This is a genomic window from Aeromonas sp. 160P (genome assembly GCF_055193095.1).
In genome coordinates this window covers 1,229,619-1,282,500 of record NZ_JBUXKV010000001.1, presented here as the reverse complement: position 1 = coordinate 1,282,500, position 52,882 = coordinate 1,229,619, and the positions used below count along the sequence as shown (strand labels likewise).

44 protein-coding genes and 5 tRNA genes (2 of these 49 only partly in view) are annotated in these 52,882 nt (G+C 58.6%); 19 read left to right on the top strand and 30 right to left on the bottom strand.

Features of this window, described 5'->3' with window-relative positions; genetic code table 11:
* Window positions 1-94, bottom strand: partial view of a helix-turn-helix domain-containing protein gene (locus tag ACY8FN_RS06070; protein WP_463099480.1) — the beginning only. Its footprint begins 476 nt before the window's first position; only the first 94 of its 570 coding nucleotides appear in the window; its start codon is at window positions 92-94; its stop codon lies off the left edge, out of view.
* Between the two features lie 119 nt (window positions 95-213).
* Between ACY8FN_RS06070 and ACY8FN_RS06065 the strand changes: the two genes are divergently transcribed.
* Window positions 214-1,374, top strand: a complete 1,161-nt coding sequence (locus ACY8FN_RS06065; protein WP_463099479.1) for a benzoate/H(+) symporter BenE family transporter — start codon at window positions 214-216, stop codon at window positions 1,372-1,374.
* Window positions 1,375-1,510: 136 nt separating this feature from the next.
* Window positions 1,511-2,575, top strand: a complete 1,065-nt coding sequence (locus tag ACY8FN_RS06060) for a DUF3103 family protein (RefSeq protein ID WP_463099478.1) — start codon at window positions 1,511-1,513, stop codon at window positions 2,573-2,575.
* Window positions 2,576-2,644: 69 nt separating this feature from the next.
* Here ACY8FN_RS06060 and metF read toward each other — a convergent pair whose 3' ends face one another.
* Window positions 2,645-3,535, bottom strand: a complete 891-nt coding sequence (gene metF / locus ACY8FN_RS06055; protein WP_033138589.1) for a methylenetetrahydrofolate reductase — start codon at window positions 3,533-3,535, stop codon at window positions 2,645-2,647.
* Between the two features lie 330 nt (window positions 3,536-3,865).
* Between metF and ACY8FN_RS06050 the strand changes: the two genes are divergently transcribed.
* On the top strand, window positions 3,866-4,666 hold the full coding sequence (locus ACY8FN_RS06050) for a GNAT family N-acetyltransferase (RefSeq protein WP_463099477.1): 801 nt from the start codon (window positions 3,866-3,868) through the stop codon (window positions 4,664-4,666).
* A 75-nt stretch (window positions 4,667-4,741) separates the two neighbouring features.
* Here ACY8FN_RS06050 and ACY8FN_RS06045 read toward each other — a convergent pair whose 3' ends face one another.
* The 5 genes from ACY8FN_RS06045 to uvrA form a co-directional block, all read right to left on the bottom strand.
* A complete protein-coding gene (locus ACY8FN_RS06045; RefSeq protein ID WP_463099476.1) occupies window positions 4,742-6,196 on the bottom strand; it encodes an ABC transporter substrate-binding protein in 1,455 nt (484 codons plus the stop codon).
* Between the two features lie 8 nt (window positions 6,197-6,204).
* The gene (locus ACY8FN_RS06040; RefSeq protein WP_463099475.1) at window positions 6,205-8,184 is read right to left on the bottom strand and encodes a HAMP domain-containing methyl-accepting chemotaxis protein; all 1,980 of its coding nucleotides are present in this window, start codon (window positions 8,182-8,184) and stop codon (window positions 6,205-6,207) included.
* Between the two features lie 226 nt (window positions 8,185-8,410).
* A complete protein-coding gene (locus ACY8FN_RS06035) occupies window positions 8,411-9,004 on the bottom strand; it encodes an OmpW family outer membrane protein (RefSeq protein WP_139717542.1) in 594 nt (197 codons plus the stop codon).
* Between the two features lie 458 nt (window positions 9,005-9,462).
* The gene (locus ACY8FN_RS06030) at window positions 9,463-11,139 is read right to left on the bottom strand and encodes a sensor domain-containing diguanylate cyclase (RefSeq protein ID WP_463099474.1); all 1,677 of its coding nucleotides are present in this window, start codon (window positions 11,137-11,139) and stop codon (window positions 9,463-9,465) included.
* 121 nt (window positions 11,140-11,260) lie between these two features.
* Window positions 11,261-14,089: an excinuclease ABC subunit UvrA gene (gene uvrA / locus ACY8FN_RS06025; protein ID WP_463099473.1), complete on the bottom strand. Its 2,829-nt coding sequence runs from the start codon at window positions 14,087-14,089 to the stop codon at window positions 11,261-11,263.
* A 381-nt stretch (window positions 14,090-14,470) separates the two neighbouring features.
* Here uvrA and ACY8FN_RS06020 point away from each other — a divergent pair, with 381 nt between their 5' ends.
* Entirely contained in the window at window positions 14,471-15,055 is a 585-nt protein-coding gene (locus ACY8FN_RS06020; protein WP_068979511.1) for a single-stranded DNA-binding protein, read from the top strand.
* Window positions 15,056-15,206: 151 nt separating this feature from the next.
* Window positions 15,207-15,950, top strand: a complete 744-nt coding sequence (locus ACY8FN_RS06015) for a substrate-binding periplasmic protein (RefSeq protein WP_463101134.1) — start codon at window positions 15,207-15,209, stop codon at window positions 15,948-15,950.
* A 72-nt stretch (window positions 15,951-16,022) separates the two neighbouring features.
* Here the strand turns inward: ACY8FN_RS06015 and ACY8FN_RS06010 are convergent, their stop codons facing one another.
* Entirely contained in the window at window positions 16,023-16,145 is a 123-nt protein-coding gene (locus ACY8FN_RS06010; protein ID WP_098970803.1) for a hypothetical protein, read from the bottom strand.
* A 463-nt stretch (window positions 16,146-16,608) separates the two neighbouring features.
* On the opposite strand from ACY8FN_RS06010, the gene ACY8FN_RS06005 reads away from it, so the two are divergent.
* The 4 genes from ACY8FN_RS06005 to ACY8FN_RS05990 all read left to right on the top strand — a co-directional run bounded on the left by ACY8FN_RS06005 (window position 16,609) and on the right by ACY8FN_RS05990 (window position 20,321).
* Window positions 16,609-17,511 carry a cation diffusion facilitator family transporter gene (locus tag ACY8FN_RS06005; RefSeq protein WP_101326026.1) on the top strand — a complete coding sequence of 301 codons (903 nt, stop codon included), beginning with the start codon at window positions 16,609-16,611 and terminating at the stop codon, window positions 17,509-17,511.
* 146 nt (window positions 17,512-17,657) lie between these two features.
* Window positions 17,658-17,942, top strand: a complete 285-nt coding sequence (yjbD, locus tag ACY8FN_RS06000; protein WP_005340165.1) for a DUF3811 domain-containing protein — start codon at window positions 17,658-17,660, stop codon at window positions 17,940-17,942.
* A gap of 513 nt (window positions 17,943-18,455) precedes the next feature.
* Window positions 18,456-18,668 (top strand): transcription antiterminator/RNA stability regulator CspE, encoded by a 213-nt coding sequence (gene cspE / locus ACY8FN_RS05995; protein ID WP_005316548.1) that lies wholly within the window; start codon window positions 18,456-18,458, stop codon window positions 18,666-18,668.
* Between the two features lie 294 nt (window positions 18,669-18,962).
* Complete coding sequence (locus ACY8FN_RS05990) at window positions 18,963-20,321, top strand: NCS2 family permease (protein WP_463099472.1); 1,359 nt, start codon at window positions 18,963-18,965, stop codon at window positions 20,319-20,321.
* A gap of 123 nt (window positions 20,322-20,444) precedes the next feature.
* Here ACY8FN_RS05990 and ACY8FN_RS05985 read toward each other — a convergent pair whose 3' ends face one another.
* The 4 genes from ACY8FN_RS05985 to treR all read right to left on the bottom strand — a co-directional run bounded on the left by ACY8FN_RS05985 (window position 20,445) and on the right by treR (window position 25,358).
* Complete coding sequence (locus ACY8FN_RS05985; protein ID WP_463099471.1) at window positions 20,445-21,056, bottom strand: sugar O-acetyltransferase; 612 nt, start codon at window positions 21,054-21,056, stop codon at window positions 20,445-20,447.
* A gap of 3 nt (window positions 21,057-21,059) precedes the next feature.
* Window positions 21,060-22,721, bottom strand: coding sequence for an alpha,alpha-phosphotrehalase (gene treC, locus ACY8FN_RS05980; RefSeq protein ID WP_463099470.1), 1,662 nt, complete (start codon window positions 22,719-22,721; stop codon window positions 21,060-21,062).
* Window positions 22,722-22,787: 66 nt separating this feature from the next.
* Window positions 22,788-24,218, bottom strand: coding sequence for a PTS trehalose transporter subunit IIBC (gene treB / locus ACY8FN_RS05975; RefSeq protein WP_463099469.1), 1,431 nt, complete (start codon window positions 24,216-24,218; stop codon window positions 22,788-22,790).
* Between the two features lie 192 nt (window positions 24,219-24,410).
* Window positions 24,411-25,358 (bottom strand): trehalose operon repressor TreR, encoded by a 948-nt coding sequence (gene treR, locus ACY8FN_RS05970; protein ID WP_463099468.1) that lies wholly within the window; start codon window positions 25,356-25,358, stop codon window positions 24,411-24,413.
* A 135-nt stretch (window positions 25,359-25,493) separates the two neighbouring features.
* Here treR and ACY8FN_RS05965 point away from each other — a divergent pair, with 135 nt between their 5' ends.
* The 6 genes from ACY8FN_RS05965 to pbpG all read left to right on the top strand — a co-directional run bounded on the left by ACY8FN_RS05965 (window position 25,494) and on the right by pbpG (window position 31,177).
* On the top strand, window positions 25,494-26,444 hold the full coding sequence (locus tag ACY8FN_RS05965) for an AEC family transporter (protein ID WP_463099467.1): 951 nt from the start codon (window positions 25,494-25,496) through the stop codon (window positions 26,442-26,444).
* Window positions 26,445-26,636: 192 nt separating this feature from the next.
* Window positions 26,637-26,831: a heavy-metal-associated domain-containing protein gene (locus tag ACY8FN_RS05960; RefSeq protein ID WP_463099466.1), complete on the top strand. Its 195-nt coding sequence runs from the start codon at window positions 26,637-26,639 to the stop codon at window positions 26,829-26,831.
* Window positions 26,832-26,961: 130 nt separating this feature from the next.
* Window positions 26,962-28,020: an L-asparaginase 2 gene (ansB, locus tag ACY8FN_RS05955; protein ID WP_463099465.1), complete on the top strand. Its 1,059-nt coding sequence runs from the start codon at window positions 26,962-26,964 to the stop codon at window positions 28,018-28,020.
* Between the two features lie 202 nt (window positions 28,021-28,222).
* Window positions 28,223-29,515, top strand: coding sequence for a hemolysin family protein (locus ACY8FN_RS05950; protein WP_042021520.1), 1,293 nt, complete (start codon window positions 28,223-28,225; stop codon window positions 29,513-29,515).
* 17 nt (window positions 29,516-29,532) lie between these two features.
* A complete protein-coding gene (locus tag ACY8FN_RS05945) occupies window positions 29,533-30,198 on the top strand; it encodes a DedA family protein (protein WP_101320463.1) in 666 nt (221 codons plus the stop codon).
* A 151-nt stretch (window positions 30,199-30,349) separates the two neighbouring features.
* Window positions 30,350-31,177 carry a D-alanyl-D-alanine endopeptidase gene (pbpG, locus tag ACY8FN_RS05940; RefSeq protein ID WP_101320461.1) on the top strand — a complete coding sequence of 276 codons (828 nt, stop codon included), beginning with the start codon at window positions 30,350-30,352 and terminating at the stop codon, window positions 31,175-31,177.
* A gap of 348 nt (window positions 31,178-31,525) precedes the next feature.
* Here pbpG and ACY8FN_RS05935 read toward each other — a convergent pair.
* The 11 genes from ACY8FN_RS05935 to pncC all read right to left on the bottom strand — a co-directional run bounded on the left by ACY8FN_RS05935 (window position 31,526) and on the right by pncC (window position 39,052).
* Window positions 31,526-31,602: transfer RNA gene (locus tag ACY8FN_RS05935), tRNA-Arg, on the bottom strand.
* 29 nt (window positions 31,603-31,631) lie between these two features.
* Window positions 31,632-31,708: transfer RNA gene (locus ACY8FN_RS05930), tRNA-Arg, on the bottom strand.
* Window positions 31,709-31,738: 30 nt separating this feature from the next.
* A tRNA-Arg gene (locus tag ACY8FN_RS05925) sits at window positions 31,739-31,815 on the bottom strand.
* 30 nt (window positions 31,816-31,845) lie between these two features.
* Window positions 31,846-31,922 (bottom strand) — tRNA-Arg (locus ACY8FN_RS05920).
* Window positions 31,923-31,925: 3 nt separating this feature from the next.
* Window positions 31,926-32,018 (bottom strand) — tRNA-Ser (locus tag ACY8FN_RS05915).
* 213 nt (window positions 32,019-32,231) lie between these two features.
* On the bottom strand, window positions 32,232-32,420 hold the full coding sequence (gene csrA / locus ACY8FN_RS05910) for a carbon storage regulator CsrA (RefSeq protein WP_042021513.1): 189 nt from the start codon (window positions 32,418-32,420) through the stop codon (window positions 32,232-32,234).
* Between the two features lie 103 nt (window positions 32,421-32,523).
* A complete protein-coding gene (locus ACY8FN_RS05905) occupies window positions 32,524-33,762 on the bottom strand; it encodes an aspartate kinase (protein ID WP_042021511.1) in 1,239 nt (412 codons plus the stop codon).
* Between the two features lie 16 nt (window positions 33,763-33,778).
* The gene (alaS, locus tag ACY8FN_RS05900) at window positions 33,779-36,403 is read right to left on the bottom strand and encodes an alanine--tRNA ligase (protein ID WP_463099464.1); all 2,625 of its coding nucleotides are present in this window, start codon (window positions 36,401-36,403) and stop codon (window positions 33,779-33,781) included.
* Between the two features lie 467 nt (window positions 36,404-36,870).
* The gene (locus ACY8FN_RS05895) at window positions 36,871-37,386 is read right to left on the bottom strand and encodes a regulatory protein RecX (protein WP_463099463.1); all 516 of its coding nucleotides are present in this window, start codon (window positions 37,384-37,386) and stop codon (window positions 36,871-36,873) included.
* 35 nt (window positions 37,387-37,421) lie between these two features.
* Window positions 37,422-38,480, bottom strand: a complete 1,059-nt coding sequence (recA, locus tag ACY8FN_RS05890) for a recombinase RecA (RefSeq protein ID WP_068978981.1) — start codon at window positions 38,478-38,480, stop codon at window positions 37,422-37,424.
* A gap of 80 nt (window positions 38,481-38,560) precedes the next feature.
* On the bottom strand, window positions 38,561-39,052 hold the full coding sequence (gene pncC, locus ACY8FN_RS05885; protein ID WP_463099462.1) for a nicotinamide-nucleotide amidase: 492 nt from the start codon (window positions 39,050-39,052) through the stop codon (window positions 38,561-38,563).
* Window positions 39,053-39,299: 247 nt separating this feature from the next.
* Between pncC and mutS the strand changes: the two genes are divergently transcribed.
* Window positions 39,300-41,891, top strand: coding sequence for a DNA mismatch repair protein MutS (gene mutS / locus ACY8FN_RS05880; protein ID WP_463099461.1), 2,592 nt, complete (start codon window positions 39,300-39,302; stop codon window positions 41,889-41,891).
* A gap of 66 nt (window positions 41,892-41,957) precedes the next feature.
* On the opposite strand, the gene ACY8FN_RS05875 is transcribed toward mutS, so the two are convergent.
* The 3 genes from ACY8FN_RS05875 to ACY8FN_RS05865 form a co-directional block, all read right to left on the bottom strand.
* A complete protein-coding gene (locus ACY8FN_RS05875) occupies window positions 41,958-42,800 on the bottom strand; it encodes a hypothetical protein (RefSeq protein WP_463101133.1) in 843 nt (280 codons plus the stop codon).
* Window positions 42,801-42,911: 111 nt separating this feature from the next.
* Window positions 42,912-43,601, bottom strand: coding sequence for an LrgB family protein (locus tag ACY8FN_RS05870; RefSeq protein WP_139694237.1), 690 nt, complete (start codon window positions 43,599-43,601; stop codon window positions 42,912-42,914).
* Window positions 43,594-43,995 (bottom strand): CidA/LrgA family protein, encoded by a 402-nt coding sequence (locus ACY8FN_RS05865; RefSeq protein WP_042021599.1) that lies wholly within the window; start codon window positions 43,993-43,995, stop codon window positions 43,594-43,596. The genes ACY8FN_RS05870 and ACY8FN_RS05865 overlap by 8 nt, the downstream gene beginning before the upstream one ends.
* 124 nt (window positions 43,996-44,119) lie before the next feature.
* Between ACY8FN_RS05865 and ACY8FN_RS05860 the strand changes: the two genes are divergently transcribed.
* Complete coding sequence (locus ACY8FN_RS05860; RefSeq protein ID WP_139717487.1) at window positions 44,120-45,004, top strand: LysR family transcriptional regulator; 885 nt, start codon at window positions 44,120-44,122, stop codon at window positions 45,002-45,004.
* Here the strand turns inward: ACY8FN_RS05860 and ACY8FN_RS05855 are convergent.
* From ACY8FN_RS05855 to argE, 4 genes are all read right to left on the bottom strand, one after another.
* The gene (locus ACY8FN_RS05855) at window positions 44,998-45,870 is read right to left on the bottom strand and encodes a hypothetical protein (protein WP_463101132.1); all 873 of its coding nucleotides are present in this window, start codon (window positions 45,868-45,870) and stop codon (window positions 44,998-45,000) included. The two genes, ACY8FN_RS05860 and ACY8FN_RS05855, sit on opposite strands and share 7 nt — an antisense overlap.
* A gap of 151 nt (window positions 45,871-46,021) precedes the next feature.
* Window positions 46,022-46,486, bottom strand: coding sequence for a Cys-tRNA(Pro) deacylase (gene ybaK, locus ACY8FN_RS05850; protein ID WP_005336092.1), 465 nt, complete (start codon window positions 46,484-46,486; stop codon window positions 46,022-46,024).
* A gap of 343 nt (window positions 46,487-46,829) precedes the next feature.
* Entirely contained in the window at window positions 46,830-49,463 is a 2,634-nt protein-coding gene (gene ppc, locus ACY8FN_RS05845) for a phosphoenolpyruvate carboxylase (protein ID WP_463099460.1), read from the bottom strand.
* 231 nt (window positions 49,464-49,694) lie between these two features.
* Window positions 49,695-50,840 carry an acetylornithine deacetylase gene (gene argE / locus ACY8FN_RS05840; RefSeq protein WP_463099459.1) on the bottom strand — a complete coding sequence of 382 codons (1,146 nt, stop codon included), beginning with the start codon at window positions 50,838-50,840 and terminating at the stop codon, window positions 49,695-49,697.
* 282 nt (window positions 50,841-51,122) lie between these two features.
* On the opposite strand from argE, the gene argC reads away from it, so the two are divergent.
* Window positions 51,123-52,130 (top strand): N-acetyl-gamma-glutamyl-phosphate reductase, encoded by a 1,008-nt coding sequence (gene argC, locus ACY8FN_RS05835; RefSeq protein ID WP_463099458.1) that lies wholly within the window; start codon window positions 51,123-51,125, stop codon window positions 52,128-52,130.
* Between the two features lie 23 nt (window positions 52,131-52,153).
* Window positions 52,154-52,882, top strand: the 5' portion of a protein-coding gene (argB, locus tag ACY8FN_RS05830) for an acetylglutamate kinase (RefSeq protein WP_101348150.1). The gene runs 51 nt beyond the window's last position; only the first 729 of its 780 coding nucleotides appear in the window; the start codon lies at window positions 52,154-52,156; the stop codon falls past the right edge of the window.

The following is a 52,882-nucleotide window of genomic DNA, read 5'->3' as shown; positions in this document are numbered from 1 at the left end:
CACCCGTTTCGCGCGCAGCGGCATCCAGGCTCCAGCCTCGCTCGCTGCGCAGCCCCTTCAGCCGGGCGGCCAGATGCTGACTCATCTCTTGCATAACGGCCTCTTTATTACTCTTGCATGATGCGCCTTGTGCGCTATAACGCACAAGGCTATAGTCAAAACCAGATTGTACGTAATAACGCACAATGCGTCACAACGCCAAGAGGAAGAGTCATGCCCTTCGCCCTCCCCCACCTGGTCGCAGGCTTTATCGCCGTGCTGGTCGGCTACACCAGCTCCGTTATCCTGATCATCCAGGCCGCCACGGCGGCTGGCGCAGATACAGCCCAAGTCGCCTCCTGGCTCTGGACGCTGGGGATCGGCATGGGGGTGAGCTGTATCGGCCTCTCTCTCTATTACCGCATGCCCGTACTGACCGCCTGGTCCACCCCGGGCGCAGCCCTGCTGATCACCACGCTGGGTAACTTCACCTTGGCAGAAGCCATTGGTGCCTTTGTGATCTCCTCCCTGCTGATCACCCTGTGTGGCATCAGCGGCTGGTTCGACCGTTTGATGAGGCATATCCCAGCTCCGCTGGCCGCCGCCATGCTGGCTGGCGTGCTGCTCAGATTCGGGCTGGATCTGTTCAAGATCGCCCCGCGAGATCCCTTGCTGCTTGGCACCCTGCTGCTGACCTTCCTGCTGGGGCGTCATCTCTGGCCCCGCTATACCATGGTGCTGGTACTGGGAGTGGGGATGCTGATCTGCAGCGTGCGGGGGGATGTGCAGCTGGCAGCTCTGCACTGGCAACTCGCCAGCCCGGTCTGGACATGGCCAGCCTTCTCCCTTGATGCCCTGTTTGGCATTGCGCTACCGCTGTTCATTGTCACCATGACATCGCAAAACATGCCGGGGATCGCCATCTTGCGAGCCCATGGCTATCAGCCTGCCACCTCCTCCCTGATCAGCTGGACCGGCCTGACCGGCCTGCTGCTCGCTCCTTTTGGCGGTTATGCCTTCAATCTGGCCGCCATCACCGCCGCCATCTGCATGGGCAAAGAGGTCGACCAGGATATCAAGTGCCGCTGGCCTGCTGCGGTCTGGGCGGGTTGCTTTTATCTTGTGACCGGCTGTTTTGGCGCGACCGTTGCCGCCCTGTTTAGCGCCTTCCCGGCCGAACTGATCACCTGCGTCGCCGGATTGGCTCTGCTAGGCACCATCGGCAGCAGCCTGCACTCTGCCTTGCAACAGGATGAAGCTCGAGAAGCGGCGCTGCTTACCTTCATCATTACCGCGTCCGGGATCAGCCTGCTCGGCATCGCGGCGGCCTGCTGGGGTCTGCTCGTCGGACTTGCCTTGCACTGGCTTCATTTATATCGACAAGGAAATCAATGAGACCTCAAACCGTGATGACCTGCGCAAGATCCAGATAAATTAATTCACAGATGAAACTAATTGCCCTTTAGTGGTGTCAGGACACCACTCTTCCCGGACATGGTGCCCTGTCAGGTTCATGCAGCGGAGAACAATAATGAAACATCAGGCTTTCATCATGTTGTTGGCGCTTTTGGGCGTCAGCACGGCACACGCGGCCGACACGGACAGGGAGCTGGCTCGCCAGCTCGCACTTCAGCAGAAAAACCTGCTGCCCCTGCTGAGCAATCAGCAATACCAAAGCCCGCTTCCCAACCTGCTGCAAAAGGCCAGCCCGCGCCTCAAACGGCAGGCGACCGATGCCAACCAGGCGGCCATCAGCAGGCAAGGACTGGATGGCGAGGTCAAGCAACTGATGCAGTTGCGGCTGGCCAACACCGATCAGGCCGCCGCACTGCAACAGGGCGTCGAACCGCTGGTCGCTTATGTGCCGAGTGGGGATGAGAAGAGCTGGAGCGCCATTGAAGCGTTCGACAGCGCTGGCAATCCCGTCTATCTGGATGTGGACAAGGCACCGGCCCGGCCGGTTCTGGTGGTCGAAGCCGATCCCGTCAAAGCCAAGAACGCAGGCTTGAAGGTGATGCGCAAAGCGCTGGCCGATGCAGATCTGCAAAGCGCCCCGCGAGTGGCGGCCAACACGGCGCCGCTCAAGACCAGCATCCTGAAAAAGATCAGATTGAAGGATGATAAGGAGCCCTGGCTGCTCGGCGCGGCCGAAGTGTATGCGGTAGTCGCAGGGATTAATCCCAGCCGGGATGAGCCAGTGGTCGATATTGTCGACATGCCCTACCTCGACTATGACAACACCGATTACACCCCCAACCAGATCCTTGTTTACTGGGATCGCTATCGCTGGGGTGCCGTCGACATGGTAATGATGGAGCAGGATGACAACGTCAACTACAAGGAGCTGAGCGCCCTGCTGATTGAAGCCCTCAAACTCGGCTTTACGGCAGGTGGGGTACCGGAAGCGCTACCCTTCCTCGATCTCGGTGGTCGCATCGTCAAGGCGCTGCCCGACTCTTGGATGACCAACAACGACGACTATCTGGATACCTTCTACACACTGGAACAGGATCAGGTCTATCACCAGTATCCGGGGGTTGCCGGTAATGCGGTTATCAGTCTCGAGCCAAAAGAGATCGCCCCGACCAAACCTTGATCATCGGCCATAACGAAAAAGCCAATGAGCAACTCATTGGCTTTTTGCGTTTGGAGCTGTGACCACTGGTCAGCCCTTGGGACGAACCCCCAGGGTATGGCAGATGGCATAAGTCAACTCGGAGCGGTTCAGGGTATAGAAGTGGAAATCCTTCACCCCCTCCTGACTCAGCACGCGCACCTGATCGATGGCGATGCTCGCCCCCACCAGATTGCGGGTCATCTGATCGTTATCCAGCCCCTCGAAGCGCTGATGCATCCAGCGCGGGATCTTCACGTTGGTGAAACCGGCAAACTTGGCCAGCGTCTGGTAGTTGGAGACCGGCAGGATCCCCGGCACGATTTCGGCATCGATACCGATGGCGGCGCAGCGATCCCGAAAGCGCAGATAAGTCTCCACATCGAAGAAGAACTGGGTGATGGCGCGGTTGGCACCGGCATCGATCTTGCGCTTGAGGTTGAGCAGATCGGATTGCGCACTCTTGGCCTCCGGGTGACCTTCCGGATAGGCGGCAACCGAGATATCGAAATCGGCCTCTGACTTGAGCAGGGCAACCAGATCGGTGGCATACATATCCGGCTTGTCCAGCCCCTGCGGCAAGTCACCGCGCAGAGCCACGATATGACGAATACCGCTGTTCCAGTAGTCGCGGGCTATGGTGCGCAGCTCGTCGCGGCTGGCATCGATACAGGTCAGGTGCGGCGCCGCAATCAGGCCGGTCCGCTCCTTGATGTCCTTGATCACCTTGTGGGTGCGATCCCGGGTGCCGGAGTTGGCGCCATAGGTGACGGAGACGAACTTGGGTTCCAGCACTTTCAGCCGTTCGATGGACTGCCAGAGAGTATTCTCCATCCCTTCACTGTTGGGCGGAAAAAACTCGAAACTGACCGATATATCGCCATTCAAATCAGCCAAGCTCTGGTTGAGCGCCTCAACCTGACGTGCACTGTGAAATCCCATCTGCTCTTCTCCCTGTCCTGCAATCCATTTACATACGTCAAAACGGATGTTTGGACGTCTAAACGTCTTTATATGTATGGTGAAACCGGGACAAAGTCAACAGAGATTTACCTGTCGCCCAATACTGGGAATATCATATTTACAAAATTAACGGTAAGTAACCGAAAAGTGCCCATCCCAAATTTGCGACAGTCGCGTTATGATGGGGCCAGATCGTCCTGGACGTTCTGAATCTGCGTGTGATTGTTTGGCCGGAGGTTTCTCCGGCCCCTTTTTCATCTATTCCTTACTCCTGCCGATAATAAAATGAGTCTTTGCAGGAGCACCATCATGGATACCCACCCCGGCTTTGCCACCGACTTGCTGTTCGATCGCTATCAGGGCGAAGTCGTTAGGCACGATCAGTTCTGGGCGGTTCGCACACCGGATGCTCCCGACTACTACTTCGGCAACTACCTGCTGCTCCCCACCCCGCCCAGCGACCGTGACAAAGGCTGGCTGGAAGCAACGTTTGATCAGCTGATCGGCCAGGATCCCAGAGTGCGTCACCGCACCTTTCAGTGGCCACTGGCGGCAGGGCAAAACAGCCGGATCGCCGGTTTTGTCGCAACGGGATACCAATACATGGAGTGCGTGGTGCTGGCACTGGATAAGCAGAGCTGCCCGCTCCCCAACGACGACATGGACAAGGCTCAGGCACGCCCCTTCACCATTGCTGACTGGTCTGAGTGGCTCGACTTCGAACTCCATGAGCGGGATGAGGGGCACTCGGAACAGAGCTATCTCCCCTATCTGCAATCCCGCCAGGCGCTCTATCAGGCCATGATTTCCGATGGGCTTGGGGAGTGGTGGGGGATCTGGCAAGAGGGGCAACTGGTCGCCAGCTGTGGCCTCTTCTTTTGCGGCACGCTGGGGCGTTTCCAGTTGGTACGCACTCACCAGGCGTGGCGCAACAAGGGGTTATGCCGCCAGCTGCTCAGTCAGGTGGCCCGCGCAGGATTGTCCCGCGCCACACAGCTGATCATCGTGGCCGACGAGCACTACCATGCCCAACGAATTTATCGCGCTCTGGGATTCACCCCGGTAGCCCGTATCGGCAGCCTCTGTCGCTGGCCGCGCGAAGCACAATAACGCCGCACACTGTGACAACCACTGATAAATAAAACGGGAGGCTGATGCCTCCCGCTGGTTATTGATGCTGATGACTTATTGCTGCGGCGCTTCCAGCTCATTGGAGAGCGCCTGCTCCACCTCAGCCGAAGGCACCGGTAATGGCGCCGTCGCCGCGGATGCGGGCTCAGTAGGAGTAACGACTGGAGCCACTGTGGCGGGAGCCTCACTGGTCGCAGGTGCTGCCGAGACAGCCGCCGGCGCTGCAGGGGCCGGGGGGGCCGCATCACACTGACAATCCGCGCTCTTGGCCTTGCTGCCCTGATGAGGGGCGTACCAGCCCTTCAAGCCACCTTCCAGTCGATCCGCGGCGGCCTTGGGCTCCATCTTGCCAAGCAGCACTGCCTGACTCACCTCGGCCAGTTCATCCCCCAGCTTGGGCGTACCACGGGAGAGGATCTGGGTCGCCACCCGAATGGTCGAATCACACTGATCGCGCCACTCCATCATCTCTTTGGCCGCCGGATTGGTGACATCGAAGAAGTGGTTGGAGAGGGAGAAGAATCCCGGCAGCGAGTTGGTATAGAGCTCGGCAAATTGCGGCGTGGCAAGCCACTGCAGGAAGGCCATCGCCCCCTCTTTGTTCTTGCTGGCCGGATTCAGCCCCATACCGATATCGGTGTGGTCGGTAAAGAAGCAGCCATCCCCCTGTTTGGCCACCGGCGGACGCATGACGCCAAAATCGACCTTGCCGGTGAAGGGTGCAATCTCCCAGGATCCAGCCACGTAGAAGGCAGCCTTACCCGAGGTGAACAGCTCGTTGCTGGTCGCATAATCACGGCTCTCGCCCCCTTCACCGAGGTAGGAGCGCCAGCGCGCCAGCTCGTCGAACACCTTCACATATTGCGGGTTGTCGAGCCGCTCCTGCCCGCCGATCAGCGCCAACCGGCCGTCCTCTCCCTTCCAGTAGTTGGGACCAATATTCTGGAAGCCCAGCTCGGAGGCGACCCAGCTCTCGGAGCCGCTCATCGCCAGCGGCACATAACGACCATCGGCTTTGACCTTATCCAGCACCGCAAAGAACTGGTCGCGGGTTTGCGGCAAGGTAAGCCCCAACTCACTGAAGATCTTCTTGTTATAGAAGAAGCCATGGATCACCGAGGCCATCGGCACGCAGAAGGTCTGGGCACCGGAATCCGTCTGCCAGGGTGACTGGGCAAAACTCGGGAAGTTCTCCATCCCCGCCATTTCGGTCAGCTCGGCCAGATGGCCCGCCTTGAACAGGGCGAGCGAGTCATCAAACGGACGACAGGTGATCAGATCCCCCGCCTTGCCCCCCTTGAGGCTCTCCCACAGGGTCGGCATGTAGTTGACGTTCTGCACCGGGTGAAAACTCACCTTGATGCCGGGATGCGCCGCTTCAAACGCCGGGATGATCTTCTGCTCCCATAGCGCCTTGTCATCGGTTCGCCAGCTTTCAATCACCAGCTCGCTGGCCATCAGCTGGCCACACAACAGGAGACTCAGGGCTCCAATCCACTTTTTAGACATAAGCCCTCCTAGACCTTGAAATGTGCGATCAATTGCTGCTGTTTGGCGACCAGCTCTGCCAGCACTTCACTGCTGCTGGCGGATTCGCGCGCCTCCCGCTCGGTCTCGTATGCCACATCGGCAATACCGGCGATATGACGAGCAACCCCCTGACTGACGGAGATCTGCTCCTGAGCGGCATGGGCCACCTGATCGGCCATCGCCTTGATGGCCCCCATCCTCTCGGCAATGGATTGCAGCGCCACATCCATTTCGCGGGTCTGCTCGACACAGCTTTGCGTCTGCTCCTGGCTGCGCCCCATCACCTCGACCACCAGCTTGCTGGAGCTTTGCAGGTTCTCAATCATCCTCTGGATCTCTTCGGTCGAGGTCTGGGTACGATTGGCCAGCGCCCGCACTTCATCTGCGACCACCGCAAAGCCGCGACCGGCATCGCCAGCACGAGCCGCTTCGATGGCGGCGTTCAATGCCAACAGGTTGGTCTGTTCGGCAATGCTGCGGATCACATCAAGGATGCTGCCGATGTTGTTGCTGAACTCACCCAGCTTGTAGGTAATGCCGACCGCCTCTTCCATTGCGCCAGCCAACTGCTCGGTGATCTTGCGAGTGGTGGCCACTTTCTGGCGGCCACTGCGTGCCTCGTCATCGGCCAGATCCACCTCGCGCTTGGTGCCATCGGTAGAACGAGCCACCTCGGTGGCGCTCACTTCCAGCTCGGTAATCGCGGCAGCCACCTGATCGGTCTGGCTCTTCTGCTCCTGTACCCTAGACATGGCCCGCTCGCTGATCTCGGCCGCTCGGCTCGCCTCATCCACCAGATGGCGGGAACCCGCATTGATTTGAGAGAGCAGCTCGCCGGTCTTGCCAGCCAGCGTGTCGATGGAACGGGAGAGGTTGCCAAACTCGCAACTGCTGCGGTAGTTGATGCGGCGAGTCATGTCACCGGCCGCCATGTAGTCCAGCTCCCTGTTGATCATCTGTAACGGACGCTGAATGCTGCGCGCCGTGGTATAGCCGATCACCAGCGCAGCAGCAGCTGACATCGCGGCAACCACCAGGATCCAGAAGCTGGCACTGCTGACCGCCGCATCGGCGTTGATCCGGCTATCGCTGGCGATGGCACCGGCGGATTTGCCCATCTCGTCCAGCAAATTCAGGCTGTTGGCCAAGCTGGCATCCAGCTGCTGATTTTGCGTGGCCAGCGACAACTCCAGTTGCTGGGCCTGACGCATGGTCGCCAGCAAGCCCTGAGCGCCGAGCGCCAGCTCCTGCATCCGATCCAGATTGGAGACGAAACGCGCCTTCACATCATCCGGCACCAGCACCCTTTCCAGACGCTTGCGGGCCATCTCGATGTCCTTGCTAAGCACCTTTTCCAACTCATTCAGGTCGGTTTTGGCATCGGCCCGGCGGATATTCTTCAGATCGCGGGCAATGCCGGAGGTAATCAGTTCCGCCTTGTTGCGCATGGAACGTTTGCTGGCAGTCTGTTGCAGCAGCAAATCTGCCGCCCACTGGTAGGTATCCTCAAGGCGGATAAATTCCATCTCCAGCTTGTGGCGCTGATCTAATGCACTAACCCACTGCCGATGCTGGGCCAGCACCTGATCCGCCAAGCCATAGAATTGCGTGGTGGCACTCTCGACCTGCTGGAAGCGGGCGCGGGCATCTGCCACGCCGGTGAATTTCCCCATCTCCTGACTTAGCTGGGCGAAGCGGTTCTGCTGCTCCTTAAACTGATTGGCCAGCTGCGGCAACTGGGCGGCATCTTCACTGGTGCGATAGACCAGCACCCAGCGGTTGCTATCCTGCAGAGCCCCCTTGAGACCTGCGACAGCCACCACCAGCGGGGTTGCCCGGTCAGATACGGCAGAGAGGCCGTCGTTTATACCCTTGATTTTAAAGGTACTGATCACGCCAAGCAGGATCAGCAACAGCAGCATCAGCACAAATCCGGCGATGATCCGCTGCACAATAGATAAACCCATGGAGACATCCTCGCTCATTGGGGGAAGGTAGAGTGAACATAGTCACTATCGGCAGGGGTGGCGAATAACTGAGAGAAAGCGATGGGTATTTAATTGATTTGTATCGGGTTGCTCACAAGCTGGAAAATATAAGCCAAGCGAAAAAAGCCCGGCACAAGCCGGGCTGAAAGAGACGTACTTTGCTATCTCCCGCGATCCATTCAGAACCGCAGTCAGAATCGAATCATTAGAAGCGGTAACCCGCACCAACCATAAAGACCATTGGGTCAATCTTGGTTTTGATTCCATCTGCACCGTTTACATGCACATCAGTGTCGATATCCATGATCCAGGCAGAACCGTTTACAAACCAGCGGTCAGTGATCGCCATGTCGATACCAACTTGACCAGCAACACCCCAAGAATCATCCAGGCTCACATCGCTGTTGGTCAGAGGGCCACGACCTTTCTCGTCAAAGAAGTTGGTGTAGTTGACACCAATACCAACGTACGGACGAACCTTGCTCTGGGCATCGCCAAAGTAGTATTGAGCCATCAGGGTTGGCGGCAGGTGTTTGACCTTAGCCACTTCGGTATCGCCAATCTTCACTGAATGGGAGAATGGGGTCGCAGCCAGCAGCTCCACGCCGAAGTTATCTGTAGCCATATAGGTCAAAGTCAAACCCAGCTGGGCATTGTCATTGATTTCAAAGCTGTTACCACTGTCTTGTGGAGACACAACAGCCAAACCACCACGAACCAGAATATCGCCAGCCTGATGGGCCATGGCGAAAGGAGAGGTCACTGCAGCGGCAATCATCAGAGGAAGTAATTTTTTCATCACGTAATCCCTTTTTTTGTTTTCATTTGATGCTGTAAGCCTGCTGACTATAGAACCATGTAAACACAAAGTTATTGACTTGGAGCAAAGGTTGCACAGAAATAAATCGATTGCAGTGACATCTTTACGCGCCATCCCAATCTCGCTGAGCCCCCAGATAACAAGCCGCAGTGCCCATCTCGAGATGGCTGGCACTACCCGCACCCATTGCCAAAAGAAGCAAGCAAGCCACACCTTACAACCCCGCAGGGCGGCGATTAATTGTTGTTAACATTGGCAAATGAGCGTATTTTTGCGCCACACAAGTTATTGGGAAGTAATGGTTTATTTATGAAAAATGAGTCGAGATGGCAAAAGGTGGGGGCCTTTCTCGCGGCCGTGTGGGGAATCGGATCCTTTCTCTTTATCCTGCTCGGTTTTATTGTCGCGCTGGCCTATCTGGTATTGGTTCGGCAGGGTTAACCCGGATTTGCGGAGTGCCGCAGCGTGAGCCCCTCCCCTTCGACCAGCAGTTCCGGGCTCTTGTCCATCACCTCCCTGACAGACAAGCTGGCGACATAACCGCACCACCGATTGCGCCCCCCTTGCTTGGCCTGGTAGAGCGCCATATCGGCCAGTTTGAAGCTGTGGCTCCAGAATGAATCCGGGCACTCCGGGTGCAGGGGATAGCGACAATAGCCCAGTGACACAGTCAGCCATAATGGCTCCCCCTCCTTGCCAAAGCGGTGTTGCGCGACACGCTGGCGCAGATATTCGACCCGCAGCGCCAGCTCTTGCTCGTCATCCACCTGCAGCAGCAATAAAAACTCCTCCCCGCCCAGCCGGATAATTGGCTCGCGCTCTCCTGTCACCACCTTGCGCAGCAGATCCGCCAACTGTTTCAACACCAGATCCCCGATGTCATGGCCCAAGCGGTCATTGATCCGTTTGAAATGATCCAGATCCAGCAGCAATAACAGACAAGGCTGGGCCCAGTTGGCCTGCAACCAGCCATCCAGATAGCGACGATTGAAACAACGGGTCAAGGGATCGGTAAATGCAGCCAGTTCCATCTGACTGGATTTTTCCAGTAAATCATCGTGTTGCTGACTAACCTTGCTGGCCATCTCCCTGAACTTGCCGCTCAGGGTCGCCATTTCGGTACTGCTGTCGATATAGGGGATCAGATTGGCCTCTGGCCGCTCGCCAAACCGTTGCAATGCCACCACCAGTTGCTGCAAGGGGGTCAGCACAATCTCCTTGAGCCGGCACATGGCGATCATGACGCAGATAAAACTGATCAACAGCATGCCAATGAAGGTCCAGAGCGCCCCCTCCATGACGCCACTCAAGATCTTTCTCTCCTCCTCAATCACCAGGGTCAACACCGGCTGGTTATCGCTGTTGAGCAACCGCACCTCTCCCCTAAGCCGTGTAAACCCAAGGTCGATCAAACGATACGTTATTTGCGGTTTCAGCGATTTGAAGGGGGAGGTGACATCCAGGTTGGCATGGGAAATGGCCAGTGGCAGCATGGTGCGCTCCGATACCTGATCAAGATAGGCCTTATCGAGCCAGCGCACGACCAGCAAGAAACCGTTAAACGGTGCCGACTCGTCGCTGTTTCTGATCGGCTGCCACGAGTACATCAGCGGCCCCCACTGGGACGCGCGGATCCCGTGCAGATTGATGCCCCCTTGCGCCACCGAGCGCTCTCTTAACTGCTTTTTCAGTTCATCCAGGAAATAGGGAAACTGATCCGGGTTGACTCCCGGTGCATCGGGCAGCAGGGTGCGCGTCCAGATCTCGTAGCCACTGAGGTCCATGAAGCTCATCAGATTGAGGCTGAAGTCCCGCATCGGCATATCATTGAACAGATTGGATTCGATGAACGCCCTGTTTTTGTTGCCCATAAAGCGGTGGCTATCATCCCAGATGCCCCAATCCCGGCTAAATGCATCCAGAGCCGCCACATCCGCCTGCACAGCCTTGCTCACGCGCAGCAAATGATCCTTCATTCGTTGATCTTCAATCTGACTGGCTGCCGGAATTTGAGCCCACGCCAGCAGCAGCAAAAGCAGTAAAATAGCCCCCAGCCAGATAGGCATCATGGAGTAAGCCAACTGATGATCAATCGTGCGCGGAGCCTGAGCCATAACTCGATATATCCCTTACCATGACACCGTGATGCCAACCTGCCCGCATTACACGGGCCGCGCCTCCATGTTACCGATTTTTATAAAAAAAAGGGGCCAAAGGCCCCTCGATTATAACGGTTTATCGCGTCAAGAGCGGCCGTAAAAAACGTGCTGTATGAGACTCTTTATTGCCGCAGATCTCCTCCGGCGTCCCCGTCACCAGAATGCGGCCGCCACCGGCGCCGCCTTCCGGCCCCAGATCGACAATCCAGTCGGCGGTTTTCACCACGTCCAGATTGTGCTCGATGATGACGATGGTATTGCCGCGATCCCGCAGCTGGTGCAGCACCTTGAGCAGTTGCTGGATATCGTGGAAGTGCAGCCCGGTGGTCGGCTCGTCCAGAATATAAAGGGTCTGACCGGTATCGCGTTTCGACAACTCCCGCGCCAGCTTGACCCGCTGCGCCTCGCCGCCCGACAGGGTGGTGGCAGACTGGCCGAGCCGGATATAAGAGAGGCCTACATCCATCAAGGTCTGCAGCTTGCGCGCCACCGCCGGCACAGGATCGAAAAATTCGCGGGCATCTTCCACTGTCATGTCGAGGATCTCGTGGATGTTCTTGCCCTTGTACTTCACCTCCAGCGTCTCGCGGTTGTAGCGCTTGCCCTTGCAGACATCACACGGCACGTAGACATCCGGCAGGAAGTGCATCTCCACCTTGATGACCCCGTCCCCCTGGCACGCCTCGCAGCGCCCCCCCTTGACGTTGAAGGAGAAACGGCCGGGCTTATAACCACGAGAGCGCGCCTCTTGAGTACCAGAAAGCAGCTCGCGGATCGGGGTGAACAGGCCGGTATAGGTGGCCGGGTTGGAACGCGGGGTACGGCCGATGGGGCTCTGATCGATATCCACCACCTTGTCCAGATGCTCCAGCCCCTCAACACTGCGATAGGGTGCCGGCGTGGACTCGGTCGCCTTGTTGAGCTCCCGGTGCGCAATACGAAACAGGGTGTCATTGATCAGGGTCGACTTGCCGGAGCCTGAAACGCCGGTAACGCAGGTCATCACCCCGAGCGGCAAATCCAGATTGACGTTGCGCAGGTTGTTGCCGCTCGCCCCCTTGAGTTTCAACCACTTGCCGGTGAGCGGGGTGCGTTCATCAGGGATGGCGATCTGCTTGCGGCCAGAGAGATAGTCACCGGTCAGTGAAGCTGGGTTGTCGATGATCTGCTGCGGGGTGCCCTGCGCCACAATCTCGCCGCCGTGCACGCCCGCCCCCGGGCCAATGTCGAGCACGTGATCGGCGAGACGAATAGCATCCTCATCGTGCTCCACCACGATCACTGTATTGCCCAGATCGCGCAGGTGAGTGAGGGTCTTGAGCAGCCGCTCATTGTCGCGCTGGTGCAGGCCGATCGAGGGTTCATCAAGCACATACATGACGCCCACCAGCCCGGCACCAATCTGGCTGGCCAGTCGAATGCGCTGGGCTTCGCCGCCAGAGAGGGTTTCGGCGCTGCGTGACAGGCTCAGGTAGTTGAGACCCACGTTCACCAGGAAGCCCAGCCGCTCAATGATCTCTTTGAGGATTTTCTCGGCAATCTGACCGCGCTGACCGCTCAGGTTCAGCCCCTCGAAGAAGGCGAGCGCATCGCCGATGGACTGCTCGGCGATGGCAGGCAGGTTACGGTTATCCACGAACACGTGGCGCGCCTCTTGCCGCAGTCGGCTACCGCCGCAGCTGGTACAGGATTTGTTGGCGATGTACTTGGAGAGCTCTTCGCGCACCGAGTTGGACTCGGTCTCCCGATAACGGCGCTCCATGTTGTGCAAGATCCCCTCAAACGGGTGCTTGCGCACCACCACGTCGCCGCGATCGTTCATGTAACGGAACTCGATCTCGGTGCGAGCAGAGCCCCGCAGGATCACCTCCTGGGTCTTCGGCGGCAGATCCTCCCACGGCGTTTCCAGATCGAACTTGTAGTGCTCGGAGAGAGATTTCAGCATCTGGAAGTAGTAGAAGCTGCGCTTGTCCCAACCGCGGATAGCGCCGTTGGCCAGACTGATGGAAGGATCACCGATCACCTTGGCCGGATCGAAATATTGCTGCACCCCGAGGCCGTCGCAGGTCGGGCAGGCACCGGCCGGGTTGTTGAAGGAGAAGATGCGCGGTTCCAGCTCCGACATGGAGTAGCCACACTCGGGGCATGCGAAGTTGGCGGAGAAGGTCATGGGGGCAACTCCCTCTTCTCCGTCCATGGGTACCACCAGCACGATGCCGCCGGAGAGGGTCAGCGCCGTCTCGAATGATTCGGCGAGCCGCAGCGCCAGGTCCTCGCGCACCTTGAAGCGATCCACCACCACCTCGATGGTGTGCTTCTTGTGCAGCTCCAGCGTGGGAGGGTCCGAGAGATCGCACACCTCGCCGTCGATACGGGCACGGATATAACCCTGCGCCGCCAGATTTTCCAATAGCTTGCTGTGCTCCCCCTTGCGATCCCGCACCACCGGGGCCAGCAGCATCAACTTGCTCCCCTCCGGCTGGGCCAGCACCTGATCCACCATCTGACTGATGGTCTGGGCGGCCAGTGGGATCTCGTGAGTCGGGCAGCGCGGTTCACCAACCCGGGCGAACAACAGCCGCAGATAGTCGTAAATCTCGGTAATAGTGCCGACAGTCGAGCGCGGGTTGTGGGAGGTAGACTTCTGCTCAATCGAGATGGCCGGTGACAGCCCTTCGATATGATCGACGTCCGGCTTCTCCATCAAAGAGAGGAACTGACGGGCATAGGCGGAGAGCGACTCCACATAGCGACGCTGCCCTTCGGCATAGAGGGTATCGAACGCCAGCGAGGATTTGCCGGAGCCGGAGAGACCGGTCACCACGATCAGCTTGTCGCGGGGCAGGGTCAGATTGATGTTCTTGAGGTTGTGGGTGCGAGCACCCCGGACCACGATTTTTTCCATCTTGTTGCACGCTCGATACAGAAACCTGAGCGAGCCAGTATGGCATAGCGACTACTGGATGAATAGACAGGCATTATCTATCGCTATCATCCTTTTTTGCGATTGAATCTGTGCCTTCCCAACCCATGCCAAAGAGACGTTCTGCTTCCGCCCCTCAACCGGCAACACCACACGGATGAGGGTGCGCAGGGACGCATCAGCTGTTACTATTGGGGGCTAAACGTGAGCCAGGTAATAAGTAAACATCAGCCTGATTGCTGCTACGGGTATAGAAAAACCATGCTGTTCAATACGATAGCGGCATGGTCATGAAAAAACGCGGTAACTCATTTGGTTGGCCTAGGCTTTGCCTGGCCGGAATATAAAGGTGGAAGAGAAATTATGGCCAGTCGAGGCATCAATAAAGTCATTCTGATCGGTAACCTCGGGCAAGACCCGGAAGTACGCTACATGCCGAGTGGTGGCGCGGTGACCAACATTACTCTGGCCACCTCCGAATCCTGGCGCGACAAGCAGACTGGTGAGCAGAAAGAGCGTACCGAATGGCACCGTGTGGTATTCATGGGCAAACTGGCCGAAGTAGCCGGTGAATACCTGAAGAAAGGCTCCCAAGTCTATGTAGAAGGCAAGCTGCAGACTCGTAAATGGCAAGATCAGGGTGGCCAGGAGCGCTACACCACTGAAGTGCTGGTGGACAGTTTCAGTGGTGTCATGCAGATGCTGGGTGGCCGCCCACAAGGTGGCGCCGGACAAGCTATGGGTGGTCAAAGCCAAGGCAACTGGGGCCAACCACAGCAGAGCATGCCTGCCCAGCAGCCGATGAACCAGCAGCGCCCCGCTCCGGCTCCGCAGCAAAACATGCAGCAACCGCAAGGCGGTTATGGCCGTCCGGCTCAGCAGCCACAATCTGCCCCGCCGGTTTATAACGAGCCGCCGATGGATTTCGACGACGATATCCCCTTCTAAGAACAGAAATATTGAAAAGGCCCTGATAAATCAGGGTCTTTTTTTATGCATTCAAGGCTGAACCAGTCAGCCAGAAAGGAATATGACGTTTTATGGCGACCTCTCTTACAGTGATGGATATTCTCGACAGGAGCGCGTTGTGAAAGGTGTAATCCAGCCGATCACCCCTTTATTGCTACTGCTGGCCAGCTTGCTGCCCGGCCAGTTACTGGCCAAGCCACTCAAGGTAGGGGTCAGCTTTGCCATTCCCCCCTATGTCATCAAAGACGCTCACCGTGGCATCGAGCTGGATCTGCTGAAAGAGGCGTTCGCCGGTAGCGGCTATGAGCCCAGCTTTGAATTTCTACCGCTGGAGCGAACCTTCCGCCTGTTCGAGTCAGGAAAGCTGGATGCCATCATCAACGTCAAACCCGGCATGGTTGATCCCCACTTTCTGACCCGGCCCGTCATTACGTTCCATAACCGGATCTTCACTCTGCGCAGCACTCATATCAGTACCCTGGACGATCTGCATGCCAAGCGAGTCACCGCCTTTCAACGAGCAAGGATCATTCTGGGGGGCGCGTTCGCCACCATGGCCAACCAGAATCCCCACTATGAGGAAGTGGCCAAGCAACAGGGGCAGGTGCATCAGTTGATGCGCGGCAGGGTCGATGCTGTGGTACTGGAGGAGCGGGTGTTCTACTACTATCTGGACCAGCTAATCGCCGCAGCCCAGACAGGCGAGCGCTACGAGCGCAATCTGGTCAGGCAGGCGGACCTCTTCCCACCCACCGTCTATCACTTTGCCTTCCGTGCGGCCGATGTCCGCAACCTGTTTGATGAACGCCTTGAGGCAATGCGCCAGGATGGCCGCTATCGCCAGATTTTCGCGGCTTACGGCGCCACGCCGTGAGCCACAAACATAAAAGCCAGCCGGTAAGGGCTGGCTTTGTACTGGCTCCGAAGGAACAGCAGTAGTGGAGCGTTACTTCATTGCGCTGCCGTTTTTCAGATCTGCTTTCTGACGTTTGGCTTCGCGTTTCTCTTTCAGTGACAGCTGCGGTTTTTTCTTGGCATCTTTGCCGTTGTGATGTTCTTTGTTACTCATCATCAAACTCCAAAAATGTTATCCAGACAGTTGGAGCCACAAGGGATCCAGCATGCCATCCGAATCATCAACTTCAGTACGCTTGGTGTGATGGCAGGGGCCATCAACAGAACCAGCATACCCTCCACTCGAATCCGGATCCAGCCTCATTCTCACCAAAAAATAGCTACGAGCAATCCCCTGGAACATCAAGCCCAATGGGCTCGATACGAAAAACCAAAAAAGAGTGATTTGCATTATTAAATGTTGTCACGCTTATATTATGGCCGCACTCACGAGATATTTTCACGGATAAATATAAATCCCTCTCATTATTTATTGCCGCTCAATCGGCCACCATTTTAATAAGCATTCGCAATATCACCAGAAACATCAGGTTACAACACCGAATAGGTTATTTCCGGTCAGCCAGATATAATGCGCGCCGCACCGAAATATCCGTTTTTATTCAGGAAGCTGTGACATGAACAGAAAAACCAGAGCAGCCATGGTATCCGTCTGCTCCAATATCAGCCTGATCATCATGAAGGTAATGGCTGGTATCGCCAGTGGCTCGGTCAGTATCATCTCGGAAGCCATCCACTCCGCGATGGATCTGGTGGCGGCCCTGATCGCCCTGTTCGCAGTGAAAAAGTCAGACCTTCCTCCCGATGAACGCCACCCTTATGGCCACGACAAAATTGAAAATGTCTCCGGTGTTATAGAAGCCCTGCTGATCTTGCTGGCCGCAGGGTGGATTATTTTCGAGGCGGTCGACAAACTGTTTCACCCTGCAGCCATCGAAAGTATCGGCTGGGGCGTGCTTGTCATGGTGATTTCAGCGGTAGTTAACAGTGGTGTATCTGCCTACCTATATAAGGTGGCGAAAGAAGAGGAGTCTGTCGCGCTGGCTGCAGATGCACTTCATCTGAAGGCCGATGTTCTCACCTCCGCCGGAGTGGCCATCGGTCTTGGCGGTATCTGGCTGGCCAGTCTGTTTGGCCACTCACTCGCCATCCTCGACCCACTGGTGGCAATTGCTGTCGCCATCTTTATTGTCAGGGAGGCGATCAGCATGCTCAATGAAGCCTTCCACCCCCTGCTCGACCATAGCATGAGCCACGAGGAGCTGGAGATGACCAGCCGCATCATCACTGAATGTTGCCCTGCCTCCAGCGGTTTTCACGATTTGCGCAGCCGCCGTGCTGGTCGTCGTCGCCATATTGATTTTCACCTCACCCTGCCAACCGAGATGACTATTGGTGAAGCTCACGATATATGTGACCGCATCGAACATGAGATCATAGAGCAACTACCTCACGCCATTGTGTTGATCCATGTCGAGCCAGACGGGCAGATGGTGCTATCTCCACTGGCTATCACCTGACATACGGTAAACAAGCGGTAAAGTTGCCGCGAAATCTCTGGAACTGGGCTCTAACTGGTGTTTTTGCCGCTGGAATGCCGATTGCATAAGAAGTGATCGGCACAACTGTGTTAGGGTATCTAACCCCCCTGCCGCAGGAGCGCGCTGTGAAAAAGCTGGAAATGAAAGATCTGACCGAGGCTGAAAAAGCTGAAATAGCCTTGTTATTGCAGAAAGCGCAAGCCAATGCAGACCACCAGCTGACCAACGGAGAGCGGAACAAAATCCGTGAAGAGGGTCGCCTGAAAATTGTGGCAGATCGCGCCGAAGCAGCCAAAGCGGCCTCCAAGCTTGCTCGCGAGAAAGCAAAAGAGCGCGCCAAGAATCAGGTACTGCCAGAAACCTTTAGCTGGATAGATTCAGTCAGCAACAAGTTTCGCAGCAAACGCTAATTCCCTGCTTAGTGAAAATGCCCGCTCGCACTTGGTGCTTAGCGGGCATTTTCATTTATGGCCCCGAGCGCCCACGGCCCACACGCGTGCAGCATTTCAATCTGATCATGAGCGCCATCTTTACCGCCAAATCTGGCTACATTAGCGATACAAAAAAGCGCAACTGAGCTTCCTTAGAAGCTGTTTCCGTTAAAATAAAACATTCTATACACTTGAAATAAATAGCTTTTACCAAAAAATAGCCAACCTCACGTTCGTTACAAAAAATTAATATAGAGATAAGGTTTGCTTTAACAATGAGAGCGTGTTTTAATCTCTCTCGATGGTTCGGCAGTTCAGACCTGATTATGTTAGGCAGTCATTTTAGTAAAGCAGTGATTAGTGTAAGCGTTATCCTAGGATAATTCTTACAAAATAATTCTCCTTCTTTAGTGCTCCCCATACGTATTGCTGACGAAAAATCACCGATTGCTACATTTTGTAGCATTTCAAATACTATTTAAGGAAATTATTATGTCTAACAAAATGACTGGTACCGTTAAGTTCTTCAACGCTGAAAAAGGTTTTGGCTTCATCTCCCCGGCTGACGGCAGCAAAGACGTGTTCGTACACTTCTCCGCTATCCAGTCCACCAGCTTCAAAACCCTGGACGAAGGTCAGCGCGTTGAGTTCACCATCGAGCAAGGCCAGAAAGGCCCGGCTGCAGCCAACGTAGTTGGTCTGTAATTCAAGCTTGAGCACATTGCTTGTGGCTAATGCCATTCGCTAATCGCTCAGCAAGAATTTAAAAAACCCGCCTTAGGCGGGTTTTTTGTTGTTCAATTTTTCTCACCTATCCCACTCCTCAGCAACGCTTCACACTGACTTTCCTCCCTTTTGGGTCTGCACTTGAACTCCGAATGGACCCTTTATGCAAAATATTGATGAAAAAGTCAGGTTACCCACTGCATTTTCGGCGAATTCTTGCTATTTTGCGCGCCACAAAAGCAAACGATTTCCTTCACACTTTTAGGATAAGTTATGGCAAAGCAAGATATGGCCGCCAACGGAACCACCGGTGGCTTTTTGGATTCTTATTTTTCCATTTCTGCGCGCGGTAGTAGTGTGCGCCAGGAACTGTTGGCCGGTTTGACCACCTTCCTGGCCATGGTCTACAGCATCATAGTTGTGCCGAATATGCTGGGTGCTGCCGGTTTTGAGCAGGGCCCGGTCTTTGTGGCCACCTGTTTGATCGCCGCCTTCGGTTCCCTGCTGATGGGGCTGTGGGCCAAGCTGCCAATGGCTATCGGTTGTGCCATCTCCCTCACCGCCTTTACCGCGTTCAGTCTGGTACTCGGTCAGGGACTGAGTATTCCGGTCGCCCTCGGCGCTATCTTCCTGATGGGTGTGCTGTTCACCCTGATCAGCATCACTGGCGTGCGCCAGTGGATCCTCGATAACCTCCCCTCCGGTATAGCCCACGGCACCGGCATCGGTATCGGTCTGTTCCTGCTGCTAATCGCCACCAACGGCGTTGGCATGGTGATCAAAAATGAAGGGGCCGGTCTGCCGGTCCAGTTGGGGGACGTCACCTCTTTCCCGGTGATCATGACTGTGTTGGGTCTGGCGGCAATCTTCGGTCTGGAGCGTCGCAAGGTGCCGGGCGGCATCCTGATGGTGATCATTGCCATCTCCATACTCGGTCTCATCTTTGATCCGCAAGTGACCTGGCAAGGCTTCTTCGCCATGCCGAGCCTGACCGGTGCGAACGGTTCGCTGGTGGGCAGCATGGATCTGCTGGGTGCTCTCAATCCGGTGGTAATCCCCACCGTGCTGGCGCTGGTGATGACCGCCGTGTTTGACGCTACCGGCACCATCCGTGCAGTAGCAGGTCAGGCGGGCCTCATCAACGAGCGTGGCCACATCATCAGCGGTGGCAAGGCCCTGACTGCCGACTCCGTCAGCAGCATGGTTGCTGGCGTGGTGGGTGGTGCCCCAGCGGCCGTCTACATCGAATCTGCCGCAGGCACTGCCGCCGGTGGCAAAACCGGTCTGACCGCTGCGCTGGTCGGCGTGCTGTTCCTGATGATGATTTTCCTGTCGCCACTGAGCTATCTGGTACCGGCCTACGCTACCGCACCGGCCCTGATGTACGTCGGCCTGCTGATGCTGGGCAACGTCACCAAGCTGGACTTCAGTGACTCGGTCGATGCGCTGGCCGGTATGCTGTGCGCCGTCTTCATCGTGCTCACCTGCAACATCGTCACCGGTATCATGCTGGGCTTCGTGGCGTTGGTCGTTGGCCGCATCTTCGCTGCCGAGTGGAAGAAACTCAACGTCGGTACCGTCATCATCGCCGTGGCACTGGTGGTCTTCTATGCCGGTGGCTGGGCCATCTAACACTCGCGGCTATCAATACGCGCCGGCACGTTAGTTGCTGTTATAAAAATGCCCCACCTTCCGGTGGGGCATTTTTCGTTTGAGGGAGTGATTCATCCATTACCTCGGTTAACCCCCCGTAGCTTACCCCTCCATCAACTCCTCTGCTGTCATGGGCCGCAATACCTTGCAGGGATTACCGACCGCCACCACGTTGGCGGGCACATCTTTGGTCACCACCGAGCCCGCGCCAATCACGCTGTTGTCACCGATAGTGACTCCGGGGCAGATGACAACGCTGCCGCCGATCCAGACGTTGTGACCGATCCGCACCGGCTTGCCGAACTCGACACCCTTGATACGGGGCACGACAGCAACCGGATGAGCCGCAGTGTAGATCTGCACCCCGGGCGCCAGCAGCACGTTGTCGCCGATATGCACTTCGCAGACATCGAGGATGGTGCCGTTGAAGTTGGCGTAAAAATTCGCTCCGACATGGATATTTGCGCCGTAGTCGCAAAAAAATGGCGGGGTAATAAAGCAGCGTTCAGCACGGCTACCGAGCAAACGCGTGAGGCGCTCATCCCACCCAGGGGAACTGGTCGACTCCCGGTTAAATTCGCCCAACAATGCACGACACCGTTCACGGGCCGCCACCAACGCGGGATCACCCGCATCATAGGGCTCCCCCGCCACCATCTTCTGCCACTCGGGCCCGCGCACCGTCGCAGTCGCCTTCGTCATCACCTCACTCATCCACTACTCCATCAGCCAGATCAGGGATTCATAAGGGCGCAGCATACCCGATTGCGGCCGGGCCGGGCTATCGGGGTAGTTACCCAGCAGCAGGCGACCTTCAGCAGCTTGCAGCTCGGCAGGCAGCGCAAACTCAACCGGCTCGCCGTAGAAGTTGCTCACCACCAGCAGGGTCTGGCCGTTGGCACTGCGGGTATAGGCCCAGATCTGCTCATTCCCCGCCAGCAGCTCCTGATAATCCCCTTGCGTGAAGATGGGGTACGCCTTGCGAAGCGCAATGAGATCCCGGTAGTGCCAGAACACCGAGTTCTGGTCAGCCAGCGCCGCCTCGGCGTTGATCTCGGGGTAGTTGGCAGCGGGCTTGAGCCAGGGCGTCCCGTTGGTGAAACCGGCGTTGGACGCGGCACTCCACTGCATCGGGGTGCGCGAGTTATCCCGAGACTTGGCACCCAGAATCGCGAGGATCTCGGCCTCACTCATCCCTTCCGCCTGCTTGATGGCGAAGATGTTGCGGCTCTCCACATCCTGATAGTCGTCGATGCACTGATAACCGGGGTTGGTCATGCCGATCTCCTCCCCCTGATAGATGTAGGGGGTGCCCTGCAGGCCGTGCAAGGTGCTGGCCAGCATCTTGGCGGCCACTACCCTATGTTCGCCCTCGTTGCCGAAGCGGGAGACGATGCGCGGCTGATCGTGGTTGCACCAGAACAGCGCCGACCACCCCTTGCCGTGCATGCCGCTCTGCCAGTGGTTGAAGATGCGCTTGAGTTCGAGGAAATCGAACGGCGCCTTGGTCCACTTGTCGCCGTTGGGATAATCCACCTTGAGATGGTGGAAGTTGAACACCATGGAGAGCTCGGAGCCATCGAGGGCGCCGTAGCGCTGGCAATGCTCCAGCGAAGTAGAGGACATCTCCCCCACCGTCATGGCGCCCACCGGGGCAAAGACATCGCGGCTCACATCCTGCAAAAACTCGTGGATGCGCGGCCCGTCGGTATAGAAGCGGCGGCCATCGCCAATCTCGTCGCTCGGGAACGCCTGATCCTTGGAGATGAGGTTGATGACGTCGAGACGGAAACCATCGATCCCCTTCTTCGCCCAGAAGTGGATGATGTTTTTGACTTCGGCGCGCACCGCCGGGTTTTCCCAGTTGAGATCCGCCTGCTCGCGGGCAAACAGGTGCAGGTAATACTGCTCGGTCGCAGCATCCAGCTCCCAGGCGCTGCCGCCAAACTTGGACTGCCAGTTGTTGGGCACGCCGCCATCCACCGGATCCTGCCAGATGTAGTAGTCGCGGTAGGGGCTGTTCTTGTCCCCCAGCGCTGATTTGAACCAGGCGTGTTCAGTGGAGGTGTGGTTGACCACTATATCCATCACGATGCGGATGTCGCGCGCGTGGGCCGCGGCCAACAGCGCCTCGAAGTCAGCCATGGTGCCGTAGGCGGGGTCGATGGCAAGGTAGTCAGCGATGTCGTAGCCGTTGTCCACCTGAGGGGAAACATAAACCGGGGTCAGCCAGAGGGCATCGACGCCGAGGGTCTTGAGGTAGTCGAGGCGGGCCATGATCCCCTTGAGATCACCGGTGCCACGGGCAGCGGAATCCTGAAAGCTCTTGGGGTAGATCTGGTAAATCACGGCACTCTGCCACCAGGGGGTTTGGCTCATGGGTCTTTCTCTTGTCTCGAATATGAAATGGAGAGGGCGACCCGTGGGTCGCCCTGATAATCAGTGTCAGGCGCTGGCTTGGGCCAACTTGCCAGCGGCTTGCTGGCGCTTGTAGACCAGCAGGGTCAGTACCAAAGGCACCACGATGGCGACCAGCATGGCGACTGAGTAGATGGCCCAGTATTGCGGCTGGATGGAGAGGATGCCCGGCAGGCCGCCCACTCCGATGCCGTTGGCCATCACCCCGGCGAAGCCGCAGATAAGCGCCGCCAGGCTGGAACCCACCATGGCGCACAGCATGGGAAACTTGTACTTGAGGTTGATACCGTACATGGCCGGTTCGGTCACCCCGAGGTAGGCGGAGATGGCGGCAGGCACCGAGATCTCCCGTTCGTTCTCCTTGCGGCTGATCAGAATGATGCCGACTACCGCAGAGGCCTGCGCGATGTTGGAGAGCGCAATGATCGGCCAGATCGGCGTGCCGCCCATGCTCTGCATCAGTTGCAGATCCACCGCGTTGGTGGTGTGGTGAATACCGGTGATGACCAGCGGCGCATAGAAGAAACCGAACAGGGCGGCACCGATGGGAGCGAAGGAACCGGTCATGGCTACCTTGGCGGCGAAGCCGACGCCCTCACCAATCCAGCGACCGAACGGGCCGATAAAGGCGTGGGCCACGATCACCGCCAGCAGCAGCGAGACAAACGGCACAATCACCAGATAGAGGTAGGCCGGAATGATCCGCTTGAGGTTGGTCTCTACCCAGGCGAGGAATACCCCTGCCAGCAGGGCCGGAATGACCTGGGCCTGATAACCCACCTTCTGGATCACGAACAGCCCGAAATCCCACACCTCGGGAGTTTGCTGGCCGATGCCATAGGCGTTCATCAACTGCGGCGACACCAGCGTCACCCCCAGCACGATACCGAGGATCTCGGAGCCGCCCATCTTCTTCACCGCCGACCAGCAGACGCCGACTGGCAGGAAATGGAAGATCGCCTCACCCAGCAGCCAGAGGAAGGCGTGCACCTGAGCCCAGAACTGGCTGATCTCGGTGAGGGTATGAGTGCCATCATCGAACATCTTGATGTCGCCGATGACGTTGCGAAAGCCCAGGATCAGGCCGCCGGTGATGATGGCGGGCAACAGGGGGACGAAGATCTCCGCCAGATGGGAGATGCCCCGCTCCAGCGGATTCATGTTATGACGGGCAGCCTGCTTGGCGGCCTCCTTGCTACCGCCGCTGACGCCGAGCTCTTCAGTCAGCGCCTTGTACCACTGCTCTACTTCGTTGCCGATCACCACCTGGAACTGACCGCCCTGGGTGAAGCTTCCCTTCACTGCCGGGATGGTTTCGATGGCCTTGCTGTCGGCCTTGGCCGGATCGTTCAGGACGAAGCGCAACCGGGTCAGGCAGTGACTGACGGTGGCGATGTTCTCCTTGCCGCCGATCTTGTCGATCAGGGTGGCAAGCTGTTGTGCGTTGATCTTGGACATGGGTCTTCCCTCTGTGACGCCATTGAATAGTGGTCTGCATCGCCCTTTTGAGCCAGTCTGTCGGCCGGAGCGTTTTTGGTATCGTTCCCATTTAGCATGCCGACAATTTGGCCAGATCAAAATGGGAACGTTCCCAATTCGTGGCCAGCGTCACAAAAAGCGTGTTTTTTGTTCAGTCGGAAGTGATGGGGCTCACAGGGTTCGGCATGGGGCTATGGTCACCAGCGGCGGCTGCGCCTGCTCGATCTGACCGAGCAGCTGGCGGGCCGCCTGCTCCCCCGCCCCCTTGTAACCCAGATCGAGACTAAGGGCGTTGGGGAAGAGGAAAGTGAGCATGGGGTTGTTGCCAAGGCCGGTCACCAGCACCTCGCTACGCCCTTGTTCTTGCAGGTATTTTGCCGCACCGATGGCGAGGGTGTCGCTGGCGCAGACCAGCGCCTGAGTGGCGGGAGTAAGCAGTTCGGCCGCCAGCCGGTAGCCACTCTGCAGGCTGAGATCGCCGAGGGCGCTGCGCGGGCTCAACCCCTGCTCTGCGCAGTAAGCGAGATAGGCATCGAGTCGGCGCTGGCCGGTGGTGAGATCCGAGGCATCCACTCCCAGATAGGCGATGTCGCGGGCGCCACGGCTGGCCAGCTGCGCCAGCATGGTGCGCACCGCACCGGCATCGTCGAAGCAGACCGAGGAGAAATCGGGATATTCGCGGGCAACCAGCACCAGCTTATCTTTCAGCGGGGCCATGGCGGCATAGTCCAAATCATTGAAGGCGAACAGGATGATGCCATCCACCCCGCGTCGCTCCAGCACCGCCAGATGCTCCTGCACCTTGGCAGGGGAGAACTTGCTCTCCATCAGCACCGCATCGTAGCCGCGCTGGTAGAGGGTCTCCAGCATGCCGCGCACCGCCTGATTCTCCGAGCTGGAGTCGAGCCGCGAGACGATGATCCCCACCACCTGCTGGCTCTGGCTGCGCATGGCCCGCGCCGACTTGCTCGGCACAAAGCCGTGTTCGGCGATGATCTGCTCCACCCGCTCGCGGGTCTCCTGCTTCACCTTGGGATCCTGATTAAGCACCCGGGAGACGGTCGACTTGCCGACGCCACTCAGTCGGGCGATATCGAGGATGGTCAGTTTCTTGTCCATGAATTGGCTCACAGGAGGCTAGGCGGTGGAATTGCCCACATTGTTGTGATTAACCCCTGTGAATACAAGCCCATGGCGTTAGAATGCACTCTTGCCCCGCCACTAGGGCGTGTGGGCACAGCACAGGACGCTATCATGGATCTGCTGGCCAGTCTGCTTTTCTCTCTCTCCATCACAGGCCCCATCTGCGTGGTGCTGTTGCTCGGGATCTGGCTCAAGCGGCTGGGATTGCTGCCGGATCCTTTTATCGAGTCGGCCTCCCGGCTGGTGTTTCAGGTCACTCTGCCCGCCCTGCTGTTTTTGAGTATTCTCGGCACCAATTTCGCCACCATGCCAAGCCTCTGGTTTATCGGCTATGGCTTGCTCGCCACCGTTATCAGCTATCTGCTGCTGGAGCTGCTGGCAGGGCGTTTTATCACGGCGCAGCGGCTGCGCGGCATCTTCGTGCAGGGGAGCTTTCGCGGCAACAGCGCCATCATAGGGCTCGCCTATGTGCAGAACGCCTACGGCCACGACGGGCTGGGGGCGGCGGCCTTCTATGTTGGCGCGGTGACCGTGCTCTACAACATTCTCGCTGTCATTACCCTCACCCGCAGTCTCGGCGGCGCCACCGGTATCCGCCCCATCCTGCTCGGCATCATCAAGAATCCGCTGATCATCGCCATTATGGCGGCGCTGCCATTTACCCTGCTCGGTATCAAGATGCCGCAACTGCTGCTCACCACCGGCAGCTACTTCGCCAACATGACGCTGCCGCTGGCGCTGCTCTGCACCGGTGCCTCCCTCAGCCTCGACGCCCTGCGCGGTGGGGCAGCGCTGGCTGGCTGGGCTGCGGTGATGCGCCTGTGCCTGATCCCGGCCGCCTTCACCATGGGGGCAGCCCTGCTCGGCTTCAGCCATCTGGAGCTGGGCATCCTGTTTCTGATCAGTGCCACCCCGACCGCCGCCGCCAGCTATGTGATGACCCGCGCCATGGGAGGCGACAGTGCATTGGCTGCCAATATCATTGCCGTCACGACTCTCGGTTCGCTGGTCACCACCAGCCTGGGGGCAACCCTGATGAACTATCTGGGCTTGATGTACTGATATCTTTGCCTTGCCGGAGTCAGCTGTATGCAGGCACTCAATATCATCATCGCCACCACGACCCCGGACTCGCAGGTCACTGCAAGTCCGGGGGCAACCCTGATGAACTATCTGGGGCTGATGTACTGACATCTTGACCTTGCCGGAGGCGGCAGCTTTAGGCTGACACCCTATCAACAGAGGAGATACCCCATGACCATCGAACTCACCGTGTCCGGCATGTCCTGTGGTGGCTGCGCCGCCAGCCTGCAAAAAGCCCTGCTGGCCCAGAGCGCGGTCGCTGCGGCTACCGTCGATTTCGCCAGCAGCAAGGCCGTGATCGAAAGTGATTTGAGCAAAGCCGCGCTGATCGCCCTGATCGAAGCCCAAGGCTTTCAAGTAGGTTAATTTATCTCTATAGAGGTATAAAACAGGTTAAAAATCTGTACTCACCTGTCTTTTGGTGAGTTTTATCACAACAAACCGCTACAGAAAGCGCAAAATCGCTGCAATTTCCCCTCTCAGAAGGATTTGCCGCATGACCTTACCGATCCGCAAGACCCTGCTCGCCGCCGTTGTTAGCCTGACCCTCTCCCCCATGGCGATGGCCCTGCCCAGCGTCCACATTCTGGCCACTGGCGGCACCATCGCCGGTGCGGGTCAGTCTGCCACCCAATCCAACTACGAGGCGGGTAAGGTCGCCATCGAAACCCTGATTGCCGCCGTGCCCGAGATGAAAAACGTGGCCGATGTGCAGGGTGAGCAAGTGGTCAAGATCGGCTCCCAGGACATGAACGACGAGGTGTGGCTCAAGTTGGCCAAGCGGGTCAACGAGCTGCTGGCCAAGGATGATGTGGATGGCATCGTCATCACCCACGGCACCGACACCATGGAAGAGACCGCCTACTTCCTCAACCTGACCGTCAAGAGCGACAAGCCGGTGGTGCTGGTTGGCGCCATGCGCCCCTCCACCGCCATGAGTGCCGATGGCCCGCTGAATCTGTATAACGCAGTGGTCACCGCCTCCGACCCGAGCTCCAAGGGCCGTGGCGTGATGGTAGCGATGAACGATACCGTGCTGGATGCCCGCGACGTCACCAAAACCAACACCACCGGGGTGCAGACCTTCGCCTCCCCCAACTTTGGCCCGCTGGGCTACATCCACAACGGCAAGATCGACTATCAACGCACCCCGGCCCGCCTGCACACCAGCAAGACCCCGTTTGACGTGAGCAAGCTCGACAAGCTGCCGCAAGTGGGCATCGTCTACAACTATGCCAACGCCACCGATCTGCCAGCCAAGGCAATGGTAGATGCCAAATTCGACGGCATCGTCAGTGCCGGCGTGGGTAACGGCAACCTCTACCACACCCTGTTCGATACCCTGACCCAAGCGAGCAAGGATGGTATCCGCGTGGTGCGCTCTGCCCGCGTACCGACCGGTGCCACCACCCTGGATGCCGAGATCGATGATGCCAAATACGGCTTTGTGGCCTCTGGCACCCTCAACCCGCAAAAATCCCGCATCTTGCTGATGCTCTCCCTGACCCAAAGCAAGGATCCTGCCCAGATCCAGCGCTGGTTCCAGCAGTTCTGATCAGCTCAGCCTGACAGGCCATACCAAGGGCGGGATTTCCCGCCCTTTTGCATCAGCCCACCCCATCCGGATCATCTCTGCCAGCCATGCCAAGCCAACGTTATAAAATGAACGAACAGCAGCACCTGCTTTCACAAGCACATCTGCGCCAAATTCATTACACTGCCTGCGATCTTCTCTCTCTAAGAGGCACGACTGCAGTATGGAAATCTTGATCCTGTTGGGATTGATTTTGCTTAATGGCATTTTTGCCATGTCAGAAATCGCCATCGTCACCGCTCGCAAAGCGCGCCTTGGCAAGCTTGCCAGTGAAGGCAACCGTTCCGCCGCTATCGCCCTCAAGCTGGGCGAAGATCCAACCAACTTTCTCTCCGCGGTGCAGATCGGCATCACCAGTATCGGCCTGCTCAACGGTATCTATGGCGAGTCCCTGCTGGCCCAGCCCTTCTCTCTCTGGCTGCAGGAGTGGGGACTCTCGGCTAAAAGTAGCGGCCTGCTCGCTACCGTTATCGTCATTGTGGTTGTCACCTACCTCTCCATCGTGGTGGGTGAGTTGGTGCCCAAACGGCTGGGACAGCTGAATGCCGAGCGCATCGCCTGTCTGGTGGCTCGCCCCATGCACTGGCTCGCCACCCTGACCCGCCCCTTCGTCTGGCTGCTGTCAGCCTCGACCAATGCCGGCCTGCGGCTGCTGCGGGTCAACCAGAATGGCAATAGCAATGTCACCGAGGAGGAGATCCACGCCATGCTGGTGGAAGGGTCGGAAGCCGGGGTGATCGAGGACCACGAGCACACCATGCTGCGCAACGTGTTTCGGCTTGACGAACGCAGCCTCTCCTCACTGATGGTGCCACGCAGCGATATCCACTATCTGGATCTGGCCCAGCCACTGGCGGTCAACCTGCAACGACTGGTGGAATACCGCCACAACTTCTTCCCGGTCTGCAATGGCAGCCTGTCGGAACTGGTGGGGATCATCAACGTGAACACCCTGCTACTGGCCTATATCAAGGGCGAGCCCATCGATCTGGCAGCCCTGACCGAGGAGGGTAGCCTGCTGCCCGAGACTCTGGACGGCCTGGAGCTGCTCAACCATTTTCGTTCCCATGCCGAGCACATGGTGCTGGTAGTTGATGAATATGGCGAGCTGCAAGGTCTGGTCACCCAGCAGGATCTGCTGGAGGCACTGGCGGGGGATTTCCAGCAAGAGGATGGCTCTGATAACTGGGCATTCCAGCGTGCCGATGGCAGCTGGCTGCTCGACGGCCTGATCCCGCTGCCAGAATTGAAGGACTGTCTGGAGCTGGTTCGGCTGCCAGAAGAAGAAAAACATCACTATCACACCCTTGGAGGGCTTATCATGCTGCTCCTTGGTCGTGTTCCAAAAACCGGAGATCTGGTGACACTGGAACAGTGGCAACTGGAGATAGTTGACATGGATGGTCTGCGCATCGACAAGGTGCTCGCCATGCCCTTGACCGATCAACCCAGCTAACCTGCGGAGTTTGCAAGATGGAGCAGTTTTACCAACTGGCTCACGCCTTTATGAATCATGATCTGAACACCCTTTCCGATCCCAAGATGGCCTTCATGATCTGTGGTGTGATTTTGACGTTTCTGGTATTGGAAAACGGATTCATCCCTACCGCCTTTCTACCCGGTGACAGCCTGCTAATCCTCACCGGCGTGCTGATTTATCAAGACGTATTACCCCTCGGGGTGATCCCGCTGTTGATTATTGCCACCTTTGTCGGCACCTGGCTTGGCTATATGCAAGGGCGCTTCCTCGGCCACACCCAACTCTACCACCGGCTGATGTCCCATGTGGAAGAGCGGCACCAGCAGAAGGTCTACCACCTGCTGGACAAATACGGGATCATCACCCTGATCACCGCTCGCTATATCGCCTTCGTGCGCACCGCCTACCCCTACATAGTCGGCGCCACCGAGCTGCCGCAGGGGCGCTTCCTCATCGTCAACCTGATCAGCTCCATCATGTGGATCTGCCCACTGGTCGGTTTCGGTTATTACCTGAGCCACACCAAGCTGGCGGCAGAATACCAGTCCCAATTCCTCAACATCATCATCTATCTGCCGGTGGTACTGCTGGTGGGTGGCATGGTGGCGCTGGTCTGGCGCTGGATCAGCAAACGCAGGGCGGTACAGCCACGGGATTGATCTGTCACCCAAACCTAAAAGCCCTCACCCGAGGGCTTTTTTGATCGCGCTTTTGCGCAAACAGCATAAATAGTCTCGAAAGGCCCTTGTAAAGCAGGGGCAAAAATGAGTGAATCTAGCGCCTTTTTTGGATGGGAATGGAGTCGGTTGTATGCGGTATCGGATTCGCGCAGTAGCGCTGGTTGTCGGCTTGATGGGAATGCTGGGATTGCCTGGGGTCAACGCCGCCCCCAACCCTGCCAAGCTGGACGTTCGCTCCAGCAGCGCGCTGGTTCTTGATGTCAACACGGGCAAGACCCTCTATCAAAAAAATGCCACCAAGGTGCGCCCCATTGCCTCCCTCACCAAGCTGATGACAGCGTTGGTGGTGCTGGATGCCAAACAGAATCTCGGTCAGACCCTGACGGTTGACAAGAACGATCTGGATCGGGTCAAACACACCCATTCACGCGTCCGCATGGGCACCAAGGTAACCCGCCGCGATGCGCTGCATCTGGCGCTGATGTCCTCAGAGAACCGGATGGCCTCCGCTCTGGCTCGTCACTATCCGGGTGGCCGCAGTGCCTTTGTCCGGGCGATGAACAACAAGGCCAGAGCGCTCGGGATGCGCAATACCCACTTCTACGACTCCACCGGCCTCTCGACCCGTAACGTCTCTACCGCCCAGGATCTGGGCAAGCTGGCAGCAGCGGCCTATCGCCAACCGCTGATCCGCCAGTTCACCCAGGACGAGAACCGGGAGATGCGGTTCAGCTCACCGGCCTATAGCCTGATGTTCAACAACACTAACCCGCTGGTGAAAAACCCGGATTGGGATGTGCGCCTCTCCAAAACCGGTTTTACCGATGAGGCGGGCCGCTGTCTGGTGATGCGCGCCAAGCCCGACCGCCAGGAGCTTGCCATCGTGCTGCTCAACTCGGTGGGCAAACGCACCCCGATCGGCGATGCCAATCGTATTCGCAAGTGGCTGAAAAGCTGAGTTGACCTTCTCACCTTAAAAGGATGCTGCGGCATCCTTTTTTATTACCCGTAAAACACCACAGCTGGCGGTACAAGAGGTTGGCTGTTACGCCTTGAGCGATGGCATGGCACGCTATCCCCCCGCTGCAGCAACAGGCATACAGCGCGCAGGCAGAGGCGGCAAGAGAGACAGGGCATAACCCCGATCAGAAGAGCGGCACCCAATAACGGGAAGCCAAGTAGAAGAGATGGCAAGCGCAGATCGACAGGACGGTGAACGCCCCGTCACCACGGAAGCAGATCCGCAGCGCAGAGGTGAATTTCGCACATAAAAAAACAGCCCCGACCTGAGTCGAGGCTGTCTATATGGTGCGCCCGGGAGGATTCGAACCTCCGACCACCTGGTTCGTAGCCAGGTACTCTATCCAGCTGAGCTACGGGCGCTCATAAACTTTTAGTACTGCTTTCAAATATGGTGCGCCCGGGAGGATTCGAACCTCCGACCACCTGGTTCGTAGCCAGGTACTCTATCCAGCTGAGCTACGGGCGCTCACAAACTTTTTAGTACTGCTTTCAAAAATGGTGCGCCCGGGAGGATTCGAACCTCCGACCACCTGGTTCGTAGCCAGGTACTCTATCCAGCTGAGCTACGGGCGCTCACAAACTTTTTGATACTGCTTTCAAATATGGTGCGCCCGGGAGGATTCGAACCTCCGACCACCTGGTTCGTAGCCAGGTACTCTATCCAGCTGAGCTACGGGCGCAAATGGCGGAGAAGGGGGGATTCGAACCCCCGATGCGGGTATAAGCCGCATACTCCCTTAGCAGGGGAGCGCCTTCAGCCTCTCGGCCACCTCTCCGTTTGCGGGGCTGATAATACTTCACAGGGATTTTTAGTCAAACACTTTTTTGGAGAAAAAAGTGCGTTCGCTCAGCATTTGGTCAAAGCGTGGAATATTCAAGCAATATCACTACTTAGGGCGCCGTTTTGCCCGTTGCAGGGCAATGTCAGCTATCAGAAAAACAAAAGGCGACACATGAGGTGTCGCCTTGTCACAGTCATCAACCGCCACTTAGAAGTTGGGTTGTGCCGGCACTTTTTCAGCCTGGATACGCTGGTAGATCTCTTCACGGTGCACAGAGACCTCTTTCGGTGCGTTGACACCGATACGGACCTGGTTACCTTTAACGCCCAGTACGGTGACAGTCACTTCATCACCAATCATCAGGGTTTCCCCAACACGACGAGTCAAAATAAGCATTCGCTTGCTCCTGTATCTTGTTTTGTTTTTATATCGATATGCGACATTATCTTACAAAGATACCGATATGGTAAATGGTTGAAACTAAATCAATCAGAGATTGTTAGCCCAAGGGCTGCTCTTGGGGTGCCTGATCCAACCCGAAAGCCGCGTGCAGGGCCCGCACTGCCAGCTCCAGGTACTTCTCGTCAATTACCACAGAGATCTTGATTTCAGAGGTCGAGATCAACTGCATGTTGATCCCCTCCTCGCCCAATACCTTGAACATGGTGCGGGCAACCCCGGGGTGGTTCCACATGCCGACACCGACAATGGAGACTTTGGCTATCTCGCCATTCCCCTGCACACAGGAGGCGCCCAGCGCAGTGGCGGTCTCCTCCAGCAGTGCCCGGGCGCGGCGATAGTCATCACGATTCACCGTAAAGGTGAAGTCGGCAGTGCCATCGCCCAGGGTGTTCTGCACAATCATGTCGACATCAATGTTGGCGTCGCTGATCGGATTGAGGATCTGCGCGGCAACAGTGGGACGGTCAGGCACGCCCAGAATGGTCAGGCTGGCCTCGTTGCGGTTAAAAGCGATCCCGGATACCAGGGGAGCTTCCATCCTTTCACCTCCATATGTGATTAAGGTTCCCTCTCCAGCGATAAAGCTCGACAGCACCCGCAGCGGGACGCGGTACTTGCCCGCAAACTCCACCGAACGGATCTGCAGCACCTTGGCCCCCAGACTGGCCATCTCCAGCATCTCCTCGAAGGTGATGGTATCGAGACGCCGGGCCTTGGGCTCAATGCGCGGATCCGTGGTGTACACCCCATCCACATCGGTAAATATCTGGCACTCATCGGCCTTGATAGCCGCCGCCACAGCAACCGCCGTGGTGTCGGAGCCACCGCGGCCCAGGGTGGTGATGGCGTTATGCTCGTCACGACCCTGGAAACCGGCGATCACCACCACCTTGCCCGCCCCTAGTTCAGTCTGAACCCGTTCGGTATCAATGTGGGTGATACGCGCCTTGCCATAGGCGGAATCGGTATGAATACGCACCTGATCACCGGTCATTGAGACCGCCGGGCAACCGCGCTGATTCAAGGCGATCGCCAGCAGCGCTATGGTGACCTGCTCACCGGTGGAGACCAGCACATCCATCTCGCGCCGGTTGGCATCAGGGTCCAGCTGCTGGGCCATGCCCAGCAGCCGGTTGGTTTCGCCCGACATGGCGGAGACCACCACCACCACGTCGTGTCCTTGGGCGCGGGTCTGTTGAACCCGCTCCGCTACCGCAGCGATCCGCTCAAGAGTGCCGACCGACGTGCCGCCGTACTTCTGTACATAGAGTGCCACAGATCACCTCACCCGCTTACAGGCGCTCTTCCAGCCAGGAGTGAACAGATTGCAGCGCCGCAGGCACAGCTTCCGGCAGAGTACCACCCGCCTGAGCCATGTCCGGACGGCCACCGCCCTTGCCACCCACCTGCTGGGCAACCAGATTGACCAGCTCACCAGCCTTGACCTTGCCGGTCAAATCGCTGGTGACACCGGCGATCAGGTTGACCTTGTCATCACCGCTGGTTGCCAGCAACACGACACCGGACTTCATGCGGTTTTTCAGCTCATCCAGCATGCCACGCAGGGATTTGGGGTCAGCCCCTTCCAGCGCGGCAATCAGTACTTTCTGACCGTTGATCTCGATCACTTGGCTCAGCAGGTCACTACCGGCCTGAGCCGCCAGCTTGGCCTTGAGCTGCTCCAGCTCGCGCTCCATCATCTTGGATTTATCCAACATCTGGCGCACCTTGCTGCCGATGGAGAACTGATCGCCTTTCACCAGCGCGGCAGCCTCTTCAAACTGCTCGGCCAGCTGATGCATGAAGTCGATGGCGCCCTTACCAGTCACGGCTTCGATACGACGGATGCCTGCGGCGATGCCACTCTCGGCGATGATCTTGAAGAAGCCGATGTCACCGGTGCGCTTGGCGTGAGTACCTCCACACAGCTCGGTGGAGTAGTCGCCCATGCGCACCACACGCACATCATCTTCGTATTTTTCACCAAACAGCGCCATGGCACCGGCAGCCTTGGCCGCATCCAGATCCATCACCTGAGTGTCGATCTCATGGTTGGCACGGATCTGGGCGTTGACCAGCTCTTCGATGCGACGAATGGTCGCCATGGTCAGCCCTTCGAAGTGAGAGAAGTCAAAGCGCATACGCTCGGCCCCCACCAGAGAACCTTTCTGGGTCACGTGATCCCCCAGCGACTGACGCAGGGCGGCATGCAACAGGTGCGTCACCGAGTGGTTCAACGCCACGTCCTGACGACGAGCATCATCAACCACGGCTTCAACCTCGGCGCCCTTCTCCAGGGTGCCCAGCTCCATGTAACCCTTATGGATGATCGCCTTACCCGCCTTCAGGGTATCGGTCACGGCAAAGATGCCGTCGTCCACTTTCAGGGTACCGCTGTCACCTACCTGACCACCGGATTCTGCGTAGAAGGGGGTCTGCTCCAGCACGATGACGGCTTCGTCACCGGCAATCAGACCACTCACCTCTTCGGTGCCCTGATAAATACCAAGCACACGAGTACGCTCGCTCAGGCTCTTGTAACCGGTAAACGGGGTTTCGAAGTCGAGCTTGAGCATCTCGTTGTAGTTCACGCCGAAGCTGGAGGCCTCTTTGGCACGAGCACGCTGCTTCTGCATCTCGACGGTGAAGCCCTCTTCGTCGATGCTGATGTCGCGCTCGCGCACTACGTCAGCAGTCAGGTCAGCCGGGAAGCCGTAGGTGTCATACAGCTTGAACACCACCTCGCCCGGCACGACTTTGGCGTCGCCCAGATTGGCCAGCACATCTTCCAGCAGCAGCAGGCCGCGATCCAGGGTGCGGACAAACTGCTCTTCCTCGATGCGCAACACGCGCTCGACCAGCGGCAGTTGAGCGATCAATTCGGCACCCACATCCTTCATCTGCACCGCCAGCTCGGCAGCCAGTTTGAAGAAGAAGACCTCGGTAGCGCCCAGCTTGCGACCATGACGCACGGCGCGGCGAATAATGCGACGCAGCACATAGCCACGACCTTCGTTGGATGGCATCACGCCATCTGCGATCAGGAAGGCACAAGAACGAATGTGGTCGGCGATGACGCGCAGAGACTGGTTGCTCAGATCGGTGGTACCAACGATCTCCGCCGCTTTCTTGATCAGCGCCTGGAAGATGTCGATTTCGTAGTTGGAGTGCACCCCCTGCATGATGGCGGAGATACGCTCCAGACCCATGCCGGTATCCACGGACGGACGGGGCAGCGGTTCCATGGTGCCGTCAGCCTGACGGTTGAACTGCATGAACACCACGTTCCAGATCTCGATGAAACGGTCGCCATCCTCTTCCGGCGAGCCGGGACGGCCACCCCAGATGTGATCGCCGTGGTCATAGAAGATCTCGGTGCAAGGACCACACGGACCGGTATCACCCATAGCCCAGAAGTTGTCGGACGCATAAGGAGCACCCTTGTTGTCACCGATGCGCACGATGCGATCGGCCGGCACGCCAACCTCTTTTTCCCAGATATCGAACGCTTCATCGTCAGTCGCGTAGACGGTCACCAGCAGGCGATCTTTCGGCAGCTGCAGCACTTCGGTCAGAAAACCCCAGGCAAACTTGATGGCGTCATGCTTGAAGTAATCACCGAAGCTGAAGTTGCCCAGCATTTCGAAGAAGGTGTGGTGACGGGCGGTATAGCCGACGTTTTCCAGGTCATTGTGTTTACCACCGGCACGGACACAACGCTGGGACGTGGTGGCGCGGTTGTAGGCACGCTTCTCGGCGCCAAGGAACACATCCTTGAACTGGTTCATACCCGCGTTGGTAAACAACAGAGTCGGGTCATTATGCGGTACCAGCGAGCTGGAGGAGACAACCTGGTGTTCCTGAGAACGGAAATACTCGAGAAACGCCGCGCGTATCTCTGACGTGGACATATACATGGAAAACCCTGCTTGATTCGAATACGGACTTTTAATCGCATTAATGTAAGTTTTCTGCGGGGCAAAGTAAAACGTACCAGCCTGTCACGGGCGAAAAAGCGCGCATAAATAGGTACAGAAAGAAAAGGGAGGCAAACAGCGGCTTTTTGAGCCACAGATCAAGCCAAAAGCAGAGGAAAATAGGCAGGTGGCACGGCAGAACCGGCCTTTCACCACACCCAGCACCCAAGCCACTGAATGGGCAGGGAAAATCCTATAAAGGTGAAATAAGGGGTATCACCGAAGGATGCCAGGAAGAGTAAAGATCGCTGCCGGAACGCAGGAATAACCACAGGCGGTATGGACTGCGGATCGCCATCAGCACGAGCCGAAACAACAACACCATCCCGTGCTCAATATGTCTAACAATAAGGCGGGCACAACATCGCCTCACGACCTTGCATTACGCGACAAGACACTAGCCCCGACTACTCTGCAGCCGCCTCTTGCAGGGCTGAGATCGCATAGCGCGCCTGGTCCTGATTAAAACCGCGACCCAGCAGGTACTTGAGCCACTTCATCCGCAACTTGAAATCCCCCAGATCAGCGGCTCGTGCTCGTCGCTCGAGCAGGGCCAACGCCAGTTCGAACCAGTCCAGCTCCGGCTGATCGAAGGCGGCATCGATCTGGACATCATCCAGCCCCTTGCGCCGCAGGTCGAAGCGGATCTTGATGGGGCCATGCCCTTTGACCGCACCGGCCCGCACCGCCATGCCACCGTAACGCTCGTCGTTAACCCAGTTGTAACCGCGGCAGTAGTCTACCACCGCCGCAATCACCTCTTCCTTGAAGCCCTGCTGGCGCAGCCGGTTGGCCAGCTCCGACTCGGCGCTCTCGCGGCGGGCCAGACTGCGCATGGCAAAGGCGCGGGCGGCGGCAAACAGCTCGTCAAAGGAGAGTTCAACGGGTTCAGGGGAGTGACCAGAGGAAGATTCATCGACCATAAATGACAAGGCCGGGGGTTAGCCCGGCCTTCCTGTTACTCGAACTCTTGTTCGCTTTCATCTTCGAGCTCTTCGTCAGCCACCACCGGCTTTTCGGCGGGAACCGCACCGGATAGCAGCAACTCACGCAAGCGCACCTCGATCTCGGCGGCCATCGTCTTGTTCTCGGCAAACAGCTTCATCACGTTGGCCTTGCCCTGACCAATCTTCTCGCCGTTGTAGCTGTACCAGGCACCGGCTTTGTCGATCAGCTTGTGCTTGACCCCCAGATCCACCAGCTCGCCCTCTTTGGAGATACCGACACCGTAGAAAATCTGGAATTCAGCCTGCTTGAAGGGAGGGGCTACCTTGTTCTTGACCACTTTGACGCGGGTCTCGTTACCGACCACTTCGTCGCCTTCCTTGATAGCGCCGATACGACGGATATCCAGACGCACGGAGGCGTAGAACTTGAGCGCGTTACCACCTGTGGTGGTTTCCGGGCTACCGAACATGACGCCGATCTTCATCCGGATCTGGTTGATGAAGATGCACAGGCAGTTGGCGTTCTTGATGTTGGCGGTCAGCTTGCGCAGCGCCTGAGACATCAGGCGGGCCTGCAGGCCGACGTGAGAGTCACCCATCTCCCCTTCGATTTCCGCTTTCGGGGTCAGAGCCGCCACGGAGTCGACGATGATGACGTCAACGGCGTTGGAGCGAACCAGCATGTCGCAGATTTCCAGCGCCTGTTCACCGGTATCCGGCTGGGAGATCAGCAGGTCGTCAACGTTGACGCCCAGCTTGGCAGCATAGATAGGGTCGAGGGCGTGTTCCGCATCGATAAAGGCACAGACCTTGCCTTTCTTCTGGGCTTCCGCAATCACCTGCAGGGTGAGGGTGGTTTTACCGGAAGATTCCGGGCCGTAGATCTCGACGATACGGCCACACGGCAGACCGCCGATGCCCAGCGCCACGTCCAGCGAGAGAGAACCGGTAGAGATGGCTTCGATATCCATGGTCTTGCTGTCGCCCAGACGCATGATGGAACCTTTGCCGAACTGCTTTTCAATCTGACCCAGCGCAGCCGCCAGTGCCTTCTGTTTGTTCTGATCCATGCCAATCTCCGCTGGAAATCGTGAGTAAGAAGTGAAGTTGGGCTAAGTATACTGTCTATTCATACAGTATCAAGCCCAATTTATCTGAGCAGGGCCAACAGACCCGACAAGGCCTGTCTCACTGCCTGCTGGCGCACCTGTCGGCGATCCCCGTCGAAGCGGGCGAGCAGGGAGTGGTGACGGCCATTGCGATCGGCCCAGGCGAACCAGACGGTGCCGACCGGCTTGTCCTCGGTAGCGCCACCGGGACCGGCGATGCCGCTGATGGCCACACTGATGGCGGCCGACGAGTGGGCCAGCGCGCCGCGGGCCATCTCCAGCACCACGGCTTCGCTCACCGCGCCATGCTGTGCCAGAGTCTCGCAGCTCACCCCCAGCATCTGCTGCTTGGCCTCGTTGGTGTAGGTGACAAAACCGCGATCGAACCAGCCGGAGCTGCCCGCGATGTCGGTGATAGCGCTGGCCACCCCGCCGCCAGTACAGGATTCGGCAGTCGCCGCCAGCCAACCCCGATGACCGAGGGCCCGCCCCAGCTCGCTGGCAAGCTGCTCTATCTCTGCATCCAGTTTCATCACGACTCCTGCTGATCCGCTCAAGAGGCACATTATGCGATCCTGCCACCGCAGCCCGCAACCGCCACAAGGCAGATGGCCGCCTCCTCGTCACGGCCTCTGATGTGTCGCTGTGAGGCCAATTAGTGAAAACTGGCCGCCACACCCGACCTCCCCCGTCGCGGCGCTTCTGTGTAGAATGGCGCCATCAAGCTCAAGGCTCATCACCGCAGACACTGGCCCGCAGAGGCCCCTTCTGGAATAGAACATGACCGCACAACACCAAGCCAGCGGCGCCACAGGCTCCGCTCCCAGCGCCAATCTGAGCGCCCACACGCCCATGATGCAGCAGTACCTTGGCCTCAAGGCCGAGAACCCGGAGATCCTGCTGTTCTACCGGATGGGCGACTTCTACGAGCTGTTCTATGACGATGCCCGCAAGGCCTCCCAGCTGCTCGATATCTCCCTGACCAAGCGCGGCCAGTCGGCGGGCAGTCCGATCCCGATGGCGGGGGTGCCCTATCACTCCATCGAGGGCTATCTGGCCAAGCTGGTGCAGCTCGGCGAATCTGCCGCCATCTGCGAGCAGGTGGGGGATCCCGCCACCAGCAAGGGGCCGGTGGAGCGCAAGGTGATCCGCATCATCACCCCGGGCACCGTCTCCGACGAGGCACTGCTCAGCGAGCGGCAAGACAACCTGATCGCCGCCGTCTACCACGATGGCCGCCGCTTCGGCTATGGCACCATGGACATCGGTTCCGGCCGCTTCTTCATCAACCAGTTCGACAAGGAAGAGACGTTACTGGCTGAGCTGCAACGCACCAATCCGGCCGAGCTGCTCTATCCCGAATCGTTCGAGTTCTTGCACCACGTCGAGGGTCGCCGCGGCCTGCGTCGCCGCCCCGAGTGGGAGTTTGAGCTGGGCACCGCCCGCAAGCTGCTCTGCCAGCAGTTCGGTACTCAGGATCTGGTGGGCTTCGGGGTCGACAAGAGCGAGACCGCCCTGTGCGCCGCCGGTTGCCTGATGCAGTACGTCAAAGACACCCAGCGCACCGCCCTGCCCCACATCCGCAGCGTGCGCCTCGAGCAGCCCGATCACGCCGTCATCATGGATGCCGCCACCCGCCGCAATCTGGAGCTGACCCAGAATCTGGCGGGGGGCTATGAAAATACCCTGGCCGAGGTGCTGGATCGCACCGCCACCCCCATGGGCAGCCGCTTGCTCAAGCGCTGGATCCACCAGCCGATCCGCGATCGAGTGATCCTGAAAGGTCGCCAGAGCACCATCAAGGAGCTGATCGAACAGAACCTCTATGACGAGCTGGGTGGTCTGCTGCGCCAAGTCGGCGACGTGGAACGGGTGTTGGCTCGTCTGGCCCTGCGCTCGGCCCGTCCGCGCGACCTGACCCGGCTGCGTCAGGCTTTCGCCCAGTTGCCCGAGTTGCAGCGCCTGTTGGCGGACAACCAACACGAAGCGGTGCAGCAATTGGCCGAGCGCGCCAGCACCTTCCCCGAGCTGCTCGACCTGCTGGAGCGGGCGGTGATGGAGGTACCGCCAGTGCTGATCCGCGATGGCGGCGTCATCCGTGACGGCTTCCATCAGGAGCTGGACGAGCTGCGGGATCTGGCCGACGGGGCCACCGCCAGCCTCGCCCGTATCGAGGAGCGGGAGAAGCTGCTGACCGGCATCAACACCCTCAAGGTGGGCTACAACCGGGTACATGGCTTCTACATCGAAGTCAGTCGCGCCAACAGCCATCTGGTGCCGGCCCACTATATCCGCCGCCAGACCCTCAAGAACAACGAACGCTACATCATCGACGAGCTGAAAAAGTACGAGGACAAGGTGCTCACCGCCCAGTCCCAAGCGCTGGCGCTGGAGAAGCGGCTCTACGAAGAGCTGCTCGACGGTCTGTTGCCTCACCTCGGCGATCTGCAGGAGTCCGCCGCCGCACTGGCGGAGCTGGACGTGCTGGCCAATCTGGCGGAGCGGGCCGAGAGCCTCGACTACCGTTGCCCGACGCTGATCGATGAGGAGCAGATCCTGATCGAGGCGGGCCGCCATCCGGTCGTTGAACAGGTGATGAGCGATCCCTTTATCGCCAACCCGATCAACCTGCAGCGCAGCCGCCGGATGCTGATCATCACCGGCCCCAACATGGGCGGTAAATCCACCTACATGCGCCAGACCGCGCTGATCGTGTTGCTGGCTCATATCGGTGCCTTCGTGCCCGCCGACAGCGCCCGCATCGGCCCCATCGACCGCATCTTCACCCGCATCGGGGCGTCGGACGATCTCGCCTCCGGCCGCTCTACCTTTATGGTGGAGATGACCGAGACCGCCAACATCCTCAACAACGCCACCGCCCGCAGTCTGGTGTTGATGGACGAGATTGGCCGCGGCACCAGCACCTACGACGGCCTCTCGCTGGCATGGGCCTGTGCCGAACAGCTGGCGAGCAAGATTGGCGCCTACACCCTGTTCGCCACCCACTATTTCGAGCTGACCCGCTTGCCGGAGCTGATGGAAGGGCTGGCTAATGTCCATCTGGACGCGGTCGAGCACGGCGACACCATCGCCTTTATGCACGCGGTGCAGGAGGGGGCGGCCAGCCGCTCCTACGGCCTGCAGGTCGCGGCGCTGGCGGGGGTGCCGAAATCGGTGATCCAGCAGGCTCGGCACAAACTGCACGAGCTGGAAAGCGCCACCCCGGTGGCCGCCGGTGAAACCCGCCCGGCCCCGGTGACCCTCGCCCCACAGCCCCATCCGGTGGTGGAAGAGCTGGCAGCGGTGCGCCCCGACGAGCTGACCCCCCGTCAGGCGCTCGATCTGCTCTATCGTCTCAAACAGATGTTGTAAGCTCCTGCCGCTGCTCAGGCATGCAAAAAGGGGAACCGCGAGGTTCCCCTTTTTTTGCCTGCTCGCTCAGGGCGTCCCCTTGCCGAATTGCTGACGAATGGGGTCATACTGGTAGGGGGTAAGATCAACGCCAAGGGGGGTTAATAGCGGATTTTCCAACTCAAACAACTGACGGGCCGGCAAATTGGCCCGCTCAAGGCCGGATCTGAAATAACTTGCCCAGAGCTTTTGCAAAGATCCATCAAGCCAGGCTAATTGCAACCCCTTGGTAATACGGATAACCCCCTGCTTGTTATCCTTGTTGGTGTAGAAAAGATGGGGAAAGGGGTAATGGATCAGCACCTGCTTGTCGACCCGCAGCCCCAGTTCCGGGCGCTGCTCCAGCTCGGTATACAGCTCGTTGGCACCACGACAAAACAGGTCTATCCGCCCGCGCGACACTAACTTGAACAACCGCTCATAACTGTCTACCTCCTGCACCTGCATACCCGCATGCCGTAAAATAAACACATCCTGCCAGCCACGTCCCTGCCCCTGCTGCAGTGCTTGTAACTGCTCCAATCGGGTGATATTGGCGACCTCACGCTCCCGCTGGGGGCTGACAAAACAGATGCGATAACCCAGGATGCCAAGCTCGGCAGGGAAAGGCACGTAATCAAGGAATAACATTTCATCAGGGGTGCGCTGGCTATCGGCCGAGAAGAAGTTGGGATAAGTGCCCAGCCGGACCTCAAGACGAAGTCGAACCCGGTTCATCTGCGGGGCAGGCCGCAACTGGTAGACACCATGGCTATCGAGGGTTTTCTCCAGCGCCAGCTGCAGCACATCACGGTAGTAGAGTGCCCGTGTATCCTGATCACTTTCAGGGCTGGGATAAGTAAAAATAGCGGCCGCCTGCAGGGCTGGCATTGGTAACAAAACGCCACCCAACAAGCAAAATAACAAGCGCCAGCAAGGAGTCATAAACAGTATCCATACAACCTGATGGTTTGAGTGTAGTGCGCCAACCGCTATCGGGGATTACCAGAACACCCGCCCAAGCAGGGGGGCAAGCAGCACGGTTACCATACCGGCGATCATCATCACCATGCTGGAAACCACCCCCTCCTCGTTACCCATCTGATAGGCCTTAGCTGTGCCAGCACCGTGGGCCGAGGCACCAAAGCCAGCCCCTTTGCCGAGACGGCTGCGAATGGCCAGCACTGTGAGCACGCTCTCCCCCACTGCCATGCCGATCACCCCAGTCAGCACCACAAACAGCGCAGTGAGATCGCTCTGACCGCCGATGGCGCGGGTCGCCTCCACCGCAAAGGGGGTGGTGATAGAGCGCATCGCCAGACTGCGTTGCAGCATGTCGGAGAGATCCAGCCAGCGCGCCAGCAGCACTGTGCTACCGACCGCCATGATGACCGAGGCAACCACCCCCACCGACAGCGACAGCCAGTGACGACGCACCAGCTGGCGGTTCTCGTAGACCGGCACCGCAAAGGCCACGGTGGCCGGGCCCAGCAACCAGAGCAGCCAGTGGGATTGGGCCATGTAATCCTGATAAGGAATGTGGAACAGCAGCACCACAGCCACCAGCAGGGTCGGCGCCAGCAGCAGCGGCATCAGCGGCAGGATGCGCTTTTTGCCGTAGAGCCATTTGCTGGCGTAGTAGAAGATCAGGGTCAGGGCGAAACAGAGCAGCCCGAGCAGGGTATCAGACATGACGGCGACTCCGACGGGCCAGTTTCAGTTCAAGGCGGTAAACCCTGTCCACCACCAGCGCTGTGGTGCCCAGCACTAGGGTGGTACTCACCAACAGCACCACCATGATCCGCCACCCCTCCTGCAACAGCAGATCCTGATAGTTGACCACCGCCACCACAGCAGGGACGAAGAACAGCAGCATCTCCGCCAGCAGCCAGCGGGCCCCGGCACGGAACCACTCGACCTTGACCACCCCGAGCAGGATGCAGGCCAGCAGCAACAGCATGCCGGTGAGGTTGGCCGGCAGTGGCAGATGAAGGGTGCGCACCGCGGTATCGGCCAGTAGCCAGATGGCTGCCAGCAACACAATCTGGAAGGGAGTCTGTAACCAGCGCAAACAGAGGGTTTTCATGATCATCGTCTTTCTGTGAACCGGTTCACAGTATAGAGATGCGCTAAACCTTCAAATAATGAATTAAAATTATCAAATTCATGCCAAAAAGGCATACATCTATCAACCAGAGCAGAGAGAGTCCATGGATATTCGTGCCCTGCGCTATTTTGTCGAACTGGTGCGAGAGCAGAGCTTCACCCGAGCCTCTGAAAAACTGTTTGTCACCCAGCCCACCATCAGCAAGATGATCCGCAATATCGAGGAGGAGCTGGGCCTGCCCCTGCTCAACCGGGAGGGGCGCCGCTTCACCCTGACCGACAGCGGCCAGGTACTGTTCAACCGGGCCCAGACCATTCTGGCGGAGATGCAGCAGCTGGAAGCGGAACTGGCGGATCTGCAGAGCCTGCAACACGGTCGCCTCACCCTCGGCATTCCCCCCATGGTCGGCCACGTCTATGCGGATCTGATCCGCGCCTACCGCACCCTCTATCCCAAGGTAGAGCTGACCCTGGTGGAGTACGGTGGTCGCCGCATCGAGCAGGCGGTGCTGGAAGGTGAGCTGGATCTGGCCATCACCATGCTGCCGACCAAAGAGGGGGGCGCCCTCAGCGCGCTGGAGCTGGATCAATATCCGATTAGGGTAGTGCTGCCGGATCAACCCCGCTGGCGCGGCGATACGCCGCTGCGGCTGGAATCCCTGCAGGAGGAGCCCTTCCTGCTCTATACCCAGGCCTTCACCCTGAGCGAACGACTGGAGCAGGCATGTCAGAACGCGGGCTTTGTGCCGCAAGTGGCGGCGCGCAGCAGCCAGTGGGATTTTCTCACCGCCATGGTGCGCAGCGGCATGGGGATCGCCTTTTTACCGGAGCCAGTCTGCAATCGGCTGACCCCGGACGGACTGGTGGTGCGGCCGCTGGAGCCTGAACTGAGTTGGCAACTCGGGGTGATCTGGCCGAGCGAGCGCTATCTGTCACGCACCGCCGAAGCCTGGTTGGCCCTCTGCCGCCAGCGGCAGCAGCCTCACTGATCGCCGAAGCGATCGGTTTGTGGATTGTAGAAGTAGGGGCGGTAATCGAAGCTGATGCCCTTGAGAAAGGGGTTTTCCAGCCGAATGAGGCGTCGCTCTGGCAGCTTGGCAAAGGCGATGGCCGGGCCAAAGCTCTTGCGCCACAGCGCCTGGAGCGAGCCATCCTGCCACGCCAACTGCAAGCCCTGCTCGACCCGCTTGAGCGCCTCGCGATTGTGGGGGTTGGTGTAGAAGACCCGAGGCAAGGGGTAGTAGAGCATCAGGGCATCATCGACCTTGAGCCCCTCAATCTCCTGATGAGTGAGCTGCTCGCTGCGCAGCTCGCTCACCCCGCGACAGAAGAGATCGAAACGGCCACGCGCCACCATCTTGAACAGCAGCTCATATCCCTCGATATCCACCACTTCGAGCCCAGCGTGACGCAAAATATCCACATCCAGCCAGCCCCGACCCTGACCGAAGGTAAATTGGCGCAGCCCCTTGAGGTCGGTCACCCTGGCCACTGCCGCCTGTTGCTGCGGGCTGACAAAACAGATGCGGTAACTGACGATGCCCAGATGGATTGGGAAGCGGACATAGGCCAACCCCAACCGCTCGCGGGTCCGGCTGTAGCTGTCCATCACAAAGAAGTTGGGAAAACTGTCGAGCTGCAGGCTGAGCCGCTCACGCGCCTTGGTCATGGGTGGCGCTGGCACCATCACGTAGTCGCCGAACTGATCGCGGGTCTTGTCGAGGGCGAGGCGCAGCAACTCCCGGTCATAGGTGGTGCGCGGGTCCCGCTCGCTCTCCGGGCTGACATAGGTGTAACGGGTTTCGGCCAGCAAAACAGCAGGGAACAATAAGAGGCAGAACAGCAGTCGCGACATGTTGGCCAAGCTCACACCACAAGGTCTATCCAGTATAGACCTGCCCGTATTCCCTTGAATACAGTACGGTAATGGGAGAAAGCACTCCAGGAGCGCTGAGCCAGAACGACTGCGTGGCGCTGCTCATGACGCCTCTTACAGCTCCCACATCTCACTCTTCACCGATAGGGGCGGCGATCCACTTCATCAGGGTCAGCATATCCTGCGGCGCTACCCCGACCGAGAGGCCACGCTTGCCGCCGCTCACCAGGATCTCGTCAAACTGCAGCGCCGACTCATCGAGCACGGTAGGCAGCAGCTTCTTCTGGGCCAGCGGGCTGATGCCGCCCACCTTGTAACCGGTCAGCTTCTCCGCTTCCGCCGGTTTCATCATCTCCACCTTCTTGAGGCCGGTCGCCTTGGCCAACTGCTTCAGGCTGCACATGCCGGATGAGGGAACGATGGCCACCACCGCCTGCTTGTCGTGATGGGCGACCAGGGTCTTGAACACCTGCGCCTCCGGCAGCCCGAGCTGGGTCGCGGCATGCTTGCCGAAATCGTCGTGGGCTTCGCACTCGTAGGGATAGAGCTTGTGTGGGATCTTGAGCTTCTTCAGCAGGTTGATGGCTGGGGTCATAATGGTTGCCCTGAATTGAATCGCATAAAAACAAGGCCAAACAGTCTGCGCCTGCATAGCGGGGGATGCAAGCCGGAGGGTCACGCAGCGCTCGTTATTCGTAGGGTGCAATGAACGAAGTGAATTGCACCGCTTGCCATATCAAACGCCGGAGAACTCCATGAAAAACACATTTTCGAGTGGTGCAATGCGCTGCGCTTATTGCGCCCTACGAAATACCGCCTCACATCAGGACGGGGTTCCCATCTGTCCGAATTCTGCCGGAAAACAAACACAAAGGGCGCCTTGTCGGCGCCCTTTGGCTTGATGGATATCGCTCAAGCCCGCTGGCTTGGGCTGGCAATCAACCGGTGTTGCGCATACCTGCGGCAATACCGGCGATGGTGACCATCAGCGCCTTGTCCAGCTCGGGGTGCAGGGTCTCCGATTGGTTACGGGAGCGGTTAAGCAGCTCGGCCTGCAGCACGTTGAGCGGGTCTGTATAGGGGTTACGCAGCTTGATGGACTCCTTGATCCACGGCTGATCCTCCAGCAGATCCCCGCGCGGGCTCAGTTTCAACACCACCTCGATGGAGTCGGCGAGCTCCTGACGCAGCTGTTGACCAAGGCCCCACAGCTCCTGCGGCACCAGACGGGTGTCGTAGTACTCGGCGAGCCAGGCGTCCGCTTTGAGGAACACCATCTCCAGCATCTCGAGGCGGGTGCGGAAGAAGGGCCACTGGGCGCTCATCTCTTCCAGCACAGCCAGCTTGCCACCATCGATGGCCTGTTGCAGCCCCTTGTGGGCACCGAGCCAGGCTGGCAGCATCAGGCGGTTCTGGGTCCAGGCGAAGATCCACGGAATGGCGCGCAGACTCTCGACGCCGCCGTTGGGCTTGCGCTTGGAGGGGCGGGAGCCGAGCGGCAGCTTGCCGAGCTCCATTTCCGGGGTGGCGGCGCGGAAGTAAGGAACGAAGTCCGGATGACCGCGCACGATACTGCGGTAGTGATCGCAGGAGTCGGTCGCCAGCTGCTCCATCACCTCGCGCCAGCACTGTTTCGGCTTGGGCGGCGGCAGCAGGTTGCCTTCCAGCACGGCGCTGGTGTAGAGCGCCAGACTCTTGATCGCCACTTTCGGCAAGCCGAACTTGAAGCGGATCATCTCCCCCTGTTCGGTGGTACGCAGACCGCCGCGCAGGGATCCCGGCGGCTGGGAGAGGATCGCCTGATGGGCTGGCGCACCACCACGACCGACGGTACCGCCACGGCCATGGAACAGGGTGAGGCGGATATTGTTGGCTTCGGCCAGACCCACCAGGGATTCCATGGCGGCGTACTGGGCCCAGCCAGCGGCCATCATGCCCGCATCCTTGGCGGAATCGGAGTAACCGATCATCACGTACTGACGACCCTGAATGTAACCGCGATACCAGTCCACCGAGAGCAGGCGCTCCATCACGGCGGTGCCCGCCATCAGGTCATCCTGGGTTTCAAACAGCGGGGCGACCGGCATGCGGAACTTGCAGCCCGCCTCTTTGAGCAGCAGTTGCACCGACAGCACATCGGACGGCGCACCGGCCATGGAGATGATGTAGATGCCGAACGCATCGGGGTCGTACTGGGCGATGACCTGACAGGTATCCAGCGTCTCGCGCACCTCGGCGCTTGGCTCCCAATCGTGGGGAATGAGCGGGCGGCGAGAGCTTAACTCATTGAGCAGGAAGGCCTGCTTGTCATCTTCGCTCCACTCGGCGTAATCCCCCAGACCCAGATAGCGGGTCAGTTCGGAGAAGACCAGCCCGTGGCGCTCGCCATCCTGACGGATATCCAGCTTGACCAGATGGATGCCGAAACAGGCGACCTTGCGCAGCACGTCCAGCAGCATGCCGTCGGCAATATTGCCCATGCCACAGGCGTGCAGGGAGTGGTAGCAGAGCTCCAGTGGCTCGCGCAGCTGGGCGGTGGTCTTGACCAGATCCAGGCTCTCGCTCACCTGCCCTTGCACCTTGGCGGTGAGGTGCTCCTTGGTTTCGCGCAGCGCTTCACGCAGCTCGCGCACCAGCGCACGGTAGGGCTCGGGGTGATCGCCAACCCGGGCGCGCACGGCGTCGGTACAGTCGGACATGGAGAGCTCGGAGGTGAGCTCCTTGATGTCTTTGTAGAACAGGCTCACCGCCATCCAGCGGCCCAGCTCCAGCACTTCGGCAGTCACCTTGGCAGTAACGAAGGGGTTGCCGTCGCGATCACCGCCCATCCAGGAGGTGAACTTGACCGGCGCGGCATCCAGCGGCAGCCGCACACCCAGATGGTGTTGCAGACGCTCGTCCAGATTGCGCATGAATTCGGGAATGGCAGGCCACAGGCTGTTCTCCACCACCGCAAAGCCCCACTTGGCCTCGTCCACCGGAGTCGGGCGCTGTTCGCGGATCTCGTTGGTGTGCCACGCCTGATTGATCAGCTGCTCGATGCGATTGAGGATCTTGTCCCGCTCGCGGGGCAGCAGGTCGGAGAGTTCCAGCGCCTCGAGGCAGTCGTTGAGCTGCACGTGCTTGTGGATCAGGGTACGACGGGTCACCTCTGTGGGGTGAGCGGTCAGCACCAGATCGATATCCAGCTCGCGCACCGCCTGAATGATGGCCTCTTGCGACAGGTTGGAGGCTTTGAGTTTGTCGAACATCTGCTCCAGCGGATCCGGGGTGCAGACCTGCTCTTCGCAGCGACGGGAGATGGTGTGGAACTGTTCCGCCACGTTGGCCAGATTGAGGAACTGGCTGAAGGCGCGTGCCACCGGCAGCAGCTCGCTATCACTCAGGGTGCGCAGGGTATCGAGCAGACGTTCCCGGTCTGATTCATTGCCCTTGCGGGAGGACTTGGCCAATTGGCGAATGGTTTCGATCTTGTCGAGAAAGGCCTGACCCTGATGATCCTTGATGGATTTACCCAGCAGCTGACCCAGCATACCTACGTTGGCGCGTAGTGCGGCGTACTTTTCGTTCATTCCACATCCTTATCTTGTTGGTGCCTGACACCCATCCGGGGTGCAAGACGACCTCACTTATTGTTGTGCGATTACAACATATGCTCCGTCATCTTAGGGTGACAATCTACCCAGATTGTCTGCGCAAGGTCAAATAACAGGCCGATTCAGAACATGTATTTCCGTCACTACTCCACAACCGGCTTGTTATGTAACTTACTTACAGTTTTTACGCCCCTTTCACCGCTGCCGCTACAGGCAAAAACGTCTGATCAGGTGCTGCAACACTGTGGTGGTCGGCTTGACGAAGGAGAGGTCGAGATACTCATCCGGCTGATGCGCCTGGGTGATATGGCCGGGGCCCATCACTATGGTCTGGCAACCAAGCTGCTGGATAAACGGCGCCTCGGTGCAGTAGTTGACCGACTCGGCAGCGCGGCCGCTCGCCTTCTCCGCCTCCCGTACCAGCACTGAATCGTCGTCGCAGGCGTAGGCGGGAATGGGCTCGTGCAGGTGTTGCAGATGCAGGCAGCCCGGCTGGTGGATCTCGATGGGCGACAGCGCCTCTTTGAGCATCCCCATCAGCTCATCCGGCCCCACCTGCGGAGTGGGTCGCAGGTCGATATGCAGCTCGCAGCAGCCGCAGATGCGGTTCGGGCTGTCGCCCCCTTGGATATAACCGAGGTTCAGGGTCGGCTGCGGCACCGCAAAGCGGTGGTCGGCGTAGCGCTCTTTCAGATCCTGCTGCAAACGCAGCACCTGTCCCATCGCCTTGTGCATGATCTCCATGGCGTTGACGCCGTTGGCGGGATCCGAGCTGTGACCACTCTTGCCGGTAATGCGGATTGCCTCCGACATATGCCCCTTGTGGGCCACCACCGGCACCAGTCCAGTCGGCTCGCCAATCACGGCGTAATCGGGTTTCAGCTCGGCCGCCGCAGCGATGGCGCGGGCCCCCGCCATGGTGGTCTCTTCGTCGGCGGTAGCGAGGATGCGTAGCGGCTTGCTGAGCGCGGTGAGGTCGATCTCTTTCAGTGCCTCAACGATAAAGGCGAAGAAGCCCTTCATATCGATGGTACCGAGGCCATAGAGGCGATTGCCCTCTTCGGTCACCTTGAAGGGATCCTTGCTCCAACCCCCCTCATCAAACGGCACCGTATCGGTGTGACCCGCCAGCAGCAGGCCGCCCTCCCCCTGACCGATCGTTGCCACCAGATTGAACTTGCCGGGCAGATCGGGGAGCGCCGTCACCTCGCAGTGAAAACCGAGCTGACCGAACCAGTCGGCCAGCAGCCGGATCACCGCCTCATTGCTCTGGTCCCACTTGGGATCCGTGCTGCTGATAGAGGGAATCGCAATAATATTCTTATAAAGTGAAAAAAAATCCAGATTGGCCATCAGCTCCTCCTTGCGTCCCCGGAATGTTTCTGTTAGAAAATACAAATGCAAAGTGAGTGCATGAATATTCTGTAATTTTACCTGAATATCTGGCTCATCAACAAAGGCTTCTAGTTGTAAGGGAAAGTTAATGTTCTGTCACCTGATCTATAACCGACGACACACACCCGCCTGAATTGCCCCTCCGCACTTGTTTTATCAAGACGGTGCACCGGGGTGAATGAACCCCTTGCACTGCAGCGCCATGCTGTGAATCTCGAACTCTGACTTGGAATATTCAACATGCTTAACACCGTTATCGTCGGTGCCAGTGGCTACGCGGGAGCCGAACTGGCCGCACTGGTACAGAACCATCCACAACTCAAGCTGTTCGGCCTCTATGTCTCCGCTGGCAGTCAGGATGCCCACAAGCGGTTCTCTTCCCTGCATCCCCAGTGGGTCGGTGCCCTCGATCAGCCGCTGCTGCCGCTGGACGACGACGGCATGACCCGGATCCTGACCCAGGCCGATCTGGTGCTGCTGGCCACTGCCCACGAGGTGAGCGCCAAGCTGGCCCCCAAGTTTCTCGCCAAGGGGCTGCCGGTATTCGATCTCTCCGGCGCCTTCCGGGTCAAGGATCAGGGCTTTTACGACAGCTTCTACGGCTTCACCCACGACAGCGAGCAGTGGCTGGATCAGGCCGTCTATGGTCTGGCGGAGTGGAATGCCGATGCCATAGCCACCGCCCAGCTTATCGCCGTGCCCGGCTGCTACCCGACCGCCTCCCTCTGCGCCCTCAAGCCGCTGCAGCAGGATGGCCTGATTGCCAAGGGGTGGCAGCCGATCATCAACGCCGTCTCCGGGGTTTCCGGTGCCGGTCGCAAAGCAGCCATCAACAGCAGCTTCTGTGAAGTGAGCCTCAATCCCTACGGCACCTTCAATCACAGACACCAGCCGGAGATCAGCCACCACCTCGGCAAGGAGGTGCTGTTCCAACCCCACCTTGGCAACTATGTGCGCGGTATCCTGGCCACCATCTATGTGCAGTTGGCGGACGGCGTGACCCCCACCCAGGTGGATCAGGCCTTCCTCAAGGCTTATGAAGGCAAGCCGCTAGTGCGCCTCACCGGCCAGATGCCCTCCATTCGCGGTGTGGCAAACACCCCTTACTGCGATATTGCCTGGCAACAGCAGGGCAACATGCTGGTAGTGGTCTCCGCCATCGACAACCTGCTCAAGGGTGCCGCCTCGCAAGCCATGCAGTGCATAAATATCAAATTCGGATTTGAACCGGCCACCGGCCTGATTTAAGGACTTAAGGAAGGATTGCAACGATGGACAAACAGACGCTGGTTATCAAGCTGGGCGGCGCCCTTATCGAGAACGACGAGGCGCTGACCGCCCTGTTCGCCACCCTCAAAACCTTTCTCGACGATCAGCACCGTCCGCTGGTACTGGTACACGGCGGTGGCTGTCTGGTGGATGACCTGCTCAAGGGACTGGGTCTCACCTCTACCAAGAAGAATGGCCTGCGGGTGACTCCGTTCGAGCAGATCCCCTTTATTGCCGGGGCGCTGGCGGGCACTGCCAACAAGCAGATGATGGCCAAGGCGATTGCCACCGGCATTCCGGCGGTGGGACTCTGTCTGGCGGATGGCGGCCTGTGTCAGGTGACCCAGCTCGACCCGGATCTCGGCGCGGTCGGCGAGTGCAAACCGGGCAACCCGGCACTGGTGGCGGGGATCCTCGGTCAGGGCTTCCTACCGGTAGTGAGCTCTATCGGCATCACCGCCGATGGGCAGCTGATGAACGTCAACGCGGATCAGGCGGCCACCGCCATTGCCGAAGCGCTCGGCGCCGATCTGGTGATGCTCTCCGACGTGAGCGGCATCCTCGATGGCAAGGGCAAGCTGGTGCCCCAGCTCGACAAGCTGACCGCCCTCGATTTGATGGAGAAAGGGGTGATCCGCGATGGCATGGCGGTCAAGGTAGAAGCGGCCCTGCACGCTGCCGAGACCCTCGGCAAGCCGGTCTGTGTCGCCAGCTGGCGCTACCCGGATCAG

What these genes read in the sequence shown, in the direction of transcription:
- ACY8FN_RS05950 (WP_042021520.1), top strand. Translation starts at nt 28,223, where the DNA reads ATGGAAATCTTGATCCTGTTGGGATTGATTTTGCTTAATGGCATTTTT.
- treB (WP_463099469.1), bottom strand. Translation starts at nt 24,218, where the DNA reads ATGTCCAAGATCAACGCACAACAGCTTGCCACCCTGATCGACAAGATC.
- alaS (WP_463099464.1), bottom strand. Translation starts at nt 36,403, where the DNA reads ATGTATATGTCCACGTCAGAGATACGCGCGGCGTTTCTCGAGTATTTC.
- treR (WP_463099468.1), bottom strand. Translation starts at nt 25,358, where the DNA reads ATGGACAAGAAACTGACCATCCTCGATATCGCCCGACTGAGTGGCGTC.
- ACY8FN_RS05875 (WP_463101133.1), bottom strand. Translation starts at nt 42,800, where the DNA reads ATGCCAGCCCTGCAGGCGGCCGCTATTTTTACTTATCCCAGCCCTGAA.
- ACY8FN_RS05965 (WP_463099467.1), top strand. Translation starts at nt 25,494, where the DNA reads ATGGATCTGCTGGCCAGTCTGCTTTTCTCTCTCTCCATCACAGGCCCC.
- ACY8FN_RS05860 (WP_139717487.1), top strand. Translation starts at nt 44,120, where the DNA reads ATGGATATTCGTGCCCTGCGCTATTTTGTCGAACTGGTGCGAGAGCAG.
- ybaK (WP_005336092.1), bottom strand. Translation starts at nt 46,486, where the DNA reads ATGACCCCAGCCATCAACCTGCTGAAGAAGCTCAAGATCCCACACAAG.
- csrA (WP_042021513.1), bottom strand. Translation starts at nt 32,420, where the DNA reads ATGCTTATTTTGACTCGTCGTGTTGGGGAAACCCTGATGATTGGTGAT.
- ACY8FN_RS06040 (WP_463099475.1), bottom strand. Translation starts at nt 8,184, where the DNA reads ATGGGTTTATCTATTGTGCAGCGGATCATCGCCGGATTTGTGCTGATG.
- ACY8FN_RS06020 (WP_068979511.1), top strand. Translation starts at nt 14,471, where the DNA reads ATGGCCAGTCGAGGCATCAATAAAGTCATTCTGATCGGTAACCTCGGG.
- ACY8FN_RS06045 (WP_463099476.1), bottom strand. Translation starts at nt 6,196, where the DNA reads ATGTCTAAAAAGTGGATTGGAGCCCTGAGTCTCCTGTTGTGTGGCCAG.
- ACY8FN_RS06060 (WP_463099478.1), top strand. Translation starts at nt 1,511, where the DNA reads ATGAAACATCAGGCTTTCATCATGTTGTTGGCGCTTTTGGGCGTCAGC.
- argE (WP_463099459.1), bottom strand. Translation starts at nt 50,840, where the DNA reads ATGGCCAATCTGGATTTTTTTTCACTTTATAAGAATATTATTGCGATT.
- recA (WP_068978981.1), bottom strand. Translation starts at nt 38,480, where the DNA reads ATGGATCAGAACAAACAGAAGGCACTGGCGGCTGCGCTGGGTCAGATT.
- mutS (WP_463099461.1), top strand. Translation starts at nt 39,300, where the DNA reads ATGACCGCACAACACCAAGCCAGCGGCGCCACAGGCTCCGCTCCCAGC.
- ACY8FN_RS05855 (WP_463101132.1), bottom strand. Translation starts at nt 45,870, where the DNA reads ATGTCGCGACTGCTGTTCTGCCTCTTATTGTTCCCTGCTGTTTTGCTG.
- ppc (WP_463099460.1), bottom strand. Translation starts at nt 49,463, where the DNA reads ATGAACGAAAAGTACGCCGCACTACGCGCCAACGTAGGTATGCTGGGT.
- treC (WP_463099470.1), bottom strand. Translation starts at nt 22,721, where the DNA reads ATGAGCCAAACCCCCTGGTGGCAGAGTGCCGTGATTTACCAGATCTAC.
- ACY8FN_RS05870 (WP_139694237.1), bottom strand. Translation starts at nt 43,601, where the DNA reads ATGTCTGATACCCTGCTCGGGCTGCTCTGTTTCGCCCTGACCCTGATC.
- metF (WP_033138589.1), bottom strand. Translation starts at nt 3,535, where the DNA reads ATGGGATTTCACAGTGCACGTCAGGTTGAGGCGCTCAACCAGAGCTTG.
- ansB (WP_463099465.1), top strand. Translation starts at nt 26,962, where the DNA reads ATGACCTTACCGATCCGCAAGACCCTGCTCGCCGCCGTTGTTAGCCTG.
- ACY8FN_RS05960 (WP_463099466.1), top strand. Translation starts at nt 26,637, where the DNA reads ATGACCATCGAACTCACCGTGTCCGGCATGTCCTGTGGTGGCTGCGCC.
- ACY8FN_RS06050 (WP_463099477.1), top strand. Translation starts at nt 3,866, where the DNA reads ATGGATACCCACCCCGGCTTTGCCACCGACTTGCTGTTCGATCGCTAT.
- ACY8FN_RS05895 (WP_463099463.1), bottom strand. Translation starts at nt 37,386, where the DNA reads ATGGTCGATGAATCTTCCTCTGGTCACTCCCCTGAACCCGTTGAACTC.
- ACY8FN_RS06035 (WP_139717542.1), bottom strand. Translation starts at nt 9,004, where the DNA reads ATGAAAAAATTACTTCCTCTGATGATTGCCGCTGCAGTGACCTCTCCT.
- ACY8FN_RS05990 (WP_463099472.1), top strand. Translation starts at nt 18,963, where the DNA reads ATGGCAAAGCAAGATATGGCCGCCAACGGAACCACCGGTGGCTTTTTG.
- ACY8FN_RS06065 (WP_463099479.1), top strand. Translation starts at nt 214, where the DNA reads ATGCCCTTCGCCCTCCCCCACCTGGTCGCAGGCTTTATCGCCGTGCTG.
- argC (WP_463099458.1), top strand. Translation starts at nt 51,123, where the DNA reads ATGCTTAACACCGTTATCGTCGGTGCCAGTGGCTACGCGGGAGCCGAA.
- ACY8FN_RS06010 (WP_098970803.1), bottom strand. Translation starts at nt 16,145, where the DNA reads ATGAGTAACAAAGAACATCACAACGGCAAAGATGCCAAGAAAAAACCG.
- ACY8FN_RS05945 (WP_101320463.1), top strand. Translation starts at nt 29,533, where the DNA reads ATGGAGCAGTTTTACCAACTGGCTCACGCCTTTATGAATCATGATCTG.
- uvrA (WP_463099473.1), bottom strand. Translation starts at nt 14,089, where the DNA reads ATGGAAAAAATCGTGGTCCGGGGTGCTCGCACCCACAACCTCAAGAAC.
- ACY8FN_RS05985 (WP_463099471.1), bottom strand. Translation starts at nt 21,056, where the DNA reads ATGAGTGAGGTGATGACGAAGGCGACTGCGACGGTGCGCGGGCCCGAG.
- pbpG (WP_101320461.1), top strand. Translation starts at nt 30,350, where the DNA reads ATGCGGTATCGGATTCGCGCAGTAGCGCTGGTTGTCGGCTTGATGGGA.
- ACY8FN_RS06030 (WP_463099474.1), bottom strand. Translation starts at nt 11,139, where the DNA reads ATGGCTCAGGCTCCGCGCACGATTGATCATCAGTTGGCTTACTCCATG.
- ACY8FN_RS05865 (WP_042021599.1), bottom strand. Translation starts at nt 43,995, where the DNA reads ATGAAAACCCTCTGTTTGCGCTGGTTACAGACTCCCTTCCAGATTGTG.
- ACY8FN_RS06005 (WP_101326026.1), top strand. Translation starts at nt 16,609, where the DNA reads ATGAACAGAAAAACCAGAGCAGCCATGGTATCCGTCTGCTCCAATATC.
- cspE (WP_005316548.1), top strand. Translation starts at nt 18,456, where the DNA reads ATGTCTAACAAAATGACTGGTACCGTTAAGTTCTTCAACGCTGAAAAA.
- pncC (WP_463099462.1), bottom strand. Translation starts at nt 39,052, where the DNA reads ATGAAACTGGATGCAGAGATAGAGCAGCTTGCCAGCGAGCTGGGGCGG.